44 protein-coding genes, 1 pseudogene and 1 riboswitch (2 of these 46 cut by a window edge) are annotated in these 57,671 nt (G+C 44.3%); of the genes and pseudogenes, 18 read left to right on the top strand and 27 right to left on the bottom strand.

The genetic code is table 11. From position 1 onward, the window contains the following. Both DP119_RS10760 and DP119_RS10765 read right to left on the bottom strand, forming a co-directional pair. Nucleotides 1-386: the 5' end (the start) of a lysozyme inhibitor LprI family protein gene (locus DP119_RS10760; RefSeq protein ID WP_167399217.1), read on the bottom strand. The gene continues 1,324 nt to the left of window position 1, outside the view; only the first 386 of its 1,710 coding nucleotides appear in the window; the start codon lies at nt 384-386; its stop codon lies off the left edge, out of view. Nucleotides 387-632: 246 nt separating this feature from the next. Beyond that, nucleotides 633-1,280 (bottom strand): vWA domain-containing protein, encoded by a 648-nt coding sequence (locus DP119_RS10765; protein ID WP_112233177.1) that lies wholly within the window; start codon nt 1,278-1,280, stop codon nt 633-635. A 244-nt stretch (nt 1,281-1,524) separates the two neighbouring features. Further along, nucleotides 1,525-1,629, top strand: a riboswitch (SAM riboswitch). A 117-nt stretch (nt 1,630-1,746) separates the two neighbouring features. Here DP119_RS10765 and DP119_RS10770 point away from each other — a divergent pair. The 3 genes from DP119_RS10770 (at nt 1,747) to DP119_RS10780 (ending at nt 4,096) form a co-directional block, all read left to right on the top strand. Next, the gene (locus tag DP119_RS10770) at nt 1,747-2,592 is read left to right on the top strand and encodes a transporter substrate-binding domain-containing protein (RefSeq protein WP_101189670.1); all 846 of its coding nucleotides are present in this window, start codon (nt 1,747-1,749) and stop codon (nt 2,590-2,592) included. Between the two features lie 62 nt (nt 2,593-2,654). Then, nucleotides 2,655-3,338 (top strand): amino acid ABC transporter permease, encoded by a 684-nt coding sequence (locus tag DP119_RS10775; protein ID WP_101189669.1) that lies wholly within the window; start codon nt 2,655-2,657, stop codon nt 3,336-3,338. A gap of 14 nt (nt 3,339-3,352) precedes the next feature. Beyond that, nucleotides 3,353-4,096, top strand: coding sequence for an amino acid ABC transporter ATP-binding protein (locus DP119_RS10780; protein ID WP_112233178.1), 744 nt, complete (start codon nt 3,353-3,355; stop codon nt 4,094-4,096). 70 nt (nt 4,097-4,166) lie between these two features. Here DP119_RS10780 and DP119_RS10785 read toward each other — a convergent pair whose 3' ends face one another. The 6 genes from DP119_RS10785 to DP119_RS10810 all read right to left on the bottom strand — a co-directional run bounded on the left by DP119_RS10785 (nt 4,167) and on the right by DP119_RS10810 (nt 12,434). Continuing rightward, a complete protein-coding gene (locus DP119_RS10785; protein ID WP_112233179.1) occupies nt 4,167-5,153 on the bottom strand; it encodes a macro domain-containing protein in 987 nt (328 codons plus the stop codon). A gap of 273 nt (nt 5,154-5,426) precedes the next feature. Next, nucleotides 5,427-6,920, bottom strand: coding sequence for a glycerol kinase GlpK (gene glpK, locus DP119_RS10790; protein ID WP_112233180.1), 1,494 nt, complete (start codon nt 6,918-6,920; stop codon nt 5,427-5,429). Between the two features lie 330 nt (nt 6,921-7,250). After that, nucleotides 7,251-7,919, bottom strand: a complete 669-nt coding sequence (locus tag DP119_RS10795) for a type 1 glutamine amidotransferase domain-containing protein (protein WP_112233181.1) — start codon at nt 7,917-7,919, stop codon at nt 7,251-7,253. 96 nt (nt 7,920-8,015) lie between these two features. After that, nucleotides 8,016-8,831 (bottom strand): tryptophan-rich sensory protein, encoded by an 816-nt coding sequence (locus tag DP119_RS10800; protein ID WP_112233182.1) that lies wholly within the window; start codon nt 8,829-8,831, stop codon nt 8,016-8,018. A 328-nt stretch (nt 8,832-9,159) separates the two neighbouring features. Continuing rightward, complete coding sequence (locus DP119_RS10805; protein WP_112233183.1) at nt 9,160-11,430, bottom strand: ATP-binding cassette domain-containing protein; 2,271 nt, start codon at nt 11,428-11,430, stop codon at nt 9,160-9,162. A gap of 257 nt (nt 11,431-11,687) precedes the next feature. Further along, nucleotides 11,688-12,434 carry a hypothetical protein gene (locus DP119_RS10810; RefSeq protein WP_112233184.1) on the bottom strand — a complete coding sequence of 249 codons (747 nt, stop codon included), beginning with the start codon at nt 12,432-12,434 and terminating at the stop codon, nt 11,688-11,690. Between the two features lie 337 nt (nt 12,435-12,771). Between DP119_RS10810 and DP119_RS10815 the strand changes: the two genes are divergently transcribed. Continuing rightward, nucleotides 12,772-13,821 (top strand): aromatic acid exporter family protein, encoded by a 1,050-nt coding sequence (locus DP119_RS10815; RefSeq protein ID WP_068872688.1) that lies wholly within the window; start codon nt 12,772-12,774, stop codon nt 13,819-13,821. Nucleotides 13,822-13,995: 174 nt separating this feature from the next. On the opposite strand, the gene DP119_RS10820 is transcribed toward DP119_RS10815, so the two are convergent. Together DP119_RS10820 and DP119_RS10825 are read right to left on the bottom strand one after the other, a co-directional pair. After that, the gene (locus DP119_RS10820; protein ID WP_112233185.1) at nt 13,996-15,222 is read right to left on the bottom strand and encodes a DUF819 family protein; all 1,227 of its coding nucleotides are present in this window, start codon (nt 15,220-15,222) and stop codon (nt 13,996-13,998) included. A 292-nt stretch (nt 15,223-15,514) separates the two neighbouring features. After that, nucleotides 15,515-16,030 carry a YfiT family bacillithiol transferase gene (locus DP119_RS10825; RefSeq protein WP_112233186.1) on the bottom strand — a complete coding sequence of 172 codons (516 nt, stop codon included), beginning with the start codon at nt 16,028-16,030 and terminating at the stop codon, nt 15,515-15,517. 208 nt (nt 16,031-16,238) lie between these two features. On the opposite strand from DP119_RS10825, the gene DP119_RS10830 reads away from it, so the two are divergent. Beyond that, nucleotides 16,239-17,060: a CPBP family intramembrane glutamic endopeptidase gene (locus tag DP119_RS10830; RefSeq protein ID WP_112233187.1), complete on the top strand. Its 822-nt coding sequence runs from the start codon at nt 16,239-16,241 to the stop codon at nt 17,058-17,060. Nucleotides 17,061-17,238: 178 nt separating this feature from the next. Here DP119_RS10830 and DP119_RS10835 read toward each other — a convergent pair whose 3' ends face one another. Beyond that, nucleotides 17,239-17,913, bottom strand: a complete 675-nt coding sequence (locus tag DP119_RS10835) for a metallophosphoesterase family protein (protein ID WP_112233188.1) — start codon at nt 17,911-17,913, stop codon at nt 17,239-17,241. A gap of 229 nt (nt 17,914-18,142) precedes the next feature. On the opposite strand from DP119_RS10835, the gene DP119_RS10840 reads away from it, so the two are divergent. The 4 genes from DP119_RS10840 to DP119_RS10855 all read left to right on the top strand — a co-directional run bounded on the left by DP119_RS10840 (nt 18,143) and on the right by DP119_RS10855 (nt 21,173). Then, nucleotides 18,143-18,661, top strand: a complete 519-nt coding sequence (locus DP119_RS10840) for a TetR/AcrR family transcriptional regulator (RefSeq protein ID WP_112233189.1) — start codon at nt 18,143-18,145, stop codon at nt 18,659-18,661. A gap of 72 nt (nt 18,662-18,733) precedes the next feature. Continuing rightward, nucleotides 18,734-19,894 (top strand): MFS transporter, encoded by a 1,161-nt coding sequence (locus DP119_RS10845; RefSeq protein WP_112233190.1) that lies wholly within the window; start codon nt 18,734-18,736, stop codon nt 19,892-19,894. Between the two features lie 115 nt (nt 19,895-20,009). Then, complete coding sequence (locus tag DP119_RS10850; protein ID WP_112233191.1) at nt 20,010-20,462, top strand: VOC family protein; 453 nt, start codon at nt 20,010-20,012, stop codon at nt 20,460-20,462. A gap of 75 nt (nt 20,463-20,537) precedes the next feature. Next, the gene (locus DP119_RS10855) at nt 20,538-21,173 is read left to right on the top strand and encodes a peptidoglycan-binding domain-containing protein (protein ID WP_167399218.1); all 636 of its coding nucleotides are present in this window, start codon (nt 20,538-20,540) and stop codon (nt 21,171-21,173) included. 153 nt (nt 21,174-21,326) lie between these two features. Here DP119_RS10855 and DP119_RS10860 read toward each other — a convergent pair whose 3' ends face one another. Further along, nucleotides 21,327-22,169 carry an aldo/keto reductase gene (locus tag DP119_RS10860; protein WP_112233193.1) on the bottom strand — a complete coding sequence of 281 codons (843 nt, stop codon included), beginning with the start codon at nt 22,167-22,169 and terminating at the stop codon, nt 21,327-21,329. 217 nt (nt 22,170-22,386) lie between these two features. Next, a complete protein-coding gene (locus DP119_RS10865; RefSeq protein ID WP_240616423.1) occupies nt 22,387-25,149 on the bottom strand; it encodes a M14 family metallopeptidase in 2,763 nt (920 codons plus the stop codon). Between the two features lie 243 nt (nt 25,150-25,392). Between DP119_RS10865 and DP119_RS10870 the strand changes: the two are divergent. Continuing rightward, a pseudogene (locus DP119_RS10870) lies at nt 25,393-25,644 on the top strand (amidase); the annotation flags it as partial. A gap of 168 nt (nt 25,645-25,812) precedes the next feature. Here DP119_RS10870 and DP119_RS10875 read toward each other — a convergent pair. Further along, nucleotides 25,813-27,036, bottom strand: coding sequence for a DUF1572 domain-containing protein (locus DP119_RS10875; protein ID WP_112233195.1), 1,224 nt, complete (start codon nt 27,034-27,036; stop codon nt 25,813-25,815). Nucleotides 27,037-27,256: 220 nt separating this feature from the next. On the opposite strand from DP119_RS10875, the gene DP119_RS10880 reads away from it, so the two are divergent. Next, nucleotides 27,257-28,687, top strand: a complete 1,431-nt coding sequence (locus DP119_RS10880) for a sodium:solute symporter family protein (RefSeq protein ID WP_112233196.1) — start codon at nt 27,257-27,259, stop codon at nt 28,685-28,687. 205 nt (nt 28,688-28,892) lie between these two features. On the opposite strand, the gene DP119_RS10885 is transcribed toward DP119_RS10880, so the two are convergent. Then, the gene (locus tag DP119_RS10885) at nt 28,893-29,348 is read right to left on the bottom strand and encodes a hypothetical protein (protein WP_112233197.1); all 456 of its coding nucleotides are present in this window, start codon (nt 29,346-29,348) and stop codon (nt 28,893-28,895) included. A gap of 318 nt (nt 29,349-29,666) precedes the next feature. Between DP119_RS10885 and DP119_RS10890 the strand changes: the two genes are divergently transcribed. Next, complete coding sequence (locus DP119_RS10890) at nt 29,667-30,623, top strand: calcium/sodium antiporter (RefSeq protein WP_112233198.1); 957 nt, start codon at nt 29,667-29,669, stop codon at nt 30,621-30,623. Nucleotides 30,624-30,966: 343 nt separating this feature from the next. Continuing rightward, a complete protein-coding gene (locus DP119_RS10895) occupies nt 30,967-32,496 on the top strand; it encodes an FAD-dependent monooxygenase (protein ID WP_112233199.1) in 1,530 nt (509 codons plus the stop codon). Between the two features lie 180 nt (nt 32,497-32,676). Here DP119_RS10895 and DP119_RS10900 read toward each other — a convergent pair whose 3' ends face one another. Beyond that, nucleotides 32,677-33,150 (bottom strand): YkvA family protein, encoded by a 474-nt coding sequence (locus tag DP119_RS10900; protein ID WP_112233200.1) that lies wholly within the window; start codon nt 33,148-33,150, stop codon nt 32,677-32,679. 302 nt (nt 33,151-33,452) lie between these two features. On the opposite strand from DP119_RS10900, the gene DP119_RS10905 reads away from it, so the two are divergent. Beyond that, nucleotides 33,453-33,905, top strand: a complete 453-nt coding sequence (locus DP119_RS10905; protein WP_112233201.1) for an OsmC family protein — start codon at nt 33,453-33,455, stop codon at nt 33,903-33,905. Nucleotides 33,906-34,126: 221 nt separating this feature from the next. On the opposite strand, the gene DP119_RS10910 is transcribed toward DP119_RS10905, so the two are convergent. After that, a complete protein-coding gene (locus DP119_RS10910) occupies nt 34,127-34,453 on the bottom strand; it encodes a hypothetical protein (RefSeq protein WP_112233202.1) in 327 nt (108 codons plus the stop codon). A gap of 222 nt (nt 34,454-34,675) precedes the next feature. Here DP119_RS10910 and yfkAB point away from each other — a divergent pair, with 222 nt between their 5' ends. Further along, a complete protein-coding gene (gene yfkAB / locus DP119_RS10915) occupies nt 34,676-35,806 on the top strand; it encodes a radical SAM/CxCxxxxC motif protein YfkAB (protein WP_112233203.1) in 1,131 nt (376 codons plus the stop codon). Nucleotides 35,807-36,993: 1,187 nt separating this feature from the next. Here the strand turns inward: yfkAB and DP119_RS15850 are convergent. From DP119_RS15850 to DP119_RS15855, 6 genes are all read right to left on the bottom strand, one after another. Beyond that, nucleotides 36,994-37,134: a hypothetical protein gene (locus DP119_RS15850; protein ID WP_167399219.1), complete on the bottom strand. Its 141-nt coding sequence runs from the start codon at nt 37,132-37,134 to the stop codon at nt 36,994-36,996. Beyond that, the gene (locus DP119_RS10920; protein WP_112233204.1) at nt 37,131-37,442 is read right to left on the bottom strand and encodes a hypothetical protein; all 312 of its coding nucleotides are present in this window, start codon (nt 37,440-37,442) and stop codon (nt 37,131-37,133) included. Before DP119_RS10920 ends, DP119_RS15850 begins: the two co-directional genes overlap by 4 nt. A gap of 148 nt (nt 37,443-37,590) precedes the next feature. After that, the gene (locus DP119_RS10925) at nt 37,591-38,214 is read right to left on the bottom strand and encodes a hypothetical protein (RefSeq protein WP_112233205.1); all 624 of its coding nucleotides are present in this window, start codon (nt 38,212-38,214) and stop codon (nt 37,591-37,593) included. Nucleotides 38,215-38,260: 46 nt separating this feature from the next. Further along, on the bottom strand, nt 38,261-43,078 hold the full coding sequence (locus DP119_RS10930) for a DEAD/DEAH box helicase (protein WP_112233206.1): 4,818 nt from the start codon (nt 43,076-43,078) through the stop codon (nt 38,261-38,263). Beyond that, on the bottom strand, nt 43,047-46,373 hold the full coding sequence (locus DP119_RS10935) for a hypothetical protein (protein WP_112233207.1): 3,327 nt from the start codon (nt 46,371-46,373) through the stop codon (nt 43,047-43,049). The genes DP119_RS10930 and DP119_RS10935 overlap by 32 nt, the downstream gene beginning before the upstream one ends. Nucleotides 46,374-46,719: 346 nt before the next feature. Beyond that, nucleotides 46,720-46,872 (bottom strand): hypothetical protein, encoded by a 153-nt coding sequence (locus DP119_RS15855; protein ID WP_167399220.1) that lies wholly within the window; start codon nt 46,870-46,872, stop codon nt 46,720-46,722. Between the two features lie 432 nt (nt 46,873-47,304). On the opposite strand from DP119_RS15855, the gene DP119_RS10945 reads away from it, so the two are divergent. Together DP119_RS10945 and DP119_RS10950 are read left to right on the top strand one after the other, a co-directional pair. Then, nucleotides 47,305-48,783 (top strand): AAA family ATPase, encoded by a 1,479-nt coding sequence (locus DP119_RS10945; protein ID WP_112233209.1) that lies wholly within the window; start codon nt 47,305-47,307, stop codon nt 48,781-48,783. Continuing rightward, nucleotides 48,752-49,384, top strand: a complete 633-nt coding sequence (locus DP119_RS10950) for an HNH endonuclease family protein (protein ID WP_112233210.1) — start codon at nt 48,752-48,754, stop codon at nt 49,382-49,384. The genes DP119_RS10945 and DP119_RS10950 overlap by 32 nt, the downstream gene beginning before the upstream one ends. Before the next feature lie 324 nt (nt 49,385-49,708). Here DP119_RS10950 and DP119_RS10955 read toward each other — a convergent pair whose 3' ends face one another. The 4 genes from DP119_RS10955 to DP119_RS10970 form a co-directional block, all read right to left on the bottom strand. Further along, on the bottom strand, nt 49,709-50,563 hold the full coding sequence (locus DP119_RS10955; protein ID WP_112233211.1) for a hypothetical protein: 855 nt from the start codon (nt 50,561-50,563) through the stop codon (nt 49,709-49,711). Between the two features lie 353 nt (nt 50,564-50,916). Continuing rightward, complete coding sequence (locus DP119_RS10960) at nt 50,917-51,294, bottom strand: type I restriction enzyme endonuclease domain-containing protein (RefSeq protein WP_112233212.1); 378 nt, start codon at nt 51,292-51,294, stop codon at nt 50,917-50,919. Nucleotides 51,295-51,522: 228 nt separating this feature from the next. Continuing rightward, entirely contained in the window at nt 51,523-54,099 is a 2,577-nt protein-coding gene (locus DP119_RS10965) for an HNH endonuclease family protein (RefSeq protein WP_112233213.1), read from the bottom strand. Between the two features lie 25 nt (nt 54,100-54,124). Further along, on the bottom strand, nt 54,125-55,987 hold the full coding sequence (locus DP119_RS10970; RefSeq protein WP_112233214.1) for a DUF2075 domain-containing protein: 1,863 nt from the start codon (nt 55,985-55,987) through the stop codon (nt 54,125-54,127). A gap of 328 nt (nt 55,988-56,315) precedes the next feature. Here DP119_RS10970 and DP119_RS10975 point away from each other — a divergent pair, with 328 nt between their 5' ends. Beyond that, a protein-coding gene (locus DP119_RS10975; protein WP_205853874.1) for an SNIPE associated domain-containing protein crosses the window boundary here: on the top strand, nt 56,316-57,671 show its 5' portion. The gene runs 138 nt beyond the window's last position; only the first 1,356 of its 1,494 coding nucleotides appear in the window; it begins with the start codon at nt 56,316-56,318; its stop codon lies off the right edge, out of view.

The following is a 57,671-nucleotide window of genomic DNA, read 5'->3' on the forward strand; positions in this document are numbered from 1 at the left end:
GATGTCAAACGATAAATGTCTAACTGATCTTTTCTTAGCGTATTAATATATCTCTGAAGTTCATTTATATAATTATCTGTTTGCCCAAGAGGATATTTCATTCCTTTTTTTGTTGCTGACTTACCGTTGCTAAAAAATTGATCTACGAAAGCTAGTGACCAATTCTTTACTTCTACAAACACAAAGCCTAAATTCGGATCGATAATTAAAATGTCTGGCTTAAATTCTAGAAATTTAGGATCCCAGATCACTATTGAGCTAGCTGTTAACTTTGACTCCAGGACCTTCAATAAGGTTAATTCGCCTTTTAAACCTTTTTTAAGCGCATCAGTTTGTGCAGTTTCTAATGCAAACTCTAAAGCTTTTCTCCCTACAACTTTTGCCACTATGGAAATCTCCCATCTCACTCAATTAAAAGTATTTTAGATTAGTTTTAAAACTAAAAGCATAGAAGAGGAATATCTTTGATTATTAAGTAACGAATATAAACCTTCTCAATTATAACATTACTCCCTAATATCGAAATATAAATTAGTGCTTTTAGTATATTTAATCAAAACTTTTATCGACGGGTCAGAGTATATTACGGATTCTTCAATATTTTAAATGCAAATTACTTTTCTTTTTTCACTTTATTTCTTTCCTCGAGCTTCATAATCCCGTTCAATCTCCTGCTTCCACTCCCGGCCAATCTTTTTCCCGGTCCGGAACGAACTCACCGCTTCGCTCAACATTTGGTAATTCAATTCCGTCCCTTCCGCGTCCGCATGGTAATCCACCGCAAAATCCTCATCGACCCCGAATTTCTTTGCGGTCGCGACCGCGTCGATATTCGCCCCGAGGAACATGAATTCCCAGCCGTTCGCCTTCTTGGAAGCGATCATTTCATGGATTTTCCTATACGTGTATTCACAGCTGGAGTTTTCCAGGCCATCCGTTGTAATGACAAACATTACCCTGTCGGCTTGATGCTTTTTCAACGTCCCTTTTTGCGCATTGCTGATTTTCTGGATCGTCGAGCCGACCGCATCGAGCAAAGCCGTCATGCCGCCTACTTCGTAATCGCTATCGGTCATCGGCGAAATGCCTTCGAGCGAAATCCGGTCGTGCAGCAATTCGTATTCGTGATTGAACAGCACCGTCGTCACACGGACCTCTCCCGGGAGTTTTCGCTGCTTGTCAATCAGGGCATTAAAGCCACCGATCGTATCTTGTTCCAGCCCCGCCATCGAGCCGCTCTTGTCGAGAATAAATACCAATTCCGTCGTTTCATTTTTCATCTTCGTTTCCTCCTTTGGGTTACTTGCTACCCCAAGGATACGATTTTCGCATAGAAAAAAGGTCGCTTCGAAAGCGACCTTTTACGAACCAAGCACCTTATTCCACAACACAATTCACGTAAATCAGAGCAGCTATATACTTCAAATGTTTTCAAAAAATAAAACCCACTAAATATATAGGAATACATATTGACCTAATTAAATGTCGATGGTATGGTTCTAATATAGCTGAATAGTTAATACGTTCTTATCATGAGAGGTGGAGGGATTGGCCCTACGAAACCTCGGCAGCGGACTCTTTTCGGGTACTGTGCCAAATCCAACAAGCGAATCGCTTGAGAGATAAGAAGAGTTGAAATCTTTTTTTTTGAGATGCAAACCTCTTCTTATTGAAGAGGTTTTTTTGTTTGGTTTCATGAAGAACCATTGCTGTTGCGCTAACTTCATTAAGGATGGTGTCATACATATGAAAAAGTCGAAAAAGTTTTTGCTTTTTACACTGATTTCAGCAACAGCATTAATCGCAGCTGCATGCGGTAATGAGGATTCCAATAGTTCTGCCAGCGCTTCTGAATCAGGCGAACAGAATTCGTGGGAACGAATTGAGGAATCAGGCAAATTAGTAGTGGGTACAGAAGGTTTATATTTTCCGGTTACCTACTTCGATGAAACAACGAAAGAATTGACTGGCTTTGATGTAGAAGTAGTACGGGCGATTGGGGATAAGCTAGGCCTAGAAGTTGAATTTAAAACGATGGAATTTGACGGCCTTTTGCCCGCACTAAGAAATGGTCAGATCGATATTGCAGCAAATGACTTTTCGATTACAGAAGAACGCCTCGAGAAATTTGATTTTACAGTTCCCGTCAAGCATTCCTATGGATCAGCCATTGTCCGGGAGAATGATGATTCTGGAATTACAACGGTGGATGATTTAGCAGGTAAGAAAGTTGGTGGAGCTGCGACGAGCAATTACTCCGACTATGCTAAAGAACAAGGCGCTGAGGTAGTGGTCTATACTGGATCAGATACTGTGCTTCCTGAAATTGTGCAAGGACGCGTTGATGCTACACTTAATGATTATTTAGTACTAATTCAAGCACTAGAACAATTCGACAAACCTGGATTGAAGCTTGCTGAAAATGTGAAGTTTTCTCCTAACAGCAGTGGCTTAGTGATGCAAAAAGACAGTCCGGAATTGAAAGAACAACTTGATGCCGCCCTTACAGAATTAATCGAAGATGGCACCGTGACGGAAATCTCACTTGAATTTTTAGGTGCTGACGTCACAAAGCCAGTTGAAGTTGAATAATCCTACAGGGGAATCCTTTGATTCCTCTTTTTTCTATCCTGCACATCCAAAGGAGATAAAATATGTCTGAGTTTAAATGGGAATATCTTTTTAATATAGAAGTCGCAATAGAGGCTCTTCCGTTTATCTTGGAAGGAGCTTGGTATACTCTATTGATCGCAATTGTAAGCATGCTTCTCGCTCTATTTCTAGGGTTGTTCGTTGCTCTTGCCCGCATGAATAAACTAGCTTTGATTTCCTTTCCTACACGCCTATTTATCTCATTTATGCGCGGAACGCCCCTTCTTGTTATTTTATTCATCCTGTATTTCGGGTTTCCGATGGTCGGTATCGATATGCAACCATTGACAGCCGCCATCATCGGCATTAGTATCCACTTCTCCGCCTATACGGCCGAAGTGATTCGGTCGGCCATCTCATCGGTAGCAAAAGGTCAATGGGAAGCGGCGGAAACTCTCAGAATGACTTACTGGCAAACAATGCGGCGCATCATTTTGCCACAGGGTACGCGCATTGCGCTGCCACCTTTATCAAGTATTTTTATGGACATTATAAAAGGCACCTCACTTGCCATGGTCATTACTGTTTCCGAGATGTTCTACCGGGCGAAGGTCGTTGTTGGACAAACTTATGAAAGCTTGACCCTGTATATTCTAGTGGCACTCATTTATTGGGCAATTTGTTCAGTTGTCACCTTACTGCAGGATTATTTAGAGAAAAAAGCAAATCGTTATGTCATGACGTGAATGGAGTTTTGAAAATGATTAAAGTCGATCAGCTCAGCAAAAACTTTAATGATAACGAAGTCTTAAAGTCCATTTCCCTCGAAATCGAACAAGGCGAAGTTCTTAGCATCATCGGGCCGTCCGGATCAGGTAAGACCACGTTACTTCGGTGCTTGAATTTATTAGAGTCCCCTACCTCAGGATCACTTAAAATCAAGGATGTAGTTGTCACTTTTAACGGCAAGGCACCATCAAAAAAACAGAAAGTCGATATACAGCAGTACTCTGGAATGGTATTTCAGCATTTTCATCTATTTCCGCATAAAACGGTTATCGAGAACGTTATCGAAGCACCGCTAATCGTTCAAAAACGAGACAAACAGGAAGTTGTAACAGAAGCAGAAGAACTGCTCCATAAGGTTGGTTTATCAGCTCATAAAAACCATTATCCTGAACAGCTTTCGGGAGGCCAGAAGCAGCGAGCCGCTATTGCACGCATTCTCGCTTTAAAACCAGATGTATTGTTATTTGACGAACCTACATCGGCTCTGGACCCTGAACTCGTCGGTGAAGTATTAACCGTCATCAAAGATTTAGCTCGAGAAGGCCAGACAATGATCATTGTGACACATGAAATGCATTTCGCTCGCGAAGTATCCGACCGCGTTGTTTTTATCGCGGATGGCTATATTGTTGAAGAAGGAAAACCAGAAGTTCTATTTTCATCTCCTCAAGAAGAACGTACAAAGAAATTTTTGGAGAAAGTCCTCGTCCGATAAATTCGCAAATATAAAACAGCCCCGTTCCGTGAACAGGGCTGTTTCTAATTTAGAAACTGTATAGAATCTTTTACGAACCAAGAAGCGCTTCATCAAATGCAAACAAGGCTTCATTGATTTCAAAGATATTGTATTGTTCCCGCTCAATGAAATAACGGACGATCAAGTCGAATTTATGGCTGTTCGACAAGCGGTAGCCCGCCGTCCCGAGCAGTTCCTCCGTCTCGTCGAGATCCAGTTCGAGCGCGATCGCAAACGCCAGGATGGTCTTTTTCTTCGGCGTGTAGCCTGGGGAGTTTCTGATTTTGGAAAACAGCTTCTTGTCGAGATTCGCCTTTTTATAGGTCTCGGCATCGGTCATGCCTCGGTCGTCTATGAACCTGAACAGACGCTTCGAAAAGGATTCGTCCAGCTCTTCCAAGAACTCTTCGAGGCTCAGTTCCTGTTCCAGCACTTCTTTCAGTTCGTACATCGGGATTTCCAGTGGCTGCTGGTCGCGATAACGGACAGCCCTTTCTTCCAAGACCTCGGCTTCCTGTTCATCGATGAACGCTTCAATCGATTCGTAAAGCTTCTGGCTGATGCCGAACGACTGCTTGTCCAAGACGACCAGATAGACATCCATATCGTGCTCGTTCAAAAATTCCTCGATTTCTTCCGTCGCGACCCGCAGCGCCGGTTCTTTCGGATAGCCGAAGATGCCGGTCGAAATGAGCGGAAAAGCGAGCGACTCACAGCCAAGCTCTGCTGCAAGTTCCAGCGAGTTGCGGTAGCAATTGCGCAGCAAGGCTTCCTCGTCGCGCCCGCCGCCTTCCCATACCGGGCCGACCGTATGGATGATGTACTTTGCATCCAGGTCGAATCCGCCGGTATGTACCGCTTCACCGACCGCGCAATGGCCGATCCGGCCGCACGCCTCTTGCAGCTGCTTCGGCCCCGCTGCCCGGAAAATCGCCCCGCATACGCCGCCGCCCATCTTCAGGCTCGAGTTGGCGGCATTGACGATAGCGTCGGTTGTCATTTTGGTGATGTCGTTGCGCACGATTTGCAGTGGCATGTGCTCATCCCCTCCCTGTCTTCATTCTCTTTTCTTCTATAGTACCTGATTGCTTTGTCCCTGTGCACCACACAATTCCGGGCGTGAAACTTGCCGGAAAGCGAGGTGCAGCGTGGGGTTTCTCTTGGGCGTCGGGATTTTTGTCCCTGTGCGCCACACAATTCACGCATCAAAAACACCCGACAGCCACTCGCTGCCAGGTGTGAGAATGCATAAAGCATAAATTGTAGTGAATAGTCAGAATCGTTTAGAATTGTTTCGTGCACAGGGACACTACTTAAACTTCCGTGCCGCGGCAACTGCTTGTTTCCAGCCGTCGTACAGTTTTTCGCTTTGCTCCGCTGGCATGTCGCTCGTGAAGGTCTTGTCGATCTGCCATTGCTTCGCGATTTCTTCTTTGCTTTCCCAGAAACCGACCGCGAGCCCTGCGAGATACGCCGCGCCGAGTGCCGTCGTTTCCTGGACGACCGGGCGTTCGACCGGCACATCTAGGATGTCGCTCTGGAATTGCATGAGGAAATCGTTCGATACGGCACCGCCGTCGACGCGCAAAGTTTTCAGTTCGATGCCCGCGTCTTCAATCATGACGTCGACGACATCTTTCGTTTGGTAGGCCAGTGATTCAAGCGTCGCGCGGATGAAATGCGCTTTTGTCGTGCCGCGCGTCAAGCCGAACACGGCGCCGCGTGCGTCGGTATCCCAATAAGGCGTGCCCAGTCCGACGAATGCCGGCACCATGTAGACGCCGTCCGTTGATTCGACGGATGTCGCGTATTGTTCGCTTTCCGGCGCATTGTCCAAGATCTTCAAGCCGTCGCGCAGCCATTGAATGGCAGAACCCGCAACAAAGATGCTGCCTTCTAGGGCATATTCCACTTTGCCGTCGATGCCCCACGCCAAGGTCGTGAGTAGGCCGTGGTCGGAAACGACGCCTTGTTCTCCGGTGTTCATCAACATGAAGCAGCCGGTGCCGTACGTATTCTTGGCCATGCCTTTTTCAAAGCACGCCTGGCCGAATAATGCTGCCTGCTGGTCACCGGCGATTCCGGCAATCGGCACTTCGTAGCCGAAGAAATGGTAATCGACCGTGTTCGCATAGACTTCCGAGGACTGGCGGACTTCCGGCAGCATGCTTTTCGGCACCGTCAAGATGTCCAGCAATTCCTCGTCCCATTCCAAATCGTAAATATTGTACATCAAGGTGCGGGATGCGTTGCTGTAATCGGTGACGTGCGCAGTTCCGCCCGACAACTTATAGACGAGCCATGTATCGATCGTCCCGAACATCAAATCGCCGTTTTCCGCTTTTTCCCGCGCGCCCTCGACATTGTCCAAGATCCATTTGACTTTCGTTCCCGAAAAATAAGCGTCGATCAACAAGCCGGTTTTCTTGCGGAACAATTCCTCGTGCCCTTGCGCTTTTAATTCGCCGCAAATATCCGCGGTCTGGCGCGACTGCCAGACAATCGCTTTGTAGACCGGCTTGCCGGTGTTCCGGTCCCAGACGACAGCGGTTTCGCGCTGGTTGGTGATGCCGATTCCCGCGACTTGGCTCGGCTCGACGTCCGCTTTTCGCAAGACGCCGGCCATGCACGCCAACACAGATGTCCAGATTTCATTGGCGTCATGCTCGACCCAGCCCGGTCTCGGGAAAAACTGCTCGAACTCCTGCTGCGCCGTTTCGACGATCTCCCCTTTGTGGTTAAACAATACCGCACGCGAACTCGTCGTTCCTTGGTCAATGGACATGATATACTCTTTGCTCATCGTCTATTCCTCCCCAATTGGTTTTGATTCCCGCCGAGACCCTGCTCCGGTACTTCTTTTTTATTAATTAACAGCCGTGGAAAAGCCCATAAAAAAATCCGCAATCAATGACAGCCCTCCTTGATAGAAGGACTCATTAATGTGCGAATCTCCGGGTCTCCAACACAGCTCTTAACTTGTTATCTCTAAGGTATACATAAAAGAAAGCGCTGTCAACTTATTATCTGAACATTTGTGTAAATTTTGCATTTACACAGAGAAAAAGCAGGGCCCTGCATGAATTCGCTGCAAAGCCCCGCTTAGAATGAAGATGGCATGGCCATCCATCATTTATTGTTTTTTCTTATCCAAAGCCTTCACCAATTCCTCAGCCAATGCTTCGGATGCGAACGGGTCGCGGCCCGTCAGCAATTGTTCATTGCCCCATACCACTTTTTCGTCAGCGGTATACTTGGCCACTTCGCTCATCTTGCCTTCCAGGCTGAACGGCAGGATTTCCGGCAGCCCTTCCGGTTCGACGGCTTCCGGATATCCGGTGACGTCCAGTCCAGCGATGATGCTCTGGCCGTCTGGGCGTTTCGTCCAGATCAATGGAGCCGGCCCGTGGCAGACAGCCGAGACGATATTGCCCTTGTCGTAAACGGCATTGATGATTCCGTGAAGCGTTTCGTCTTCCGCGAGGTCATACATTGCCCCGTGGCCGCCAACGATAAACACTGCATCGTATTCTTCCGGGTTTACGTCCGACAGTTTTTTCGTATTGTCGGCAAGGCCGGATTCGTACATTTTCTTGTACTTGCCTTCGGGGTCATACTCTTCGCTCAAGCTCGCCTGGTCGATCGTCGGCTTGCCGCCTTTCGGTGAAGCAAGGTCCAATTGATGGCCCGCATTCTCCAACACTTCCATCGGCGCGAACAATTCTTCGCCCCACCAGCCGGTTTCGTAATTATTTTCTGCGTCCTTATGTCCGCTTGATAACACTGCTAATACTTTAGCCATTGATAGTTCCTCCTCTGAAAATCATTCTGACACTAGTTGTTCCCGAATGTTTTCACGTCTAAACAAACTTGCAATTCCCACAAATCCAGCCTTCTTTCATTCCGAAGCAGACTCTTTCAAGAACAGCGCATTGCCGTTTTTAATGAATCTCCATACGGCTGCCGCCAGGAAAACGGTGATTCCCGCTAGCAGCACGCCCTGGATGACCGAAGCCATCGACGGATCGAGCCGGCCGTTCGCGTACGAGCTATAGATGCCGAAAAAGGCCCAGGCGAGCGGAACCGGAAACGCGGCGTTCTTGAAGCGCGACAAGTAGAACAGCACAAACGCGATGGCGATCCCGAGGACGATGATGGTCCACACCGAATCCGAAATGCCGAAGCCGTTCCATTCCAGCTGCACCAACCACAGCGAGATGTTGACGATCGTCGCGATGAACACCCAGCCGCCGTATAACGTGAACGCAAGTCCCGCCAGCGTCGACGGAAACTCAGAGCGGTGTTTGTAAATCCGTTCGACAATGAACAGCAAGGAAAACAACAGCCCCAAGATCAACAAGGTCGAGATGCCAAGCGCTTCATACGAAAACGCGACGATCCAGCCCATATTGAACAGCGAACTCGCTAGGAACAGCGGCGAAATCAACAGCACCAACCGGCTGACCTTATCGTCCTTTCGTTTGATGAATAAATAGACGAGCGTCACCAGCACGAGCGTGTAAATGACGCCCCAAATCGAAAACGTGAACGGCGCCGGCGATATGAGCGTCAGGTATTTATCCGAAATGTCTTTTTGCGTATTGCCGTTAAAGAACCCCGACGAGCCGAGGTAATTGACCCCAAGCGTCGCAAAATACGCAACCAGGTTCAAGATCGCAAACAACTGGGTTTTCTTCAATGTGCTTTCATCCATAATGGTTTCATCCTTTCGAAAGATAATAGTCCCTTGGCGAGATATATCTCTTTCCTCTTGTCTTCCCGATTTTCCCAGTTGGTGAACCGGTTTTCCGGAATGAATCGCATGGATCTTGTGAATTGTGCCGTGCACAGGGGCGTTTCAACTGGGAAATGCCGCCACCTCAAGCTTTTTGGCACTGGAATTGTGTGGTGCACAGGTACAGCACGACTTTTCCCATCCGCGAATTGTGTGGCGCACAGGGACGTTCCGCTACCGAAATGCCGCTATATCAAGGTTTCCGCCTCCCGAATTGTGTGCTGCACAGGGACAATACACTGCCTCCCTACCCCTTCACCCCAGCTCTCAGCCATTTCGCCGTCAACGTGTCCGCTTCGAGCATCTCCTGCGGCGTGCCTTCAAACAGCACTTCGCCGCCTTTTTTGCCGCCGCCCGGGCCCATTTCGATTACCCAGTCGCTCGCTGCGATCATGTTCAAATTGTGCTCGATGAGGATGACCGAATTGCCTCTATCGACCAGCCGTTGGAAGACGTCCAATAGATGCGCATTGTCTCGCGCATGCAAGCCGAGGGAAGGTTCGTCCAATAAATAGATCTGCCCTTCTTTTTTCAGGTGGCTCGCGAGCTTCAGGCGCTGCACTTCGCCCCCGCTTAGCGAACCCGTCGTTTGCCCAAGTGTCAGGTAGCCCAAGCCGACGTCTTTTAACGTATCCACTTTTTTGACGATTTTCGGCATTTCCAAATACTCGTTCGTTTCGTCGATCGTCAGCTCCAGGATTTCCACAATGTTTTTTCCTTTGTAGCGGTACGACAAGGCTTCATCTGAATACCGGGTGCCCTTGCATGCTTCACAGGTCACCGTCACGGGATCCGCAAACGCGACGTTCGGCGTGGTGATGCCTTTGCCCTCACATACCGGGCAGGCGCCCAATGAATTAAAGCTGAACAAGCCCGCCGGCTGTCCGGTTTGTTTGGCGAGAATCGACCGGATGTCGCTCATGATGCCCATATACGTCGCGAGCGTCGAGCGGCTGGATGTGCCGATGCTGCTTTGGCCGACCGCAATCGTTTCGGGGTAGTTGCCGGTAAAGGCACCGAACATCAATGAACTTTTCCCGGAACCGGAAACGCCGCATACCGAGACGAGCGCATTCTGCGGAATTTCCACGCTGACATTTTTCAAATTATTATCGGATGCGTTTTCGATCGAAAACGTATTTTCCGCTGTTCTCGGCTGTTCATTCACCGTCACGGTATGGTCCAAATCCGTGATGGCGGAAGCTTTCTTCAAGCCTTCCTGCCCGCCTTGATACACCACTTCACCGCCGCCTCTCCCAGCAGACGGCCCCATTTCGATGATTTCATCCGCCGTTTTGATGACCGCCAGATTGTGTTCGATGACGACCACGGTATTGTAATTGTCCCGCAAACTTTCGAGCATATGCGTCAACATATCGATTTCCTCCGGATGCAACCCGGCACTCGGCTCGTCAAAAATATAGGTGATGTTGTTGAGGCTGCTGCCGAGGTGGCGCGCGATTTTCACGCGCTGCGCTTCGCCGCCCGACAAAGTGCCCATCTTGCGCGACAGGCTCAAATAGCCGAGCCCCAAGCCGACCAGCTGCTTCACGCCCGGATGCGCCTGCTGGGCAATCGACTTGCCGATCGGGTCGTCGACCTTCTCCAGCTCCCCGAGCAGCTCCGTCAATTCCAGGCGGGCGTAATGGGCGATGTTCAAGCCATTGATTTTGCACTCCAGCACTCTCGGATTGAGTCCCGAACCTTCACAAACCGGGCACGGCGTACGCGTCGTCAACGCCAAGACGTCTTCCTGGGACACGACCTTCAGTTTCGTCAGGTCCCGGTTGATATACAGGCGAATGAACCTCGGAAGGAGGCCGTCCCATTCGATATCGCGATTGCCTTCTTTGTAATAATAAGTGCTAAACGCCCGTTCCCCTTCCGGCGGACCGTATACGAGCAGATTGTATTTTTCTTCCGTGAAATCCTTGATGGGGAGGTCCGGGTCGAACAATCCGCCGTCCCTCATCCACCTGCCTTGCCAGCCAGGAGGCGCCAGCGGTTTGAAGCGCACCGCGGAGTCCCGGAGTGATTTCGTATGGTCGATCAGCTTGTGGATATCCGGCGCCACGACTTCCCCGAAGCCATTGCATTCCGGACAGCTGCCGAACGAGCTTTCACTCGAAAATTCAGTCGCCGAGCCGATCGGCGGGCTGCCGATTCTCGAGAACAACAGACGGATCAACGGGTCGATGTCCATATACGTGCCGACCGTCGAACGCGAATTGCCCCTGACCGGCTTTTGTTCCACGACCACCACCGGGCTCAAATGCTGCATCAAATCAGCATGCGGCCGCTCGTATCGCGGCATCTGGTGGCGGATGTATAGCGGATAGTTCAAGGTCATCTGCCTTCTGCTTTCCGTCGCCAAGGTATCGAACACGACCGAACTTTTCCCCGAACCCGACAAGCCGGTAAACACGTTGATCTTTTCTTTCGGGATATTCAAATCGATATTCTTCAAATTATTTTCGCGAAGCCCTCGCAATATGATTTCATCTCGTTTTTCTGGCATATTAACATTCTCCTTTTCCAATCCGTTCAAGGGATTACGCTACTATATAGAAGCGTTCCCTGTTTTAGGCTGGTTCACACAACCAGTTTGTCCCTGTGTTCCACACAATTCCCGCACAATTCGTTGCAACAAGCAGAAAAAAGACGCATCCGCGCTGGCGGATGCGTCAAATTGTGTGGTGCACAGGGACGTTCATTCACTGAAACCCTGTCGCAGCAAGGTTCACACCTTTCAAATTGTGTCGTGCACAGGGACGACTATTCCACCACCAGCTCTCCCTTTTGACTGGCATCGACCGACATACGTTCCCCATTCTCCAACATGATATCGGCCGTCTCCCCCTCGAAACCTTCGTCCACGTACACGAATACCATTCCCTCCGCTTCAACGAAAACAACCGATCCCTCTTCCGCAAGCTCAAGATCCAACAAGCCGTAACCTGCCGGTGAATATTCATACACCGCAATCGCCGGCTGTTGGTCGATCGCCAATGCAAACACCGTCAATTCGCCCTCGACCCATTCGCCCTGTTTCGCTATCTCAATCCGTTCTCTATCCAAAGTATAATTTTCTCCATAATGGAATTCGAGTTCCTGCCATACATCCTGTTGTGCGGGAAATTCACCGCTTGTCCAATTGCTGACTTGCTGAACCTTGCCGTTTTCCCCTACTTGCAAGGTCACGCCCATCTCCGGCGTCCGTTCATCACTGACATCAAACTGCCCGACCACTACCCCTTCTTCGTATTGTTGCGGCGCGACCACAAATTCCCGTTCAGGATAATGAACCGCTAAATACGCCAACACTTCGTTGTATTTCTCCGCATGCGCTTCGGCCTTCAAATAAGGCTGATAAGCGAAAAACCCAATATAACTGATTACCAATAAACCACTCAGCGCGAGAGCCCATCGTTTCCGTCTTCTCAACACGACAAACAGCACCCCCGCTACCAGCAGCACGCCCAATCCACCCAGCCCGAACATCAAGATTTCTCCCGGATTCATTTCATTCACCTCTCCCCGTCACGCTGCGAGCTAGGCAGCTTTGAATCGCCACTGCTTCTTAGCTGTGGCAGGGCCCTCCACATTCGCCTTTTCCTGTTATTACTAAATTAGCACATCGCACCTGTCTTTCGCTGCAAAAATATAGAAGAGAATGAATTGTGTAATTGTGTTGAATTGTGTGGTGCACAGGGACGTTCGCGCACTGAAATGCCGCTCTATCAAGGCTTCTGCCTTCCGAATTGTGTCTGACACAGGGACACCGCAGCCCACCACTCGACACGGATGATATACTGAAAATACAGACTTTCTACATAAAGGAGCCAGTACTTATTCTATGATGCGATCCCTACGTTTCAACGGCAGCCGAATAGTGAAAACCGGTCTCGCGATTTTCCTGACCGCGACGATTTGCGTCTGGTTCAACTGGCCGCCGGTCTTCGCGGTCATCACGGCCATCGTGACGGTCGAGCCGACAGTCAGCGACTCGATCAAAAAAGGGCTGGTCCGTTTTCCGGCATCGGCGATCGGGTCGGCTTTCGCCGTTCTCTTTATCACCTTATTCGGGAACTCCCCGATCACTTATACACTCGCTGCGGTCGCCACGATTCTAGTCTGTTACCGGCTCAAGCTTCACGCGGGCTTGCTGGTCGCGACCTTGACTTCCGTCGCGATGGTGGAAGTCATCCACGACCATTTCCTGTTTTCGTTCTTCATTCGCCTCGGGACGACCACGATCGGGCTTGTCGTCTCGACCGCCGTCAACATGCTCGTCTTTCCGCCGAACTACAGCACCGATATATTGAAGAGCATCCACAGCATCAGCGGGCGGGCCGGCAGCATGCTCGAGCACACGTTCCGCACCATTTTGTATGAAGGGGACGACAACCTCCAGGAAGATAAAAAAGTCGTGAAGCAGTTGACGACCGAAATCCGCAAGACCGAAAAATTGGTCCATTACCAGCGCGACGAAGCGAGCCTGTACCCATGGGTGCGCAACCGGGAAGCCGAGCTGCAGATGGCGGAGCGGCAATTGCTGTTCCTCGACAATTTCGAATACCATTTGAATGCCCTGCTTCGCGTCTCTTTCGAAGAAATCAAATGGACAAAAGAAGAGCGGGACCTTATCATGCAAGCGGTCACCGCCCTGGCAGACGACCTCCGCCATTCCATCAATTTCGACCACAAAAAGCACCAGGACCAACTCAAAAGCATCACCGACCTGTTCTGGGAAAACAGCAAGCGCGTGCCGGCAAACGACGCACCGAACACTTCCCTGTTCCCGCCGGAATTCGCCATTCTCTACGAACTCATCACCATCTACGATTTGGTTGACAAGTTTTTCGACCCGAATAGCGTAAAAGCCGTGCAGGAAGCGATAAAATCATAAAAATGAAAAAGGCCGCGCCGGAAACTGAACTGTTTCCGGCACGGCCTTTTTGAGTCAAATTGTGTGGCACACAGGGACATCATACAACCAAAATCCCGTCACGCCAACATTCTCGCCACTGGAATTGTGTCTAACACAGGGACACCCCCCCACACAGGGACACCCCCCCGCCTCCTACATCATCGTCGCAAACCACAATCCAAGCGTCGTGCCGATGTAATTGCCGATCACGTAGCCAATCGTTCCGACCACCAAAATCGGACCGATCAGTTCGCGCCAGCCTTTCGCAATCGCCATCGCCGCAGCCGTGGTCGGGCCGCCGACATTGGCGTTAACGACCAATAAAATCTCTTCCAGATCGTATTTCAATAACTTCCCAGCTGTCAGTGACACCGTCAAATTGACGATGACAATAACCGCGACAAAGACCAGCAATAGGGGCGCGTTTTGGACGATTAACGGAATCGATGCCGGAATGCCGATGACCACGAAGAATAGATAGATCAAGAATGTCCCGATTTCCTGGCTACCGTTGATGCCGTCGAAGTAACGCGGGAACAACGCGAGCGCAAGGAAGGTCAAAGTTGTCAGCACCAAATACTGATCGCCGATCAAGCCGCTGAGCAAGTTCCAGCCGAATGCGACTTCTTCACCTGATGGAATGATACCCGCGAAAAACTCAGCGATTTTCGTCGCCACCACCACAAGGAAAAACGCTGTCCCGAGTGACATCGCCATATCTTTCAATGAAATATCCTGGCGCTTCCAGAAGTTTTCGGCGTTGGTCTTGCCGCCGTTCGACTCCGCTTCCCGCTCCACTTGCAAAACGTGCGGATGCGGGTACAATTTCCGGAAGAAACCGAATGTCGGAATCGCCATCAAAGTAATGAACACGAGCGCCATCATCAAATTGTCCGCCACGACTGTTGCAGACACCAAATCTTCCGGGGCATCGAACTTCGCCGTCATCGCGGCAAAATTGACGCCACCCCCGACGTAAGAGGCGCCCATCATGCCGCCGATGCGGTCAAGAAACGGAATCGTATCTTTCAGCAAGAAGAAGCTGAGGATAGTCCCGGCAACCGTCCCGATCGAACTGATCAGGAAAATCAACAGCATGCGCCCACTTTCTTTCCAGATTTTCTTGAAGTTGACATGGAACAGCAACAGCGGAATCGCAAGCGGCACAATAAACGCCCACACCGCGTCATATGCAGGCGACGCCGTCGGGATAATGCCGGTATTCGATAAAATAATGGCAAAAACAAGCGCAATGACAGCGCCCGAAATCTTCCCGGCCCAGCTGTATTTTTGCTCGAGCACAATGCTCATCGCCGCGACGATCACGATAATGCCCCAAAGCGTCAGCAGATCATCTGACTGGATCAATGAATTTTCCATATGTATTCTCCCTCCGCTCGCTACACGTTATGTGTCTGCAAGCTTTATTTAAATTGAAATCTTCATCTTCCAGTATCCTATTATTGTCAGATTATGTCGAGTAGTCTTGCAATTCATTTATGTTCTCATTCACGCAAAAAACCGCACCGGAAACTCATCAGTCTCCAGTACGGCTTTTCATATTTGAATTGTGTGGCGCATAGGGACATCATGCAACCAAAATCCCGTCACGCCAACATTCTCGCCACTAAAATTGTGTCTAACACAGGGACGCCTACAAACACAGAGACACCTACAGCTCCAACCCCAAAGCAATCCGGATATGCGCTAGATGATGCTCCTCGTGCCACGACAGTTTCGCCAGGTTTTCCGCCACGCGGATCTCGCCATCGGTTTCATGGGTGAAGACGCGCTCCAATTGCGTGCCCGTCACATAATTGCCGAGTGCGACGATGCGTTCGTTCAATCCTTCGAGTAGGCGAATCGAACTTTCCACCGGCAGCCGGTTGTCCGGGAGATAGGCCCATTTTTCCTGATCAAAGCCCTTCACAACCGGGTTGTATTCCGTCAGCGCCAACTTCAGCCGTTGATACATCGCCACTTGCGAGTCCGCAATGTGATGCACGAGCTGCCGGACCGTCCAGCTGCCTTCCCGGTAAGTCTTGTTCAAGTCCTCATCGTCCAAAGAATCCACCACCTCGCGAAGCCGCGTCGTGTAGCTATTGATTTCACCGAGCCACTTATCGACATCTTCACCGGTCACTTGTTCCGGCACATGCAATTGCCCGATTGGAAATTTTACATCCATTATTTAACCCCTTTTCCATCTTTATTTATGAAATACTCTATTCACGCTCAATATATCAATGGGGGCAAGGTTTGTAAACGCATGGCAGACATGCCTTGATATTTCGAAGCTTTCATCCATTCATTTCTTCCATCCCCAACACAAATCCGTGCTACTATAAAGGCAAAATCCGATCCATTCTGCACCTTACCGAAAGGCGGCGATAAGGATGTTCGAGGAAAAGAAGCCACGGTTCGTACTCGGTTTGATGACAGTCGCAGCCATCGTCTCGGTTTCCCTCATATTGCAGGCGGCCGGCAACCCATTCCTCAATAGCATTTTCATGTTGCTCCTGTTCTACACTGTCCTGCCTGGCTGGATTTGCAGCTATTACTTCCGAAAGCGCGGCGTGAAAATACGCCAGGTCTTGTTCTTCCGCGGCATTGCCCGCTGGCTGCTGCCGATTCTCGGAATCAGTATGCTCGTGATGGTGTTTTCCACCAGCATTTATTGGCTATTGCTGCGCGCGCTCATGGCGACCGCTCCGGCCCTGGTGGACTTGCTGCTCACGCCACAGCCGCTCCCCGATGTGTTATGGTATTTGGCCGCGACCGGTTTCATCATCGCCATCATCGCGCCGATTGCAGAAGAATTCGTCTTCCGCGGTGTAATCCTCAATCAGATGGCCGAGCTGTTCGGATTGTGGAAAGGCATCGGCTTCACCAGCCTGATCTTCGCCGTCTTCCACCTCAATTTTCTCGGCGCTTTCGTATTCGCGCTGATCGCGGCCTTGCTGTATGTAAAGACCGGGAATTTGCTGGCGCCCATTTTATTGCACAGCGCAAACAACGCGCTCGCCGTTTTCCAAGCGTTCGCCGGCGCTTCGTTCATGGACTGGCTGGCGGTGACCGGCGTCAGCGAGCTATACACGAAAGCCGCACCGAACCTCCTCGCTTTGATTGCCAGCACGTTGCTGTTGCTGCTCGTGATCGGCTGGTTGAGCCGGGGCTTGGCAACGGCAGCCCAGGCATCGGATAGACCGAACAGCTGATTTCTTGAGAACGAGCCCCATGCGTTTATGGATGAATGAAATAGGCCCGCGCCACCTATAGCGGCTAAATGGGGTGTTGTGCAATAAATTGTGTCTAACACAGGGACATTTCACACCTGAAATGCTGCAGCTGCAAGGATTAAGCCTCTCGAATTGTGTCTCGCACAGGGACACGAGCTCATTCTTTCTCCACAAAATGAACTTTCTCGCCCGGCAGCTCTAGGCAATTCAAGCGCCCGCCATAAAACGCGCCACCGTCGATTCCGATGATCCGGTTGTCACCGAAATAGACACTCGTATCTCTCGACCCTCTCAGCTTGAAAGCCGGCGTATGGCCGAAGACGATTTTCTTGTCTCCCATATACCCTTCATGGAATTCATCGCGGATCCACATCAAGACATAAGGATCCGTCTCTTGCACCGGGACTCCTGGCTGTACGCCTGCATGCACGAAAATATAGCCATCCGTTTCGTAATAAAACTCCGTCCCTTTCAAAAACTCCACATGTTCCCAAAACAATTCGCCCGCTAGAAGCTTCATGTCTTTGATGGAAGCGTCATAGCTCTGCAAGGCCGAAATCGCCCCGTTGCGCAGCCAGTTTCCTGCCGCGCCGGTCTCGCCTTTCGCCGCGTCCAGCATCATCTGGTCGTGATTGCCGCGCAGCACGATTGCGCCTTGCTTTTTCAATTCGATGACCCGCTCGAGCACGCCTTTCGAATCGGGGCCCCGATCCACATAATCCCCGAGCAGCACCAGTTGGTCTTCTGTAGCATCGTAGCCCACTTTCTCCAGCAATCTATTGAACAGCTCCAGCTCCCCGTGAATATCGCTGATGGCCAAGATCCGTTTCATCACGTTCCCTCCTCGTTAGTCGCAGCCACTCGATCATCCGATTGTGGCTCTCTTCCCTGCCCATGCATTCGCTTCATACCCCTTCCATCTTCATCCAATTCTTTTCCCTATCGCTTCACCGTCAAAACCGGCAAGAGCTTTCGGGTCAATGGCTTTTGCTTGCGCTCATCTCCCATAGCTGTTAATTTTAGAGTGACCGTTATATCTAATTCTATGGAGGATAGAGACCATGAGCACGAAAAAGGAAGATTTGCTTACCGCTGCAGAACAATTGTTTTACGAACACGGCTTCCACGCCATCGGATTGAAGGCGATCGTCCAGGAAGCGGGCGTGGCGCTGATGACCTTGTACAATCATTTCACTTCCAAAGACGACCTGATCCTGGAGGTCCTGAACCGCCGATCGCAAGTCTATATGGATTATCTCGAACAAGGAAAACAACAAGGCACGGGATCGGTTGCGGAACGGCTGGCGGCCGGCCATTTGAATTGGCTGAAGCAGACCGCTTCCAATGGCTGCATGTTCTTGCGCGCGAAAGAAGAATTCATGAGCGTCCCGGATCATCCGATCGTCCAGCTGGTCACTTCCCATAAAGAAGACACGAAGCGATTGTTCTTGTCGAACGGGCTGACGCCTGCTGAAGCGATGCGCTTGTCGCTGCTGTTTGAAGGCGCTGTCTCGCTTGCGGAAATCTCGCCGATGGATGAAGTGGAAGACGCTTTGATGGCATTGGTCCAAAAAATATAAGTAAGCGATCGCTTACTTTTTTTACCCAGTAAATATAATGACCGTTCTATCTAATTAAAGGAGATGATTTGCATGTGGAAAATCGTGTTACCCGGCATCGCCATGATCGGCGTCACCTATGCCTTCGCCAGATACAGTTTCGGCTTGTTCCTGCCGGAAATCAGCAGCGCCTTGAACCTCTCTGAAAGCCAGTCGGGGCTGATCGGTTCGGTGGCGTATGCCGCCTACACAATCGCCTTGGTGACAGCCGCTATTTTCATTCACAAGATGAGCGCCCGCCACGTCGTCTTGTATTCGGGGGCGAGCGCCTTTATCGGCATGCTCGGAATGGCGGCATCGCAAGGTTTCTACACACTCGCCATCAGTGCGTTTGTCGCCGGGCTCGGCAGCGGCTGGATCTCGCCTGCCTTCAGCCAAGTCGTCGCACAGTCGCTCGAGAGCCAGGAGCGTGACAGGGGCAATACGTGGATCAATACCGGCACGAGCGTCGGCGTCGTCGCGAGCGGCCCTGTCGCACTGGCATTTGCCGAACAATGGCGCTGGGGCTATGTGCTGTTTGCGATTTTGGCGTTCTTGACGCTATGGTGGAATGCACGTGCGATCGATCGTCCTCAAGAAGAATCGGAACAATCCACCGGCAGCCAGTTTAAACTGAGCCTGCTCGGCCAAGTACGCTTCATGATCCTTGCCGCGATCGGCATCGGCTTCAGCTCCTCCATCTACTGGACGTTCTCAAGGAGCTACCTGACCGAAGCGCAGGATTTCTCGACGGGCGGCAGCATGGTCTTCTGGATCATCATGGGCGCCGCCGGCATCATCGGCGGCATCGCCGGGACCATCATCCAACGCCTCGGGCTCGGCTGGTCTTATCGCCTGGGCGTGTTGGTCGCGACCGCCTCCCTCGTCACCTTGACCATCCAGCACCCTGCCGCCATCTACTTGTCAGCTGTGTTGTTCGGCATCTCGTTCATTTTCATGACAGGCTTGTTCATCGTCTGGGGCACGCGCCATTTCCCCAACACCCCTTCTGTCGGCGTGAGCTTGTCGTTCTTCTCGCTCGGCATCGGGCAATCGATCGGGTCGGTCGCAGCGGGCGTCTTGATCGACGGCCTGTCCTACCCGATCGCTTTCCTGTCCTTCGCGGCGATTGGCCTGCTGTTTGTCTTCATTAAAACGAATGCCCAGCCGGTTGCTACACAATCAAATGCCGCGCAGCCGGGCAAATCTGTATAGAAAATGAAAAAGGGAACGATGCCGATCCAGCATCGTTCCCTTTTTTTCGGAAGGAATCCACCGCTTTAACGAGAACTTTTAGGGCAACCACCATTTATAAAAAGGAGGAACTCCCATGCAAAATAATCAACTGCTCCGAATGGACAATGTCGGCATCGTCGTCGAATCGCTCGATAACACCATTTCGTTCTTCGAGGAAATCGGCCTGCAACTCGAAGGCCGCGGCATGGTCGAAGGCGAATGGGCAGGACGCGTCACGGGGCTCGGCGACCAGCAAGTCGAAATCGCCATGATGGCGACGCCGGACGGACACAGCCGGATCGAATTGTCGCGCTTTCTCAAACCGGCTGTTACCAGTGATCACCGGACGGCCCCTGTCAATGCGCTCGGTTACTTGCGCATCATGTTCGCCGTCAAAGATATCGACGGCATGGTCGCCCGTCTCATGAAGCACGGCGCAAAACTCGCCGGCGAAGTGGTGCAGTACGAAAACGCGTACCGGCTCTGTTATATCCGCGGGCCGGAAGGGATTCTCATTGGCCTTGCGGAACCGCTCGAGAATCAGTAGTTCGCGGATATTCCGTTGTTTTTGACAATGAAGCGGGTATACATGAAGCAAGTAATCATTCGGGAGGAATCCGCCATGAAGAAAGTTTGGCTTCCACTGCTTCTCGCATCCGGCTTGTTCGCTGCACTTCCCTTGTCTTTTGATTCGGCCGCTGCCGCAAGTCATGGATCGGCAACAGATGGCCAACTGCCCGAACTCCTCGAGAACCTGATGGACATCGCCCCGGAACATCAATTCACGCTGCGCCAAGGAAGCAATCGGATTGAAGTCGAGCTGCTGCAATGGACATTGAACGACTACGGGTTAAAGACGGAAGTCGACGGCATCTTCGGGCCTCAGACCGACCGGAACGTCCGGCACTACCAGCAAGATAAGGGCCTCGTCGTCGACGGCATCGTCGGCATGTATACTTGGGTCGCCATTTATGCCGAACACCAACAGCCTTCGGATGACACCGAACTTCCGGCCAGGCTGAAGAATGTAATGGACATCGCACCGGAGCATCAATTCACGCTGCGTGAAGGCAGCCACCGCATTGAAGTAGAACTGCTGCAATGGACATTGAACGACTACGGGTTGAAGACGGAAGTCGATGGCATCTTCGGGCCCGAAACCAATCGGAATGTCCGGCACTATCAAGAGGATAAGGGATTAAAGATTGATGGCATAGTCGGCGTGAATACGTGGACGGCGCTGTACGGGGAACATTAATTTTCTAAAAAAACACAAAACCAAAAGACCCGCCCCTCCCTAAACGGATTGGCGGGTCTTCTGATTGGTTGCAGAACCTGCTTTTTTTGAATGCAGTTCAGCACAAATCATATTCAAATAGCTACACCTCTGCTTTAGCCATTTATCTATTCATCAAAACTCCTCATGCGTCGCCGGATCCATATCAAACAACCTTCCATCCGGGCGGGACAACTCCGAAATCGCCGTCATTTCGCTGTCGCTCAATTCAAAATCGAAAATGGCCAAGTTCTCGCGCTGGCGCTCTGGCGAGGTGGAACGCGGAATCGACACCGAACCGATCTGGTATTGCCAGCGCAAGACGACTTGCGCGATGGTTTTGTGATGGGCCTCGGCAATCTGGCGGATGGTATCGTTCGTTAGGATGTCCTTCGCCCTCGCGATTGGGCTCCACGACTGCGTTTGGATATGGAGATCTGTATGCACTTTGCGCTGGTGCGCCTGGTTGAAAAACGGATGCAATTCCACTTGGTTTACGCTCGGTGTGACGCCGGTTTCTTTGATGATGCGCTCCAAATGCTCAGGCAGGAAATTGCTGACGCCAATCGAGCGGACGAGCCCCCATTTCTGTGCATCGATCAAGGCTTGCCACGCTTCCACGTACGTGTCTTGATTCGGCAACGGCCAGTGAATCAAATACAGGTCGAAATAATCCAGTTGGGCGCGGTACAGCGATTCCTGGATCGCCACCAAGGCTTTGTCGTATGGGTGGTAACGCCCCGGCAGCTTGGACGTCACCCACAGCTCGTCGCGGGGAATGCCGCTGCGCCGAATGCCTTCGCCGACCGCGCCTTCGTTTTCGTAATTATACGCCGTGTCGATCAAGCGGTATCCCGCGTTGATGCCGCTGCTGACGGCGTTCGCTCCGGCATTGCCCCACAGTCCGTATGTACCGAGCCCTGTCACCGGTAAAGTCGTGCCGTCGTTTAATGTCACTTCTGGAATTGCTTTTGCCATCTGCTCCCACTCCTCTCAAGTCTGTTTTCAGATTACTCTTGCATCTTCACGATTTCAAATTATTCGGCTCCCGAAATTCCAGCCAATAACAAAAAGGGATCCGCTCCATTATCGAATGGAGTGAATCCCGAATTGTGTCTAACACAGGGGCGTTCAGATGGACCGGCGCCCCTCTATCAAGGTTCCTGCCCCCGGAATTGTGCCTGACACAGGGACACTATCTATTCTTCTTCCCTTTTCCTTTCCCCTTCTCCACCACTTCCGCTTCAACGCTCACCGCATCGTAAATGGAGTTTGCGAGGAAACGGTAGCTGTGTTCGGTATGGGCACGGAACGCGAGAGAGTTGGCGAACAAATTAAACGTCGTCTCTCCCGCTTCAGCCGTGATGGCCATCGGTTGGCCTTGTGCCTGTTCATAGCCAGGCCACCAGCCGGCGAGGTAGAAATCGTCGCTGTCCCGGAAGCTCGCGAGCACGTCTGCGCCTTCTGGGACGCCAGAAATCCACGAGCCGGTCGTGACGTAGAGATTTTCTTGCTGCTCGTAGCCGGCCGTCAGCGGATGTTCCGCAACATCGGCTTTCACGAGCCCTTCGTGTCTGCTTCCGGTGCTCGTATACGCAAAGCCTGGAAGCAAGCCGCTCTTGCTCACTGCGTTCAGTGCAGGTGCTCCGATTCCGACAAAGGTTTTGCCAGTGACTTGATCTGCATTAAATGAAGATCCATCGCTGACGATGACATCCGCATCTGCAGCGTCCGTCAGTTCAAATCCAAGCTGGCGCAACGAGAAGTTCAATTGCGCAGAACCGGTTGCCGCAACGCTCGGCTGTTCCAATACTTCGGTTTCGGCGTTTTTGCCGTTGCCGAACACTTGCGTTTCAAAATAATAATCATCGGCATACGGGCGAAGGTCGTTCGTCGCGACGACGAAATCTCCGACGTCCGCTTTGCCTTTGCTTTCCGTCAGCACTTCCACTGTTTTGCCATCAGCAAGCAGCGCATTGACGACGCGGATTGCATCGTTCGTCGAGTTCTCGAGAATTTGTTTCGGCGGATTTCCTTTTACGGTGCTTGCCGGAACAACCGCTTCTTCAAGTTCCTGAGTTTTTCCGTCAAACACATTTTCAACACGCACTTCTTCCAGATCAAAGCCTCTCAAATCAGAGAAATTGACGACGATCGGGTCATACATCGCATCCCAATCGGAGACGTTATCGCCTTCATAGAGCATGGCGTTCGCCAAGCCGCGTTTCGCCTGGTCCATCGGCACGATGAATGTGCCTTCCGGATAGTTCACACCATCCACTTTTACAGATTTCACGGTCTTTTCGACTTCCACGCCGTTGCGGATCAAATACTCCGCCATCTCATACGCTTCCAACGCATTCTTCTGGTTCTTGTCATCTGTCGGAATCACGTAATAATCCGGGAAAAAGTTTTCATTGTCCCCGCGGTCGCGGCCGATCACTTCACCTGCCGCATTGACGTAATATTCATCGACGGCACGGTTATCTTCCCCGTCCACGCCGCGCTTGAAAATCTCCAATTGCTCTTTGTACAATTGGTCTTTATTGTCATGGACATAATTCGCCGCACCAAGACCACTTCCAACCAACGCATTATAGCCGTCTTGGCTGAGCGTCGGCACTTCGATCGTATGGCCGAGCGATCCGTGGAGCATCGCGTAAATTGCGGTGTACGCCGGTGTCATATCATCCCAACCGGAACCATAACCGTCTTTGGCAATGAAATAAGACGTCAGCTCGGAATTGGCGATGCCCGCCTGCCCCATCGCATTGGCTTGTTCCATCATATTGTCGATCAATAAATCGTATTCAAAGTTCGGATTATGCGGCGGTGTCGCCGGTTCGATCAAGAACCCGTCCACATAGCCGTGGAAATCCACAAAGGATAGCGGCGTCCATTTCGACAGCACTTCGTTGACCTGCTGCGTTTCCACTTGCGTCTGGTACGCATTGTCGCGGTTCAAGTCAAAGCCCTCAGCGTTCGCACGCGTGTTGGCCGCTCTGCCGTCCGGGTTGCTCGTGAACATATAGAGGAAAATCGCATCGTCCAGCACCTCATCCACGTTCAAGTTCTCTTCAAATTCCGTGTCGCCGTCTGTATTCATGAATTTCACTTCATCTTCCAAAGCGAATTTCTCCAACAACTCGACTTGCACATCCACGCCTTCCACTTCATCCGGGTGGATATTATTGAACCAGATCGGCACTTGGTAATCGCCCATCGTCCCGTTCTCGAGTTTTTCAATCAAGCTCTCCGGGTCTTCAAGTGCAGTCGGCAAAGTTTCATTCAAATATCGATCGACCGCTGCCTCATCTCGCGCCAAGATGACGAAATGAATATCGCGCCCTTCCACCGTCTTGCCGACGGTCTGGTACTCGAGGTAGCGGTCATTGTCCGCATCTTGTTCAGCGGCTTCGAAAATTTCATCGATTGCCGGTTTTAATTCATCGTAAAACTTGAACTCATCGTAGACGTTCAATTCGACGGTCGCTGCCGCTTTGTCGCCGCTTGCCGAATCAACTAGCGCCAGTTCATAGTCACCGATAAATTGCTGGTACTGCGTGCGGATCGTCCGGTTGGACAAATCATCCGTCCCGTACAGCAAACCGAATTCCAGCACTGCGGTGATTTTGTTCGTGCCTTCCACAAAAGAAGGCTCTTCAACGACCGTGATGAACGGGTCGCCATTGTATTGTTGGCCTTCTGTCCATTGCTGCCATTCAGAAAGCGGCTTCCCGCCAAATTGGAACTCCACATCTTCCAACTCGACCCCTTCGCCTAAATCAGCCGACACTTCAACGGTGCGCGCTTCGGTCAACGAAAAGACCGAACGGCTCACTTCAAGCGCAGTCGCTTGTTCCGTCACGCTGGCCCCCGTTTCATTTGCGGCCATTGTAGGCACAAACGCTGACAACACCAGCAGTACCGAGAGCCATCCTGCAAAAACTTTTTTCATCCACATAACACCCCTTCATCGCATAATTTTGTTACTAGCTCCTAATATAACAGAATATTTCGTAATCCGAAGTAGGTAAATGGATTAATTCTTAAAAATAGGACTTTATTCCAGTTATTGAAACATCTATATTTAAACTTCGTTAATTGTGTGGTGCACAGGGACATCACCGTACACAAACCCTTTCACAACAAGGTTTTCACCCGGACAATTGTGTGGCGCACAGGGACGCGTACGAATCCAGAAGGCATCGACCTCGTCATGGAAGAGCACCAGCTGGATGCACTGCTATTCCAAAACAACCGCGGCGCAGCGAAACCGGCACGGGCAGGCTATCCATCGATCACGGTGCCAGCCGGCTACACGAGCAGCGGGCATCCGGTTGGGGTGACGTTCAGTGCGCAAGCGTTCAGCGAAGCGCGGTTGATCGAACTGGCCTATTCTTACGAACAAGCGACACATAAGCGGATCGTACCGGATCTGGAATCGCACTGAAGCTTATAGACACGAAAAAACACCCTCCACTGAAGCGCCGGCAACACATCGGGCGCCCGGTGGAGGGTGTTTTCTATACTAAATTGTGTCTTACACAGGGACGTCTCGCTTTACAATTCCCTCTACATCAAGGTTCTTGTCCTCAGAATTGTGTGGTGCACAGGGACATCATCTCCTCGGAATATACGCATACGCTTGATCGTCTTCCGTCACTTCAACCAGCACTTCAGACGGAACCTCCTGCTCTTTAGCCTCTAGCTCATCAATCTTCACAGGCGCCAGTTCTTTCAGGCTCTCCAGATTGCGGTACTTCAATGCTTTCAGGCCGAAATTGATCTTCACTTTATAGTTTTCTTCAATGCTTTTCACTTTCTCTTCGATGCTTTGGATCAGGGAATGGTTCTCCGCCACGATCTCTGCCAAGGTCTGCGATTTCGCGTCGGCTTCCTCGTAGTTCCGGATGGTCCGCAAATACGGCTCATAGCATTCCTGGATGAATTGCACATTCAATAGCACGAGTTCCTGTTTGGCGTTGAAGCGCCCGATGAGTTGCTCGTACTCTTTTTTCACGGGGGCTTCCCCCCATTTCCGCAGCGTTTCGTGCTCCTTCAAGTTTTCGACGCTCGCAACGATCGCTTTCAAGTCTTTCGTCAGCACTTTCAAGTCCTGCAGCGTCGCCGTGTAAAAGCCTTCGATTTCCGCGTCTTCCACGCCGCCGAGTGTGATGCCGTTTCGCCGGAAGCGTTCGATGACTTCCTTGAAATAGCCGAAGCGCGCGTCGATCCTGCCGGCGAAATCGTGTTCCCGGTGCTGGATCAATGTCTCGAGTTTCTTCTCCATGCTCTTCAAGGAACTTTGGATTTCCATCAGTTGCTGCTGGCCGACCACGGTCGTCAATAGGCTCATGCTCGCATGGGCCACGAGCCCAGGGTTTACCCGCTTCACCAACACCGCCTGCTCGTATATCCCTTTCACGCCTTCTTTTTTCACCGCCGGCACATATCCCTTGCCGTTGACCCGCTCGATCAAGGTCATGCTCTTATCCTTCAAGCCCTTTACCACTTCCGGGCTGAATTCCACACGGAACGTCCGGCTTTGCCGGAAAATTACCGCTCCGTCTTTCAGCGTCTCAGCGATAACAGGAATCATATTCGCCGGAATCTCGATCCGGTTGTAGCCGCTCTTGACGAGTTCCGCATCCTCCACTTCCGTCACGACCGGATTCAACTGGCTGTCGTCGTCTTCCGGCTCCTCCACTTCAAGCTCTTCCGCCGCGCTTTCACGGGGTGTTTCTTCTATAGGTACAGACGCGCCTCTATTCTTTCTGAAATAAATGAAGACGCCAATTAACAGCACTATGATTGCCGCAATCAAGAGATAAATATATTCCATTCACTATCCCTCATTTCTTTGGTATTTATCATTTTACTAAAGAACTTGCCACAAAACATAGAAAGAAGCTTTCCGCCTGGCTGAACCTGTTAGCTGAGCGCGATAACATTAAAGCAATCCACGGCAATCCCTTCTTTCTGCCTTGACCTGAAAAGCAATTTTGATAGTAGGAGTTTATTTGATATGATTAAATAGATTATTCTGAAAAAGGAGGAATTAAATGGGATTAACATTTTGGACGTGGACCGTGATGATTGTGGCTTGCCTGTTCTTTATCGCCATGTCATTAAGATTCAGCAAACAGGCAGGCCTCAGTTTCGCTCATTATGCGATCGCCGGTGGCACCTTGCCGTTCTTCCTGATTTTGTTTACCGACATCGCGACGATCATGGGCGTCGGGAATTTCATCGGACATTCCGCCGAAGGCTATAAGATCGGCTTTGCCAATATTCCGTTCGTCATCGGCGAGCAAGGCGCCAAGGTGCTGTTTGCGCTCGTTTTTGCAGGTTTCGCTGCCCGTTTCACGTATCACACATTGGCGGAACTGATGCACGACCTCATTTTACGGGACCGCTTCTCAAGGGTCTTGATAGCCATTCTGACCTCCGCCATCATGCTTGCCTGGGTGAGCGGTCAGGCGATGGGGCTCGGTGCATTGTTCGCTACGTTTACGGGTGCCGATCCTCTCATGATGATCATCCTGTTTTCATTCGTATTTATTCTTTACACGACGATCGGCGGAATCTATTCAGTCGTTTGGACAGATTTCATCCAAGGGATCGTGCTCGTCGGTTTGGCCATCTGGTTTTACTTCCAGGTGTTCAGCGAAATCGATTTCAGCCTGGCCACCTTGCAGACGGGGCTTACGGATGTGGGGGCTGCAGGGCTGATGGAATTCAATTTGTCCATTATGGAAGTGCTGACGCTTTTCGTGACGGGCACATTCGGCGTACTCGCTGCCCAGATGTACTGGCAGCGCTGCTTTGCGGCCCGCAGTCCCAGAATGGCAAGCCGGGCGATGCTGTACAGCGGCATCCTGGCCATCATCTTCACGATCCTGGCGACCATCGGCGGGATGGTCGTCAAAATGAAAAACCCGGACCTCGATCCGAACAACGCGATTTCCTGGCTCATTCTTGAAGAGATGACGATGGTCGCAGCGCTCGCATTTTTCACGCTCATTTTCATGGCGGCCATTTCGAGCGCCTCTTCCTTACTCCATTCCGCTTCGGTCGTCATCGTCAACGATTTGATCATCCCGAATATGGAAAAGAAATCGGATGCTTATTATGTCAAGTTAACGCGTTATTTCGTAGCGCTCGTCGGCATTTTCTCCATCGCTGCAGCGCTACTGTCGGATTCGATCATCGGCCTGTTCTCCCTCGCCTACTCGATGACAGGCGGCGGGGTGATCCCGGTATTGATCGTCGGGTTGCTTTGGAAAGAAAAGCGCAGCTCCCCGTTTGTAATGGGGACAAACAATAGCCGCGTATCAGTGTGGGGCGGCCGCATCGGCATCATTTCCGGCGCTGTCGTATCGTTACTGTTCGGTATTTTATGGGGAGTGCTCGCGTCGGCTATCCTGACGGTTGTCGTCTCGCTGATCTTGCCGAATGCTCCCCGTGCGGAGCTCACTGCCGAATCCAATTAAACAACAAACGCCGCTCCTCCAATTCGGGGAGCGGCGTTTGAATTTGCTTTCTTGAGGACGGCATCAGGAATGATACATCCACTTCTTCATAAAAAGAACATTCAACTCCAAGAAATTGCATCTCGGTGTTGGATGTTCTTTTGCATACTAATGAATCAAGGTGAAAAATAATCAGGCCGTTTCCCCCCATGATTATCTTGTTGCTTCATTTATGGACAGCCGTAATCTCTCCCATCAACCGAACCCACTCTTCCCGCTTGAAATCATACAACTCCAGCTCCGTCTTTCTCAGAACCATATGGAGGCTGTCGAATTTCTCGTCCGACCGGAAGCGCCACCAGCTTTTCGCAGTCGATGTTTTGGCACCCGGCTCAAAGTACGTCAAGGTCATCTCCGGGTCGATGATGTCGTCCAACTGGTCGATGTCCAAAAGGCCGTGCGGGAAGTCGATATACAAGCCGAGCGCCGACTTATGGGGCGTGATGGAACCGATTTTATACGCCGATTGCGCGTCTCGCTTCTCAATCTCGTCACTCCACGGAACCGGCTTATCGCTTAAAATCAATAGCCGGCCGTCCTCACTCGTTTCAACCCGGCAATTCGGCAGCCTGTTAAAGACATCTGTCATCTCGCTCATTTTCTGTTCGACCATTCTGTTCATTTCGCTATCCACCCTTTCAACTCATCCAACATTTATGAATGCTGCCCTTGCTCCTAACCAAGGCTACATCGTTCATTTTCTGGTTCACTATCTATTATTCTATCACGCACTCCTCTTTCCCCCGTGTTTAAGTTTTATTTCTCCTGAAAGGGCTCAAGCCTCCAGCCATTTCTATCAATAGAATAGAATGAATTTATTCCTTTATTTCTAATATTATTCCGCTCAATATGGACGGGTTTTCAAATCGTTTAAAGGGTATGATCATAGAAAGGAGTAAGCAATCTTTCTTAAAGTAAACATAAAGGACGTGATCACCGGATGACTTACGTTTTATTGCTGGTCGGATTCGCCTTGTTGATCAAAGGCGCCGACTTTTTCGTAGAAGGAGCGTCAAAAATAGCGCAAAGTCTGAGGGTTTCGCCGTTATTGATCGGCTTGACCGTTGTCGCGTTCGGCACGAGCGCCCCGGAAGCGTCCGTCAGCTTTATCGCAGCCTTGGAAGGAAGCAGTGAAGTCGCGATCGGGAATGTCGTCGGCAGTAACATTTTCAATATCACGCTCATCCTAGGTGCCACCGCACTCGTTTTCCCATTGATGGTCCAAAGCGATACCATCCGCAAAGAAATCCCGTTCGCCTTGCTCAGTGCTGTGGCCTTGCTTGTGTTGATCAGCGACCGGCAACTCCAATCTTTGGACACCAATCTTATCACCCGAACTGAAGGCATCGTTCTGTTGCTGTTCTTCGCGATCTTTCTCTATTATATCTTTGAAGTGGCACGGAAAGACCGCCGGAATAGCGAAGACACGCACGCCGACGAAGCGAAAAAACACTGGATCAAGAATTCGCTGTTAACGGTTGGCGGGCTTGCCGGCATCATTTTCGGCGGCAGCCTCGTCGTCAATAACAGCATCGAGATCGCCCTATCACTCGGGATGAGCGAGACCTTGGTCGGCTTGACGATCGTCGCGGTCGGCACATCCCTTCCCGAGTTGGTCACTTCCATAACGGCAGCGCTGAAAAAACAAGTCGACATTGCGTTAGGGAATATCATCGGCAGCAATATCTTCAACATCTTCTTTGTGCTGGGAACTTCAGCCACGATCCACCCGTTAACCGTCGATTCGAAGATCTTTACCGACATCTTCCTGATGATCGCCGTGACCATCCTGTTGATGGTTCTCTCACGGACCAAGTACACGGTTTCGAGGGTCGAAGGCGCGTTCCTCGCCGCCATCTACATCGTTTACCTGATATATATTATCTTGCGGAATTAACCGCAATAGAAACACACAAGCCAAAAGAGCAGCCCCTGATTTCCAAGGGGCTGCTCTTTTGGCTGTGCCTCCCCTAAACCATTTACAGTGGCGAATAGAAAACCCCATCCCGAATAGTCCGTGCTTAAAATAAAGACCAGCACGTAGCGGTTCGGACCGTTTCTTTCATCGAGATGCCACTTTCTTGCTTGAAACCCCTCGATTAAGGATATAGTAGCTGTACAAGGTTATTTCGTCCGGTATCACGTGCTTTGAACTTTTCCTATCCCCGATTCTATCGCTTTACCCGATACGTTAATTCAAATCCATCAACAGGCGTGATACTCATTAGGAGGTCTCTATCATGAACCCACAAATCTTAATCGTCGGAGCGGGCCCCACCGGCCTGGCGCTGGCCTATAGCCTGGCGCGACAAGGCGTGCCGTTCCGCATCATCGACCGGAACGCAGGAACCGGCACCGCCTCGCGTGCGCTCGCCGTGCATGCGCGCATATTGGAACAATACGACCAGCTCGGCCTCGCCGAACGCAACATCAAGCGCGGGCATCCGATTCTGTCGCTCGATGTCAGCGACGGCAAACAAGTCCGGGCCCACATAAAATTCCACGAACTCGGCAAAGGGCAGAGCCCGTTCCCGTTTATCCTGAGCTTGCCTCAAGACGAGCACGAAGAAATCCTCGTCGACGAATTAAGCAAGATCGGCGTCGAAGTGGAATGGAACACGTCCATGCTGTCGTTTGAAGACACCGGGCAAGGCGTGAAGACCGTGTTGCAGCAGCAAGGGCAGCCGGAAGAAACAGCGGAATTCGCCTATCTATGCGGATGCGACGGCGCCGGCAGCATGGTCCGGAAAGGGCTCGGATTCGACTTTCCGGGCGGCACGTACAAGCAATTGTTCTTCGTCGCCGATATCGAAACCGAAAAGCCGGTCGACGATATGGAAAAGATGGACATGTACATGGACGAAGACGGCTTCATGCTCTATATGTCCGTCCGCAATGCCCAGACGAAACGGATCCTCGGCATCGTGCCCGAGGAATTCTACGAACGCAGCGATGTCACCTACGAGGAGATCAACGATTATATCGTCAATAAAATCCGGGTCAGCGCCGCAAAAGTCAATTGGTTCTCGACCTACCGCGTGCATAACCGCGTCAGCGAGCGATTCCAAAAAGGGCGCATCTTCATCCTGGGCGACGCTGGCCATCTGCACAGCCCGACCGGCGGCCAAGGCATGAACACCGGCATCGGGGACGCCATCAACCTCGGCTGGAAACTCGCAGCGGTGGTCCAAGGGAAAGCCGCTCCTAGAATACTGAGCACCTACGAACAAGAACGCATCGCCTTTGCGCGCCGTCTGATTGCGACGACCGACAAAGCATTCCAGACGATCGTCAATCAAAAACTGCCCGGGACTTTATTGCGGGAGTATGCCGTCCCTTACGTCTTGCCGTCCGTCTTCAAGTTTTCGTTCCCGTCAAAAAACGCATTCAAGATCCTGTCCCAAATCCATATCAATTACCGCAGCAGCCTGTTGAGCAAAGGCAAAGCCGGCAAAATCTACGCCGGCATGCGCTTGCCGTGGATCGAAACCGCAAACGGCGATAACTTCGCGCCGCTACGCTCCGTCGATTGGCAAATCCATATCTACGGCAAAGCGACTCCTGAGCTCATCGATTTTGCCCGCTCGAAGTCGCTTGAGGTCCATGAGTTTCCTTGGGAAGCTAAAATGAAAGACGCAGGATTCAAACAAGACGCGCTCTACTTGATCCGGCCTGATGGCCACGTGGCGCTTGCGACTGACAAGCAATGGCTACGTGTGCTGAACATGTATTTGGAGGCCTTTGGGATTGTGGCTTTTGGAGCGGAGTGAAATAGTAAAAGAGGCTAGAAGAATGAATCCGTCGTAGGATCATTTCTCTAGCCTCTTTTTACTTTATGCGGATGAATAAGAAAAGCTACATTATAAATATTGATGCAGCAGGTGTGATATTGCTAATTTCTACGCATGCTTTTGCTCACTTCGAATTGTTTACAGCACAATGTCAAAGTATTACTTTGTGGAAGCTTCCTCAGTATTCCAATCAACGTTTGTCTCTTTCCACAATTTAAATTTCTCTAAGTCTTCAGCAAGCTGCTTAATCGCAAATGCAATAACCGCTGCGTCATCAATATAGCCAGCGCCCACAATAAAATCGGGTATTAAATCTACAGGAGACACAAAGTAAATGATTGCAGAGATGATCATGATAATCGACTTTTTAGGTATTTCTTTATACGTCCCTTTATACCAAGCTTGAAGAACTTCAAGTAATAATTGGAGTTTTTCTATTATCTCGTCCAAAGCATCCTTATTAGTTTCTGCTTTTTGAGTAGCTTCGTTAAATAAGTCTTTCACTTTTTCTTTATCATTAAAATATTCACGAGCTTTAGATTCATATTTTTTATATCCCTCTTTGTATTTCTCCCTGTTCTCATTAGCTATCTTAAAGAAGTTAAAATTCTTTTTCTTACCCTCTTCATACATTTGAACATCCCCTTATTATTTGAATTCCTTCATATTATACTTGCATTAAATATCCCACTTAATTTAATGAATGCATTAATATTTTGGATAAAATTAGCAGTTGCCTGTTGGTGCACAGTTCATTTGGAGAGACTTAATAAGCTATATACTAAAGCGGCGATACTCTTTTTGAGATTAAACGTCGGTGATATGACATTGAGTAAATCTCAAGTAGTTTAGTATGGTTCTTCAATAATCTTGCAATTTGAAATCATTAATCTATAATTAAGCTTTTATGTTCACCATAGAATAGGAGTGTTGAAATGAAAACAGAACAGTTAGTAAAAATGGAAACGCGCGGGACTTGGGAAGGGAATTTAAAAACGTCTATTTATGCTAGGGAATTTGAACCTTTTGTTATCGATGAACCGAAACACCTCGGAAGTACTGATGAAGGGCCGAATCCACTTGAATACTTATTAGGCGGATTGACTGGCTGCACATCCGTCATGATCGGCTTGATTGCGAAGGAGCAGAATTTTTCCTATGATGGCATCGAGTTCAAAAACAGCGGCACCATCGACGCACGCGGCATGAGAGGCGTGGAAGGCGTCTCTACTCATTTTCAAACTGTCAGTTTTGAAGCGATTTTTTCAACAGATGAAAGCGAGGATCGCCTGGAGGAATTGAAAAAAGAAGTGGAAAGAAGATGCCCTATCTACAATATGATTGTGGATGCTGGGGTTGCGATTGAATCTAAGTGGCATAAAAAATAATATTATTAGCTATCTTTACGAATAAACTGAACCCTAAATTGCGGCAATTCTTGTGTCTACCATTTGGGGTTCAGTTTACATACGAATCATGAGGATTTTTTCGATTCCACTACAAAAGCCGTATCCATTAACCATTGAGGTTTCTGGATACGGCTTATTTTGCATACAGTTGCAGCTCACACCCTGAATCGATTTCGACACAGGGCGATAATTTATGTGAATCAAGCATTTAATTTAAAGCGTTTTGCCTTGCCATACATACTTTTTCTGGCTGATAGGTCCTTCAAGTCGGCAATAATCACCTTCGGGCTTGAAGGGCCCAGTATGGTCGATATATAACTAACTTTAAATGTATAAGTAGCTTTTAACCGGAAGTTTCGATATTCAGGCGAGCCTTCCGTAGTCGTCCAGTAAAAAACATTGCCATCTGTATCTATTAAAGAGACGACCCGATGTTCGTCGTTTGTAAAGCATGACAAAAACTCAAGATCCCTCGTATATTCCATTCCTTTTTCGAATCCGTTCACTTCTTTGATCGCTAGCACCATCGAAATCCACCTCATCCCATAGTGATATGCTTTTAATATACCAGAACAAACGTTTGATTACTAGTAAAAAGCTCAAAAAAATAGAATATTTAGTTAAAAAATGATAAAAGAATAAATTAAAGTAGTTCACACCCTTTATTGCACTTCAAAACAAGCTCTTGCGTGAGCCACAGGAAAAGCGCATACTTAAGAGTCGAAAAAATGATTAGGAGTACGATACATATGGAAAACCAGGTAACAACACTTAAACAGATCACCCCTCAATACGATCCATGGGAAGCGTATATGGATATCGAAGACCACGGGAAACTGACGCTATCCAGCATCGAGTTCACCACGACTTATTTATGCAATATGCGCTGTGAACATTGTGCGGTCGGCTATATGCTCGCGCATAAGGATCCGGACGCGCTGCCGATCGAGTTGCTGTTTTCGCGCCTCGATGAAATCCCTCATTTGCGGACCATCAGTTTGACGGGCGGAGAGCCGATGTTTTCGAAAAAATCGGTCGCCAATTATGTCTTGCCCCTCCTGAAATACGCCCATGCACGCGGCGTCCGCACCCAGATGAACTCGAACCTGACGATGCCGCTGGACCGCTATATGGAAATCGCGCCTTATTTGGATGTCCTTCACATTTCCCATAACTGGGGCACCATCGATGATTTTGTCGATGGCGGATTTGCCAATATGGAACGCAAGCCGTCACGTGAACGGCGGGCTGAACAGTTCCAGCGCATGATCGACAACAGCCGGGCACTCGCAGAAGCAGGCGTTATGGTATCGGCAGAAACGATGCTGAACAAACGGACCCTGCCTCATCTGAAGAGCATACATAAACAAATCATTGAAGAAATGAAATGCGCGCGTCACGAAGTGCATCCGATGTACCCAAGCGATTTCGCCAGCCAATTGGAAGTGCTGTCGCTCGATGAAACTAGAACAGCAATCCACGATTTACTGGATGCCCGCGATGAAAACGTCTGGATGCTCTTTGGTACATTGCCGTTTTACCCGTGCAGCCAAAACGACGAAGACATTCAACTCCTGAACCGCATCCATGCGAGCAAAAACGTCACCGTCCGCAACGACCCAGACGGACGCTCACGGCTCAATGTGAATATCTTCACCGGCGAAGTCATCGTCACGGATTTCGGCGACACACCCGCGATGGGCAATATCCAGAAGGATTCACTACCAGCGATGCTTGATCGCTGGTTGGAGCGTCCATTAGCCAAAACGATTGCCTGCCACTGTCCAGCAGCCAAATGCCTCGGACCGAATTTATTGGTGAAAGATGCCTACTATCCGGACATCGATTTCACTGTCCAAAAATCGAGAATTACCGTTTAAATGAAAAGCCCGATCCAGTGTGGAAACTTCCTACCGGATCGGGTTTTTGCGTTTCAAGAAATGCATTTAAAGTGTTGTCTCAAATCCACATCAATTCCCGCAGCAGCCTTTTAAGCAAAGGCAAACCGGCAAATATTACGGTGGCACGCGCTTGACGTGGATCGAAAGCGCAAACGGCGATAATTTTGTGCCGCGGCGCTACGCTCAATTGATTGGCAAATTCACATCTACGGCAAAGCGACTCCCGAACTCATCGACTGTGTCCGCTCGCAGTCGATTGAGCTCCATCAGTTTCCTGGGGAAGCTAGAATAATAGACGCCATATTCAAGCAAGACACACTATATTTTACCCGGCCGGATGACCGGGTGCGTGTTTTGAACATGTGCTTGAAGGTTTTTGGGATTGTAGCTTTTGAGGCGGAGTGAGATAGAAAAAGCAGTTAAAACGCCCACCGCTGAACCACCAGCATGCAAGTGCCAGCAGTTCAGCAGAGGGTGGTGTTTTTCGATATAATTATAACTATCCATTTTTCTGCAACACATACATCTTAGCATCTCCCACTACTTCAACGAGCACCTCAGACAGAATCTCTTATTCTGCCAATTGCTGTTGGCTGATTTCCTTCAACGCCAGTTTTTCAAAATTTCTAAATCACTATATTTCAAAGTCTTGATATCGAAATTAACCCTCACTTTGTAATTCTCTTCGATGACCACAATTAATCAGGGAAAATAAACCGGTGTTGACAACAATCAATTATTTTTTAAGAAATCTGCAAATATTATCAAGCTCAATTTATGTTATAATCCAGTATAGAATTAAACATTTAGGTTAGGGACAGGAGCAGTCGGTTCGATTCCGACATTAACTATCCTAACTATAGCTTCATTCGCCTTCTTAACACTAATGAGATACGGAAGTTACAGACTGTTGTCTAAAGCCGAAGTTTCAAAAAAGGGGGAGTTGCCTGTGAAAACAAATTCCTGCAGTAGGTTATTTGTATTGCTTGCATCAATGAGTGAAACTATTTGGGCGAATGCTGTTGGGCAGTTAGCTGGGCTTGCCCTGTCCTAAGTGTTTAATCGATAGCCCCACTTTAATAAGCTCCCATTGATGAGATTATGAACCTCATCAATGGGAGCTTATTTCAATTTCTCTTATCGCTATTCATTAGAGAAGTTTTATTTTACTTAGCTTTCTGATTGTTTCTAGCCACCTCTATAATTGCATTTAAAAATTCCCATAAAGCATCTTTTATAGGTTCTTTATTATTCCAAATCCAATTTTTCAAAAAACCAAAAATCTCAATTATTTTCACTGAAATCACTTATCCCACCACTTTTCTTTTAACATTTCTAATGCTATCTTTCTCATGAACTTACTTTTACTATTAATAGAAATATTTTTCAGAAGTTCGATTGCAATGTCTTTATTTTGAACTTCCGAGTTTACACTCAGCAACTCAACAGCTTGTTTATACAACTTGCTTTCATCTACTTTAATTTTGTTATATTTAGGTAAAACACTTGGTGGACTTAGCTTATTTTCATATAGAGCAATTTCCATAATTTGTTTATTATAACTTTCTTCTAATTGCTTGATTTCATCTATTTCTTCCTTGGTGACTTTTTCCACAAAATCCCCCTCCTTACTTCAATTTTTCATGCAATCTCTATTAATGAATATTGATTAACTAAAACACAGCTATTTTTATAAACTTTTGCTGTTAATTTTTTGATTTGAGAGAACCCGATCTTCTTCAATTACATTAAATAAAGTTTTTTTATCGTCCACCCTTATACACTTTTATACGACCCTTATCAGGAACTTCTCGGAAGTTTAAAAAAGGTTTCTTCTCTTTTTTAAACAAGGGATTTTTAGTATATCCTATTTCTTTTAAAATTTGATCTCTCTGTTTTTCTAACTCTCCATATTTTTCATTATTGAACTGCGCTAATAGTATCTTCTTTTTAATTTTATGCAACTTTTCATGCAAGTCACTAATTCTGTTTATTTCACTATAAACTTCATTACACTTTCGGAAGTCCTCAACCTCTATTTTCGCTAAATATTTAATTATAGCTTCTTTTTTTATGTGATGTATTTTCTTTATCATCACAATTGACGGAGACTTTAGACCTGCTGGATGGCCAATATAAACTGAATCTACTCTTATCTTCTTAGCATTTTTTCCTTCTTCTGCTTTTATCATTTTTCTCTTAGTCTTTGCTTTGATACTCTGAATAGAACTTTCTTTTATGTCGTTTTGAAAAAGGGGGTTAATTTCCTCTTCTTTGCTTGAACTTCTGATTTGAGAAAAACTATAAATACTTTTTTCTTGCTTCAAACAAATGGCAGGTACAATTTTTTCAGCAGTAGTTCTTATTAAATAGATTTCGCCATTCATAATCTCACCTCAATGAATATGTCTCCACAAAAATAAGGCACCTACTTCATTTCACTAACTTGCTTAAGTACTCTTCCACCATCCCACGAGACAAAGTGTCGTGACAATATTGGTTTGAATAGTCCTTCAAACAACCATAGCAACTAGTTTCCTTGCCGCATTGGCAAGAACTCACAAGTTCCTTTGCAGACTCTATCACTTTTTCCAACTGAGCAAACACTTCATTCATATACCCTGCTCCTCCCGGAACTTTATCGAATAAGACCAATGTAGGGGTAGCTAAATGATTGTAGCGGATACATCCATCAATATCTCGTCGATTGATGCCTAACGCAATACTTATTCCGTTTAAAAGTGCGTAAAGTAACGAATCCCACAGCTCGGGTGCAGGTGTACTGTTGACGAATTCAACTTCCAAGATATCGCTTATAAACTCATGTCCTAAATGAATAGACTTTTTATCTATGGTGCCCTCACATATCTTGTTCATCTGGTTTCTGTGTCTAGAATCTTTTGTGCCGATCATTGAACCACATGAGTTGCATATTTTATAACCTTGTCCGCTACGTCCTTTACTAATGACGGATAACTTACCATAAGGTGAATATTTAATCCGCACTTCCTGTCCTTTTAAACTGAACGTTCTTTCTTGTTCTGACTCTTGTTGATGCTGCTTTACTTCTTCTTCATCTGAATAAAAATACTCAGAAAAGAACACTCTTGAACGATTCTCTCTCGCTGGTTTCCTATCACTTGCCTTTTCTACACGTTTTGCATTAAATCCAAATTTAGGAATAATCATTTTATGAACTTCACTAACTTCTTCACATGTCTCGCATTGAGCTGTTAGAGTACGATAATTAGGATTTAGCCGTTCGATAACCTTATAGGATTTACAGTTTTTACATTCAATATAATACAGTGTAGGGAGCTCAAATCCTTTTACTTTCCTGATGCCTGTGCTTTCGTAAATAGTACCATTCGCCACAATTTGAGACCCTGGGGCGTATTCTCCGATCGCCATCGATAAATCCCTACTTAATCTAATATCATCCTTCTCTGTTTGAGTAATAACCATTTCTACCACATCTACTGGAAAACCATATTTCGGAATGAAGTTCGAGGTAGATAAAAAGCTGATGAGCCCTTCATTTTGAATTCTAGTCATGACCCTATTTAATCTATCCGTACTTCTATTAGCTTTAAAATCTTCTTCTTTTATTTTTTTCAATTCTTCTAAATCTTGATAATACAGTTTAGAAATTTTCTTCAATAAACTTGTTTCTTCTAAAATAAGATCATTTTTCCAAGAAATGAATTCAGGATGATATTGAAGTTGCTCATAATTAGGCACAACTTTTTGAACAGATTCTTGTAAGCGAATAGGCATATCTCTAACAAATTGGTTCAATCTTTTAGGTCCGGATTTTATTGTCATTGAATCTAAAAAGAAATCGGCAACTTTTCCAAATAAGTCATCATTTTCTCTAAAGAAACTTGATAGCACAAGCGAATTCAAATGGCGTTTAATTATTTTCGAGTTATCCATTTTCAAAACAGGCGGCTTAATTACCCCTGCAATAATATTTTCAGGATCTTGATAATACGTTAAGTCATGGGATTTTCTTTGAGCAAAAGTTAAAACAAATGCAACAGAAGCTTTTCTTCGTCCAGCCCGACCCGCCCGTTGAATGTAATTAGCAGTTTCTGGTGGTACATTTCTCAAAAAAACTGCTTCTAAACCACCAACATCAACCCCCATTTCAAAGGTAGTCGAACAACTTAATACATTAATGTCCCCATTAACAAACTTCTCTTGGTAGTGTGATGCATTTTCTGGCGACAATTGAGCCGTATGCTCTTTTACGCTCATTTTTACGGGTACTAAATTATTGTATTGATTAATGTAATGAGATTTAAGCGAGTTGCTTTCAACTGGTTTCAAAGAACCCGCACATCCGTTGGTCATACAAACATTTTTAACATTATAGGCAGTTATTGCTTTGCAATCACTACACTGAAAAATCGGTTGATTTTTACGAACGCGCCATATACTTTGCTGCAAGAGATTATTTCCGTTTTTACTTTTAAAGAAACTTTCATAAAAGACTGGCAAGTTTATTAACTCCCATAACTTTGAAAGTTGCTCTCTTGCAGCTTGATTAGCAGCTTCTTCATCCATACCTTTTTGAATTGCAATTTTCTTCAAATAATCGAGTCTTATATTAGAGCGCTTCGGTATCCACGCACTCACATAGCCTTTATTGTCAGTTGCATCTTTATTAATAGAGTATTCGAAGTTTATTGGCTTCATTCGATCAGAGTTGAATTTGCTTCGTTCGAGATGCGTTACTGCATTTTTATGTCTTAATGTACTTAATAAGACCTGCAAGGTTATCTTTAGTTCCTGTCCAGAGTCAAAGTTCAACCTTTGAGCAAGTGCTTCTAGCTTTGATTCAATTTTGTCCGGTAAATCCAATTGATATGAAATTAACCCTGTACCTTCTAGAGAAATCCTTACATTCCCTTTAATGAATTCAGACATAATATATTCTTCCGCAATTGTTTTTCGTTCTTCTTTATCCATTTCGGGAGTAAATACATCCCACTTCAAAGCTTCACTGTATGCGTCCGTTGCCCATGTCTTTAAACTGACCGGTTCTTTTTCATCGTACTTCCCAATCGTTTTATATAAGATAGACCGCCATAAATCACGTTCATACGTATATTCTAAATAAGGAGCGAAAAAGGCAGCTTCTTGCCGCGAATCGGAAAATACGAGTAATTTTTGGGGCTCATATTTGTCTTCGGTAACTTCTTTAAAACTAGCACTAGTTAATTCTTCTGAAAATAAGTCTCCAAAAAGATCGCTTTTGCTTGTGACATTTTCATTTTTGATTTTCTTTTTTGAATCTAATACTAACTGCTGGTATAGAGATGTTGTTAAAATTGCAGCAGGCCCATCACTTCCGCTCAAAAACAGCTTTATTGGATTCTGCTTCTTTTTTCCACAGTGATTACAAGACGAATGTCCTGAGATTTTAATTGGTTCTTTTACAAGCGTTATAAGATTCGGATTGGTAACTTCTCGCTCTCGGCAACAGGAAGTTGAATCGTCCCCTTTCTGCCAAATGCTTGCGCAACACGGACACATTTCATAGGCTTCTTTATCTTCTTCAGTCAACTCCTCTTCGTCTTCATCAACTGCCAATTCTTTCTCGTTCTCTTTAATCATATAAGCTGTATAAGTTATTTTTTCATCTATAATTTGAGATTGTTTGCGCTGTACCAGTTTTCCTTCTTCTTCTTCACCGATAAGGTGGACCTGTCCACAATTTGAGCAAACACCCATTTCGAAGAAAGGATGATTTGTCTTTTCATCAACTTTTTTCGCTTGCAAAGACACCTCATATTTAGGGTACAACTTAAGATAACAACCCTCTATTGCCCGAACAAAAACATGGTACCTTGCCGGCAGTAGAGGTTCTTGAGAATCTTTTGGAGAAACACCTCCAGCAATATCAACCAAATTTATCAAACCTTGACGGATTTCTTCCACTTTGACATCTCCAAATTTCGCTTGGATTGCCATAAGGCGATTTAATAAAGCATTTAAATCTTGCGGTTTCTTTTTCAATAAATCTCTAAGATTAAATAAATTTTCATCAGCGCTTAGAAAATCATATAGAAATGTATTAGTATCTCTTTCATTTACTAGCATGGAATTCGCATGTTTAATTCCATACTGATTCAATTTCAGAATATCCTCATCATTTAATTGCTCTTTCTCCTTCAACTCCAATAAATAAGAGTAAACAGGCCAGTTAGGACGATATAATAAATCATGTTCGTCTCGATAATCAATTCTTTCTGACTCAATTAGGTCGTTATCTTTTTCAGATTTAAAGTGAAAAGGTTCATCAAAGATATTCTCTGCAAACTTAAGAACTTTTTGTTTTGCTTCTGCTCCTGATCCCAACGTAGCACTAGTCGCAATGCATTGAAGGCTCCCTCTAAATGATCTATGTTTTAAAATTCGATCCTTCAGCCGTCTTAGCAGCATCCCTATTTCAATACCATTTGCCCCGTTATAAGAGTGCACTTCATCCAACACTATAAACTTCCAATCATCCGAGTACGGACCGTCAAAAAACGCCGTATCCGTTGGCCTTAGCAACAAATATTCCAGCATTGCGTAATTTGTCACTAAGATATGTGGAGGGTTATTTCTCATCTCGTTCCGGGAAAGAATTTCATTAGGCAGCTTTTCTATTCCAGGGTTTTGTTGTTTAAATTTATCCAGGGCTTTGCTTTCTAATTGTTCAGTTTCCCCTGTATATCTACCAAAAGTGATTTCTGGGGTATTCTTTAGTAGCGACCTCAGTCTTTTCATCTGATCATTAGCCAACGCATTCATCGGATAAACGAAAAGAGCTCTAACCCCTGGTTGTAGCCCTTTAAGTTCATCTTCAAAAAAGAGATCGTTTAATATTGGCATCATGAAAGACTCAGTTTTACCACTTCCTGTGCCAGTTGCAACAACGAAATTCTTTTTCCCCTTAGCTTTTCTGATAGCTTTTTCTTGATGTGTATATAATGGACGATTGGCAGGCATTTCTTCTTGATTCAGTGTTAAAAATTCTTTGGACAAAACTTTTTCCTTAACCAAGTCAGCGATAGACGCTCCCTTTTTGTAAGGTGGCGTGACTTCTAGAAACGGTCCTTTTGATAGGAGATTCTCTTTCCTAAGCTCTTTCGAAAATGCATTCTCTATTTCTTCGTCATTAATTGGAAAAGTCGTAGCTAAATAATCTCTGTAATCATTATCAATTCTATCTTTTCCATGCAAAGGATGGATGCTCATATTGTAGTTTCCTTTCCCGTAAAATTATTGAAGTCTTCTGATCACTCACCAATTTGTCTTTCCAATACACAAGGTCATGTAGATACCAACCTTCCGCAACATCGTATAAAGCTGGAATTGCTTGTCTTAAAGCCAATAATGTTTCTGTCTCCATTTTACTTTCATGTTCAATTATCAATGCACAAGCTAAGGCGGATAATCCTATATAGAAAGGAAAACTATATAAGTCATATACATCTTTATCTGACGTGATTCTTCTTGTATTAAGCAGATTAATGTTTTCGCTTGAAATAAGTTCAAGTTTTTTTAATGAAACAAACAAACCATCCAAAGTGTCTTTGTGTATTTCATAAAAATCTTCAATTTTTAATCGATGCAATTCATCATTATCAATTTTGTCGAAAAAAGATAAATACTCATGATGTAGACTGAACCCTTTGAAGAACTGTGCTTTTTTTATTTTCCTCTGATAACTGAGAGCTCTTTCTCGACGTGAAAACGAACTGAGCAAGCTTATTTTTACTGGAGTGTATTCTGCTGAGAGGTTCTTTTTTTCCAATTGGTTTTGCATTGCGACTTTAAAAGAAGCGGGATCCCATTCTTGATATCCTGCTACTTTGCAAATGAATGAGGTAAACTCCTCATTCTGCTTTTTCTTAATAATTTCTAGCAGAAGATCTATGTTTTGAAGACCGAAATCACAGCACGAAGAATAGTCTTCTAGTAACAAAGATTCTATTATAGATTCATGGTTCCAGATGAATTTCAAAAGCTTTTCTAGTTCAGGTAATTCCCATTCTTTTTCTTCTCCATCACTCTCAAGTAAAAGAAGCCATTGAACAAATGAAGGAACTGCAACTGTTCTCTCTACTTTTATGAACTTCCTGTGGGAACCCAAAGAGTGTGGATAAACTACCTCCTCAAAAATATCAAAAAAATCATCTTCTTCTACTTCATTCAACTCAAAAATATAGTAACCATCCGGCAGCATTTCTTTAGTGAGCTGAAGTGAATTAGCAGGATGATTTATCTCATATTCACCGATAAGTTCTTTTGTGCAATCGAAAGACCAAAGACGGGCTTTTAATTTTTTTGGTTGGAAAGAACATTCAAAACTCAAAAAACCTTCATTTGAGTTTGGAGTTCTCACCGACTTTATTATCCATTCAGTTTCTACAGTCACTACTTTTTCTGTTACATTCAACTCTGATATATACATACCAATTGTTCTTCTCCCGTTGGTCTGGTGCAGGCCTTCGAAATAATTTAAATTCAAAATATGCTTTCTACCAACTCTACAACTAAATTTTTTCTGGGCAACTTCGCCAGTTTTTAACCTTTCTCTTAACGTTACTTCTATAGACTTTCCATCATTTAATAGAGAAGGATTCTCTAAATCCAGCAAGACATGAGAATGCTCAAAATCGAATTCATTGGAGTTAAAAGTTTCACCTAGTTTTTGTGCGCCAACATCAGTAACAAGTTCACATGAAACTTTACTTGAGTAGATTTTGAAATCTAGTTTTTCTTTTGTCTGGAGATTTAAAACGTTCCCTCGAACGAAATCAGGATGGTTTGGAAGTTTAAATGAACTTTCTATTTCACTCTTTTTCTCAATATTAAAAATTGTAGGGATGGTGAAATCAGTAGACGGTGAAGTTAGTACCCTTATGTTTTGTTCATGAATAGCGAACGAGAAATCCTTTCTTGATATATAAATGAAGTCTACTGATTGATCATGACCTAACATACCAGTCAAACTTAATGAATATCTCCCAAACGGTTCTTCTCTTTCGTTGAATAGAGTTAAAAAGTCAATTTTTATTTCACCTACTGCTTTTGTAAATTTCAACTCACTCAAGCTTTTCCAAATTGTTTTTTTCGAAAACTCATGATGCAACTTTATACTCCATTTTGAAATATCTTCATTTATTGAAAAGATAGCTGTATTGATTTTAATCAAAGGTTTGTCCGTATAAACATCAGTTTGGGCTTTTACATCCTCAACTCTAGCACCTTCAATTTCAATTAGATTGCGCATTGGGTTTAGTGTTAGTGCAGTATTGGAAAACTCAAAAACATCTGGTTTCTCCAAATACAAATCTATTTCATAGTATCCCTGCCATTGATTAAACAATGGTCTTATCAGGTAATGATTCTTGCCATTCTCAACATTCTTATACTCACTTTCATGTACGATTAATAACACATTGGAGTTAGATAAATAGTTTTTATTGAGTTGTTCATAGCTAACAGTATCGAATACCGTCACTCGATCCAGATAAAAACTCCACTCTCCCTTAACTTCCCCGTCGATTAGAAGATGCACAGTATAATCATTTAATGGTTTGAGTGGATGCTCACCATTCTTATCATCAACAATATATTCTTGCTCTTCTTTAGATATATATCTTTTTGTTGGTACATTAATGGAAGTATTGCCTGAAATTAACCTCCATTCAACTTGCTCATATAACTTATCGCTGAACCTCTGAATCGGTAATTTAATAAAGATGTTTTGATACTGTGTTGAATAACTTAGTACGGGCCTAGCTAATCGATGCTGCTTGGTCTGCTGAATTTTTGTAGCAATTTCCTTAGACGCGTATGCTTCAAATTCTTCAAGAATATGGTCGGGCAAGTAATTTTTATACTTTTCGGTGAAAGGTCTGTCTTGCTCTCTCCAAACTTCAATGCACCGAGAGATTAGGCTATTAGATACAGCATTGTCCAGCTTTATAAAGTCCTTTACACTTTTATACAAGCCATACGTTTTTACGATAGAACCGTAATTCTTTTCCTTTTTAACAGATTCAATTACTTCGTCTACCGTTAAATCAAAACTTGCAGCTGGATCAATAACATTTTTAATAAACCCCGCTATATTATGTTTAGGAATCCCCGCATGCCCCAATATATTTTCAACGTATTTTTGACCGTTTTCTCTATTAAAAAGTTCTAACTTTTCAAATTCAAGTTGTCGAAGAAACCTAATTTTCCATTCATGATCTTTCTTTAAGGAAACATCTTTTTTGAAATTCCCCCAAAAATTCCCATCGTAATTATAAATTGCATAATTCACGGTCAATAGTAAAGCAGTTCGAGGAGCTAGAGTCCAAATAAAATTAATAGTATTGGTTTGATGATCAATATCATGCTTCAAGATTTCATTGAAATTATTTAAGATTTTTATATATTCGTCATGGGGAAGGTTTGCTTCACTAACTATTCTAATTTCCTTGAAATACTTGGAAATTTTTAATTCTGTATAATTAAGATACTCCTCAACCTTCATAATTTCACCACCCATTTGAGTATTTGTTACTGAAGTGAATTTATAATATGTGTTATTTGGTTCACAATAATTATTACTAATAGTTATATTTATGTATTAATTGTAACATATTGGTTTTCATTCTAAATATAATATTCTGAAAAATTTATTATATAAAGTGACAAATACAACGATTTTTGTTAGTTTATCCTCTTATTATTAGCGCTACATTTTTGTGAAAAATAATATTTAAACGCATGCTCAAATAAAAAGACATCCACATATGCGGATGTCTTTCAACTACTACCATTCTTTTAATTGAGCTAGCTAATCGCTCCATTACGCAATTGAATAATCTGTATTTACGTCAGCGCCATTTCGACTCCTTCTGATTATCCAATTTCTCCAAGCTAATCATCTCAATAATCCGCAGCACTTCTTGCAGCTTCGGATCTTCGTACAATCTCGTCATCATATCAGCCACTTGGCTGTTGTCCTGCCAGTCATCAATTACTTTCATATTTGTGAAAAGCCATGTGTTTTTCGTAGTGTTTTGCTTAGAAGCCGGTTTGAATTCCAATCAATACGATGCGGTTTTCTCCGTGTAAGGGGGGCGAGCTCTAAGACAAGTTTCAGACGATCGTCTACATTCTCGTTTGACTTCAGCAATTTGGCGAACTTTTATGCAACTCGAACGTCTCATTCATTTTTGATCTAAGATTTTGTTTACTTTGCTACCTCCTCTCTTTCAATGCATTTACCATCATTATAAAAACTTATTAATTTACTTTTTTATAAAACACTAAATATTCTCAATTTTACACATCAAAAATTTCGTGTAACTAGAGAATATTGACTTTTTTCAACATATAGTTAACTATTTCTAGTGTTAAATTAATGAAACGGTATAATTGAATCATTAAATAAAAATGTAAAGGATAGGATAGATAGTATGGATAATTTCACTTTAAAATATCTTTTTATTAAACATAAAACCAAAACTTTATTCGATGTCAACTTCTCAGAAGAAAATGATAATCGGACAGAACCACTTACAACCATTGTAATCGGGGAAAATGGATCTGGGAAAAGTCACCTTTTGACTGTAATTAGTGAAATCTTTAGAGGCTTAAATAACCTAAAAAGAAAAAAAGAATCAAAATTCAGATACGATTATTACCGGCTTTCCTATCAACTTAATAATTCAACATTCGATTTAGAAATATTCAAAAATCAAGTAAAATTTAAACAAGATAAAGTGCCTATAGATTTGTCCAATGTTCTCCTACCAAATAATATTTTAGCTGTTTCATTCATGATTAACGATAAATTCACTTTCTCTTCTCCAGACCAAAATAACGATGATGCTTATTCTTATATCGGTGTAAGAAGAACTTCTAATGCAACTTGGACAACTACTTTAGTAAAAAAGATTACTAATAGTTTAATTTTAAATTTGCACGATCATGAATTTTCGAGAAAAGTTCTTGAAATATTACGGTTTTTAAATTTCGAACCGGAAATCAGGTTAAATTTTGTACCCGTAAATAAAACTCTTTTTCTTAGAAAAACAAGCAATAATTATCTAAATGCTAAAGTTAATGCTTTAAAAAAGAAGAATTATTTCAGATCAGATGCTATAAGCAAGTATTCCCAAGAATCTATCTCTAATTTAGTTAAATTTATCAATACGCAAGTGAAATTAAATAAAAACGATACCGATGTTTCTTCCAATATGATAATAAACATCGACTTGAAAGGAGATTCAAACTGGACAGATCAGGAGGAAAAATTCACTTATTTAAATATGTTAGTAGAACTTCAATTACTCAAATCTCCTGAATTACTACTTTTGAAGTTTGACGAATTTGATTTTGAATATGCTAGTTCTGGAGAAAAGCATTTATTATTCACGTTGATTAATTTGGCTGCTGAGATAAGACAGTCTTCTATCATTTTTATTGATGAGCCTGAGTTAAGTTTACATCCAAATTGGCAGATGAAGTACATCAGTATCTTAAAAAGATTATTTAATGATTATGCATCTTGTCATTTCCTTATAGCAACACATTCCCATTATCTTATATCTGATTTAAAACAAGATTCTTCGTCAATAGTGCATATTACAATCGAAAATTTAGAAAAAGGTTTAATTAGAGAAGCGAAATTATTAGATATGGATACTTATGCTTGGTCAGCCGAAAATATCCTTTATAATATCTTTGGTGTAAGAACTACAAGGAATTATTATTTCGAACAAGATTTGAGGAAATTAATTAGTTTTATTGAAACCGAATCTAAAGATATTGAAAGTATTGAAAAATTATTAAAGAAACTAGAAAGTCTTCAAATTGACGCCGCCGACCCTTTAAAAACACTAATAACCGAGGGGAAGGAGTATGTTGAAAATGTTAGTGCAAATAAAAGATAGATTAAGATATACTAAAGCACATAAGAAAACTCTTCGTAAATTAAGACCATTTCCTGGTGGCACCTGGGACAAAAAATCTCCACAAATTAAAGATTTAAAGTCTCACATCAAAAAAATTCTTCTTTTTAACCAAGGGGAAAAGTGCGCTTATTGTTCACAACCCTTTAATATCACGAGTGGTGCAGAAATAGAACACATTGCGCCTAAAGGTGGCGCAGTGTATCCGCGTCATACTGAATTTACATTTACAGCACATAATTTAGTTTTAGCTTGCCATCTATGCAATAGTCCAGTTAAAAAAGGAAGAAAAGATACCATTATTAGTAAAAATATTAATTATAGAAATTGCACTTTCAATATCGTTCATCCTTATTTTGATAATGTATACGATCATTATAAACTTACCCTCGACGATACTTTAAGTGGTATTATTTATAAACCTATAACGAATAAAGCTAAAAATACAATAGATATATTTGATTTGAATAATGAAGCGCATGTAACAGCACGAGGCGAGCAAAGTGTAGCTAAGCAGTTAAAAACCCATGATGTTTCTAAATCAAGAGAACTATTACTAGCAGCTATTCAAGATTATAAATAAAAAGGTGTTTAATGAATTATTTAACATTTTCAACTCCTCAGTTTTAAAATAAACTTTCTACACTAGACTGGTAAATTTAAGTTTTAAGTAATAATTATAGTTTTCTAAAAAAATGTCTTTCCGCTTTTTTCGGAAAGACATTTTTTAATGAATTTGACTTAATTTTTAAAGCCTCATCGACCAAAATATGATTTCTAAAAAAATTATCAGCATTACTCTTAAGTTTAAATTTATATGAAATTATTCCCTAAGAATTTCTTAGCATTTAATTAAAATAATTTAGGTGATTTTAATTCTTTCTTTTGGTTATTAATTATGTGTTAACTAAAAATTTTGCAAGTGCATAGCTTTGATTCTCGACCGCAGTCTCCTCTCTAATTCAATTTCAGCATCCCAAATAATAGTATTAATTTGACTTACATCAAAATGATTTTCATTAAAATCTTCTTTTTTTACTGTTAATATTACTTGTTTATCTTTTGCCATCGCATAACCAACTTCTAAATACACCCCTCTTTTTTGCTCAGTTAAATCACCCACTACAAAACTTGAATTCTCTATTTCATTAAATATCTCTGGAACTATTTGATTGTTATGTTCTTTCATATCTATTAAAACGGCTTCATATCCATATTCTTTAATAACTCTCACAATTGTTTCTCTAGCATTTTGCATTTTATTACCAAAAGACATTGCTATAAAAACTGTAGGATTCCGATGATTTATTTTAATTTTATAGTTATACAATTCCTTAATTATTAACTGAGTGATTGAAGTTATACTTTGCCAATCGGAGTTACTTGAAGAAATTAATAAAACGGTTATTAGAAAGTCTTTTCCTTCTAACCCTTCAATAAAATCCCACACTTCATCAACTTCGTAGTACATATAGCTCCCTAGTAAGTGAGGTCCGCTATATTCCTCACGCGTTTTTATAGTCAAAGTATCTTTCGAGTAACCAAGTTCACTTAAAACCTCTACTACTAATAGTGCTGGAAACTCGAACATTGTAGAATATGCCTCTACAGCAGACTCGCCATAATGCATCTCGTTATCTTCAAACTCCATATTTATACTCTCACGCTTAAAATTAATTTTGTTCATCACTGATATTTTAAAATCCTTCAATGTTTCATTACTAATTTCTAAATCCAACACAGCATTTTTTAGTTTTCCCATTTTTACCTCCATATTCTATATTAAATAGCGCATCCTCTTTGCAAACAACTCTGACAATATGTTTGTTTCGGATATTAATCATGGTTCAGACAACTACTGTCAAGACCAGTAGTTGTCTGAACCATATAATAGCACTGCGTGTTTCTTTAGATGATGCAACAGTCAAGTTCGTTCTATTTTTTAGAATTTTTGCTTACAAACCATTCTGTTGAAACAAGCTTTACTTTACTCACATAATATTTTTATATAATTAAAAACTATCAATAAACTTTTACGCATTAGCTTTCGAGAAACATTCCCTCTGAATCATTTATTAGTCCTTATACACCCCTTGTGGATTCGAAACCCGTTGCTTAGACTTCCAAATCACTAACATTCGTACTCATCAACTCAGCCTGTCTTAGCACAGTCTCCAACGCAACTTTCTGTTGAAACGGCGGATAACCATGTTCTTTCAGCAAGCGTTTGACAAGTCGGCGCATAGCGGCTTGGGCCTCTTTACGGACAGTCCAGTCGAATGATACGTTCGCGCGAATTTTGGACGTCAATTCTTGGGCGATTTTAATAAGCGTTTCGTCGCCCATCATTTCATTTACTTTTTCGTTATCTGCCAAAGCTGTATAAAATGCCACTTCATCTCTGTTTAAGCCAAGCTCGTTTTCAGCGTCCTCTTCTTTTTTAATGTCATACGCAAAACGAATCAATTCTTCAATGACCTCAACATTCGTAATACCCTGATAGTTGAGTCGGTATCGATACCGGTTGTCTGCCTACTTTAATCCCTTTTATTAGCGCAATGTTTTTAAAGGTTTTTCAAAACGCTATGCCCATGAGAATGCTGGAAAGGAGATGACCATGGGAGCCCTTGAAAATGAAGCTGTTCATTTATTTTGAGATCAGTATAACAACTGAAGATTATAAGCTTTTAGTTCATTGAAGTTTCTTTTCATAGAAATTTGTTAAAGCATTTTCATTCCCTTTTTTCTATTGCAATCTTTATGAGCTAACTGTAAATTCAAAAATTTATCCCTTCCTCCAATTGCCAATGGAACTCTATGATCAACTTCAATTTCATCTGAAATAAATAACGAACTTCTACAAAGAGAACAAATATTTTTTTGTTTCTTTAATAAGTTTTGTTTTTCCTCAATAGTTAAAATAACTTTCCTTTCATCTGTACTATATTTACTCCATAGTGCTGTTACCATCTCTTCGTACTTATTTATACCTGCCCCATCTTGGTCTTCTGGGGGCAGTGATTTTGTATATTTGAATAAACTTGAAATCTCTTCTTTAAGTTCGGTTCTATTTAATCTGACCATCTCGTAAGGAATCGTTGAAAGGACATTCCATAGAGCATAAAAAGACTGAAGTGTTCTTCTAGCAGCTTTAGAATGCTTTAGATAAAATAATTTTGTAAGTTCCGCTTTCAAGTATTCATCTATATCTTCACTAATATCTTTATCAGTTAATAATAGTTTAAGTTTTCTTAAAAACTTTTCAACATCACTGATACTTTTCATAAACTCATTTTTGACTTTTTCTTGTTCTGAAGCCAAATTTAAAACTTTTGTAATCTCAACTTTAGATTTCACTCGAAAATTAATCGTGTCATTTCTTTGATAAATGTCTAAATCGTCATATGCATCTGGATGTTCTTTCTTATATTCAAAATAAGCTAAAGTCGTAATCAACTCTTCATTTTCCATTCTAGTATTCTTCAGTTTAGAGTAAAACCAACTATTATTTTTTGAAACTATTTGCTTAATTTTACTAACGACTTCATGATCAACATATGAATTCCACATTTCGAATGTATTTTCTCGAATAGGATAAGGTTTGTTGTTTAAACGTATGAACAAATCAATCGGATCAAATTGAGGGTTAATTTTCGCATCAATAGTAACTAAGGATAAATTGAAGTCTAGTATCTTTTCTTTTAAATTATCGCCTAAGTCTTTGTATGCATCTCCATTTAATTCATCCAAAATTTTCAACTTGTTCAACTTATAATTGTTTTTTTCAGAACTTGTTATTACACCATTTTCATCTAGAAATTCTTCTCCAATAAATCCTAAAATAGAGAGAAGTCTTTGTTGCCCATCGACTACTTCTAATATTCCATCTAACCTTTTATAAATAAAAATAGGAGGCAAGTTTATTCCAAGCAATATACTTTCAATTATGGCAGAAGATTTCATTTGATTTATAGATTCACCTCTTTGATATGAAGGCCGAACCAAAAAACGTTTTCTATTCATTAATCTACAAATATCATCAATCGTTGTTGAACTTGCATCAGGCTTATTTAATCTTAAACTCTCAAAAACCTCTATTATTTGATGCGTATCTGACGAATTATTCATTACAGTTTTCAACTTATTTTGAGTAGTAGCATTATTTCTGATATATATATCAAAACTCAAATCAAAAACCTTTTCAAAAAACGAGGCAGTACCTGAATACCTTTCTTTCATTTCCTTATAGAAGTGACTATTCTCAGTAGTATAGATTTGTATATTATCTCCAATAAATTTAATTAGTTGATCGTTAACTTCTTTTCCATTAATTCTATCTAGACTTATACCTTCTTGCTCCATAATTGTTAAAGCCCAAAATAAGCACTCAAAAACTAGTTTATTATATTCTATTCCATTAACAGATAGTTGCTTTTTAATATTTTTTAAAATCTTTATTTTCTTAAAGAAATCTTCGTATAATCCCTCCACATCTTGTGTATTTTCACTGAGATTCTCAAAAAACTTTTGAATTAACTCTTTTCTACCCTGAGAAGTACTATAGTAATTTATTGGTAAATTATGCAGAACTAAAAATACTCTTACTTTAGACATGGCTTTCTCTAAAGTAATTCCTTTTTTACTCAACTCTTTTTCTCTTTCGGAAAAAAATAAATCTAAAAAGCTTAAATAGTCTTTTTCCTCATCTTTAAATTTCTTTTTAAAAAAAGTAGTAGTATCGTCATTTATATAAATTGCTTTTTCAATCTCGGCATTTTTAAGAGGGGTAATTCCTGAATTGTACCTTCTAAAAATTTCTTTTTTTATTTGATCTTCTTTTCTGTAATCTAATTTCGGTTCATTAACAACACTAAATTCAATTATTCTTAATTTTGTATCCCAAAAAACATCTTGTAAATTTATATCAAAATCTTCAAAGCTCTGCTTTTGTAAATCTCCAAAAATACGCAATCCTTTTTTGGTAAGATGAAATTTATTGTCTTTAAATCTTTTGATTGTTTCAAAACGCTGCCGCCCATCGATTACTTCAATTTTTTTCCCCGTATTAAAGAAAACCAGTGGAGGAATCTCTGTACCTAAAAGAATACTTTCAATAAAATATGAAGCCTTATCAGTATCCCAAACATAGTTTCTTTGATAATAAGGATCATAAACTGTACTTTTAGTTCTTCGTTCATTAGCAAATAAAGTTTCAATAGACATTACCTTCGAATCAATTTTAATATGATTTTTAAATATTTCTTTAATTTCTTCATCTTTCAAAAATAAATCAGCCATTATTATTCCTCCCAGTTTTTAGTCTCTATTCCTCAATAATGTTTTTGTTAGTCTTTATTTGATTAGATAGCTCATCATTTAAAAAATAAACATAACAACCCTTCATTCCTCGAGTCATCAATGTCTTATACGTATTCCTCACCAACTGATCAAGCGGATCGACCGCATATTTCCCCTTCGGCTTCGCGGGTCTTGCCCCTTTGTCTTTAAAGTTCTCCCGCTTTACTTCTAGCGACTGCGTTTCCGGATTATAGGTCAAATCGTTGCCGATAATGACACCGACATATTCCATCTCCAGACCTTGCACGGTATGGATGCAGCCGATCTGTTCGGAGCCTTCTGGATGAATCGCCCAATCAATACGGTTCGGGTCGTTCCATGGCATGGCGAAGTCGTGTGCTTCTATTACAACGTCTTTTGGCAGCTCTCCATTTACCGGATTCTTATTCCAATCCCAGGCGTAGCCGGCAAGCAGCCGGCCGCCTTTTTCTTTGACGACTTTTCCATAAAGTTCCTGCGGGGAATCGACGACTTGGAAGTCGAAGTCTCCGTCGAGCTGGATGTCCTGTTTCTTGTCGTATAGCAAATTATCGAGCCACTCCAAGTAATTACCGGAGCCTGCGCAGCGGAACTGCGAGTCGAGTTCGACGACATGGACATGGGCGTTTTGTTTTTCCGCTTCTTCTTTCAATAGCTCGAAGCGACCGATGTCTTTGTTGGAGATGACTTGTTCGTCGTCGATAAAAAAGACACTGAGCCTGCTGGAACGGATGATTTGGGTCGCCTGGTTTTCACCTTCGATTTTAGGCTTCATATGACCCTGATTTTTCAGGCGATGCGCTTCGTCGCAGACGAGGACGTCGAAGTAATTACTCGGTGTGTCGACATACGCAGCAGATCCTTTGAACAGGCTACGCACTTCCACGAAGCCGCTCCGGCCGATCAGTTTCTTGCGGAGGATTTCCCGGAACGATTGATTCGGCGTGATGTATTCAATCGTCGCTTCCTCGCCCAACAGGAAATTCATCAAGTTCAGTCCGATGACCGACTTTCCGGTCCCTGGCCCGCCTTTAATGAGGATCGTGTGCTTTTGGTCGGTTTCAAGGTCCAGGCTATTGTAGATGGACAGCACTTTCTCGTAGGCGACTTTCTGTTCATCGAGCAGGATGAATTCCTCATTGCCTTCGAACAATGAATTAACGGCTTCGACCAATTTTTTTGACGGTCGGATGCGCCCTTCTTCGATTCTCCGGGCGATCTCATCGCCTTTTCCTTCCGAAACCGCATCGTTAATTCGCTTGCGCAACAACAGATCATCGAACCGGAAATAGACCGGCGACTGTTCGATAAAACTTTGGTAGCGTTCATCGAGCAGAGGCTCCGCTTCACGATTCGGGGTGTAGTTATGCAAATATGCACAAGAACTCAAATTGATTGCTGTGCCTTCATATAAGGACTCGTTGAAGTTCTCGAGATAACGCTTATAGGATAAAGATTGGTAGGACGGGTGTACCGTTTCACGATCGCGCCCGCCGAGATACGTTTTGACGATGCCGTCGCCTTCTGCCAGCTGGGATTTCTGCCATTGCTTCAACTCCACAATGACTGCGTTTTGTTTACCGGACTTGTCTTCACCGGTAATGAGGAAATCTATGCGCTTTTCGGTTGATGGCAGTTTGTATTCAAGCAACACGTGCGTGCCGTCTTTCAGATCGGCATCCCGCAGGATTTTTGCCATCTCCGGCAGGGAATTGGTCCACGAACGGATCTCGCTCGGTGAAACAGAATGGTTCATCTTCTCCTGCACCCGCTCCAAGAGAACGGATTCGATGCGATTCTCTCGTACGTGGTTCATGAATTGGGAAGAACTTTCGTTATAGATAATCATACGGCTGTCTCCTATCTTCTCTAGTTGTAAAATCCTATTTCTCACTTAATCTCAGTTTAGCATTATTTAACTATTATGAGGATTCTTTTCGCAATATTACTACAATTATTGACAGATTATTAGCTTAGAATCATAAATAGACAAATTAATAGATGGAACAGAATAGTTTTCACAGTAATAGATACTTTATTTCATCTAATTTCATAATATATCTTTTTTAATTTCCATTTAATTCACAAATAAATGCTTTTTCAATAGTTTTAACAGGTATAATGTCCTTAACAGTTGTTTTAATTAGGAATTAGACTAAGCACTAGGGGGTTTTTCAGTGCAGACAAAATGGTATCATTCTATTTGGTTTATCGGTTTACTATTCTCGCAATGGTATCTGATACTACCGTTGATTGCAGCAATTGTCTTAATGAAACAAAGGCAGAAGGAGGAAGCGAAGCATCATCAGCAATGGGCTGACAGCGGCTTTGGAGATTTACTCATACTGAATGAGCGTAAGGAGTCCATTGAAAAAGAAATTCAACGTCTTACAAACGAAAAAGAACACGAACTCTCTACTTTGGAAAAGAAGAAAGAGTCCTTATTGGAAAAACTGAAAGTCGCGGATGAATTAGGGTCTATACAGAATGCAATCTCCTTGGAAAACAAGAAAACCGAAAAGTTAGCTGAAGACAAAATCCAATTGGAACAGCAGATCGAATCATTGCAAAAAATGGTTCAAGATAAGAAGGAGGAAATTATCGTATTTGATGACGAAATCCTTTACCAGGAGTTTGGGTTCTATTCACCAAAATACAACTTTGAAAACTCACAGGTGTACAAAGCTCAGTTGGATCAAATTCGCGCTCGACAGAAGCAATTGGCGAAAGAAAAACGTGCCACAGTACACTTCGATGGCTGGGAGTTGAACGGCAGTAAAGCTGAAGGACGAAAGATGAATAATGATAATATCAAAATGACGCTCTATTCCTTTAATACAGATTGTGACAACGCCATTTCAAAAGCTAAGTTCAATAATATTGAATCAATCGAAAAAAGAATCCGTAATTCTTTTGCTAAACTCAATAAAATGAATGCCAAGAACCGGATTGAAATTACAGGAGAATACTTGGACCTTAAATTGACAGAGCTATACTTGGCATATGAGTATGAACAGATGAAAGAGGAAGAACGTGAAGAGCAACGCAGAATTAAAGAAGAAATGCGCGAAGAACAAAAAGCTCTGAAAGAAATTGAAGCATTGAAAAAGAAAATCGAAAAAGAAGAAAAACATTTCATGCAAGAAATCAACTCATTGAAGTTGCGACTCGACTCAACTTCCGATGATGAAAAAGCTGCCATTCAACATAAAATTCTGGAACTTGAAGCGAAACTGGCACTTGTAGAAAAAGATAAAGAAGATGTCCTGAACCGCGAACAGAACACTAGAGCCGGATATGTCTATATCATCTCCAATATTGGTTCTTTCGGAGAAGACGTTTATAAAATCGGTATGACCCGTCGTCTCGAACCAATGGACCGGGTAAAAGAATTGGGAGATGCTTCCGTGCCCTTCACCTTCGATGTACATGCGATGATTTTCTCTGAAGATGCACCAACTTTAGAAAATGCCCTTCACAAAGCATTCCACCAAAGACGATTAAACAAGGTAAATGAACGCAAGGAATTCTTC

The sequence above is a fragment of the Planococcus maitriensis genome (assembly GCF_003289925.1).
Taxonomy (GTDB): Bacteria; Bacillota; Bacilli; order Bacillales_A; family Planococcaceae; genus Planococcus; species Planococcus maitriensis.

What these genes read in the sequence shown, in the direction of transcription:
- DP119_RS10765 (WP_112233177.1), bottom strand. Translation starts at nt 1,280, where the DNA reads ATGAAAAATGAAACGACGGAATTGGTATTTATTCTCGACAAGAGCGGC.
- DP119_RS10770 (WP_101189670.1), top strand. Translation starts at nt 1,747, where the DNA reads ATGAAAAAGTCGAAAAAGTTTTTGCTTTTTACACTGATTTCAGCAACA.
- DP119_RS10775 (WP_101189669.1), top strand. Translation starts at nt 2,655, where the DNA reads ATGTCTGAGTTTAAATGGGAATATCTTTTTAATATAGAAGTCGCAATA.
- DP119_RS10780 (WP_112233178.1), top strand. Translation starts at nt 3,353, where the DNA reads ATGATTAAAGTCGATCAGCTCAGCAAAAACTTTAATGATAACGAAGTC.
- DP119_RS10785 (WP_112233179.1), bottom strand. Translation starts at nt 5,153, where the DNA reads ATGCCACTGCAAATCGTGCGCAACGACATCACCAAAATGACAACCGAC.
- glpK (WP_112233180.1), bottom strand. Translation starts at nt 6,920, where the DNA reads ATGAGCAAAGAGTATATCATGTCCATTGACCAAGGAACGACGAGTTCG.
- DP119_RS10795 (WP_112233181.1), bottom strand. Translation starts at nt 7,919, where the DNA reads ATGGCTAAAGTATTAGCAGTGTTATCAAGCGGACATAAGGACGCAGAA.
- DP119_RS10800 (WP_112233182.1), bottom strand. Translation starts at nt 8,831, where the DNA reads ATGGATGAAAGCACATTGAAGAAAACCCAGTTGTTTGCGATCTTGAAC.
- DP119_RS10805 (WP_112233183.1), bottom strand. Translation starts at nt 11,430, where the DNA reads ATGCCAGAAAAACGAGATGAAATCATATTGCGAGGGCTTCGCGAAAAT.
- DP119_RS10810 (WP_112233184.1), bottom strand. Translation starts at nt 12,434, where the DNA reads ATGAATCCGGGAGAAATCTTGATGTTCGGGCTGGGTGGATTGGGCGTG.
- DP119_RS10815 (WP_068872688.1), top strand. Translation starts at nt 12,772, where the DNA reads ATGCGATCCCTACGTTTCAACGGCAGCCGAATAGTGAAAACCGGTCTC.
- DP119_RS10820 (WP_112233185.1), bottom strand. Translation starts at nt 15,222, where the DNA reads ATGGAAAATTCATTGATCCAGTCAGATGATCTGCTGACGCTTTGGGGC.
- DP119_RS10825 (WP_112233186.1), bottom strand. Translation starts at nt 16,030, where the DNA reads ATGGATGTAAAATTTCCAATCGGGCAATTGCATGTGCCGGAACAAGTG.
- DP119_RS10830 (WP_112233187.1), top strand. Translation starts at nt 16,239, where the DNA reads ATGTTCGAGGAAAAGAAGCCACGGTTCGTACTCGGTTTGATGACAGTC.
- DP119_RS10835 (WP_112233188.1), bottom strand. Translation starts at nt 17,913, where the DNA reads ATGAAACGGATCTTGGCCATCAGCGATATTCACGGGGAGCTGGAGCTG.
- DP119_RS10840 (WP_112233189.1), top strand. Translation starts at nt 18,143, where the DNA reads ATGAGCACGAAAAAGGAAGATTTGCTTACCGCTGCAGAACAATTGTTT.
- DP119_RS10845 (WP_112233190.1), top strand. Translation starts at nt 18,734, where the DNA reads ATGTGGAAAATCGTGTTACCCGGCATCGCCATGATCGGCGTCACCTAT.
- DP119_RS10850 (WP_112233191.1), top strand. Translation starts at nt 20,010, where the DNA reads ATGCAAAATAATCAACTGCTCCGAATGGACAATGTCGGCATCGTCGTC.
- DP119_RS10855 (WP_167399218.1), top strand. Translation starts at nt 20,538, where the DNA reads ATGAAGAAAGTTTGGCTTCCACTGCTTCTCGCATCCGGCTTGTTCGCT.
- DP119_RS10860 (WP_112233193.1), bottom strand. Translation starts at nt 22,169, where the DNA reads ATGGCAAAAGCAATTCCAGAAGTGACATTAAACGACGGCACGACTTTA.
- DP119_RS10865 (WP_240616423.1), bottom strand. Translation starts at nt 25,149, where the DNA reads ATGAAAAAAGTTTTTGCAGGATGGCTCTCGGTACTGCTGGTGTTGTCA.
- DP119_RS10875 (WP_112233195.1), bottom strand. Translation starts at nt 27,036, where the DNA reads ATGGAATATATTTATCTCTTGATTGCGGCAATCATAGTGCTGTTAATT.
- DP119_RS10880 (WP_112233196.1), top strand. Translation starts at nt 27,257, where the DNA reads ATGGGATTAACATTTTGGACGTGGACCGTGATGATTGTGGCTTGCCTG.
- DP119_RS10885 (WP_112233197.1), bottom strand. Translation starts at nt 29,348, where the DNA reads ATGAACAGAATGGTCGAACAGAAAATGAGCGAGATGACAGATGTCTTT.
- DP119_RS10890 (WP_112233198.1), top strand. Translation starts at nt 29,667, where the DNA reads ATGACTTACGTTTTATTGCTGGTCGGATTCGCCTTGTTGATCAAAGGC.
- DP119_RS10895 (WP_112233199.1), top strand. Translation starts at nt 30,967, where the DNA reads ATGAACCCACAAATCTTAATCGTCGGAGCGGGCCCCACCGGCCTGGCG.
- DP119_RS10900 (WP_112233200.1), bottom strand. Translation starts at nt 33,150, where the DNA reads ATGTATGAAGAGGGTAAGAAAAAGAATTTTAACTTCTTTAAGATAGCT.
- DP119_RS10905 (WP_112233201.1), top strand. Translation starts at nt 33,453, where the DNA reads ATGAAAACAGAACAGTTAGTAAAAATGGAAACGCGCGGGACTTGGGAA.
- DP119_RS10910 (WP_112233202.1), bottom strand. Translation starts at nt 34,453, where the DNA reads ATGGTGCTAGCGATCAAAGAAGTGAACGGATTCGAAAAAGGAATGGAA.
- yfkAB (WP_112233203.1), top strand. Translation starts at nt 34,676, where the DNA reads ATGGAAAACCAGGTAACAACACTTAAACAGATCACCCCTCAATACGAT.
- DP119_RS10925 (WP_112233205.1), bottom strand. Translation starts at nt 38,214, where the DNA reads ATGAATGGCGAAATCTATTTAATAAGAACTACTGCTGAAAAAATTGTA.
- DP119_RS10930 (WP_112233206.1), bottom strand. Translation starts at nt 43,078, where the DNA reads ATGAGCATCCATCCTTTGCATGGAAAAGATAGAATTGATAATGATTAC.
- DP119_RS10935 (WP_112233207.1), bottom strand. Translation starts at nt 46,373, where the DNA reads ATGAAGGTTGAGGAGTATCTTAATTATACAGAATTAAAAATTTCCAAG.
- DP119_RS15855 (WP_167399220.1), bottom strand. Translation starts at nt 46,872, where the DNA reads ATGAAAGTAATTGATGACTGGCAGGACAACAGCCAAGTGGCTGATATG.
- DP119_RS10945 (WP_112233209.1), top strand. Translation starts at nt 47,305, where the DNA reads ATGGATAATTTCACTTTAAAATATCTTTTTATTAAACATAAAACCAAA.
- DP119_RS10950 (WP_112233210.1), top strand. Translation starts at nt 48,752, where the DNA reads ATGTTGAAAATGTTAGTGCAAATAAAAGATAGATTAAGATATACTAAA.
- DP119_RS10955 (WP_112233211.1), bottom strand. Translation starts at nt 50,563, where the DNA reads ATGGGAAAACTAAAAAATGCTGTGTTGGATTTAGAAATTAGTAATGAA.
- DP119_RS10965 (WP_112233213.1), bottom strand. Translation starts at nt 54,099, where the DNA reads ATGGCTGATTTATTTTTGAAAGATGAAGAAATTAAAGAAATATTTAAA.
- DP119_RS10970 (WP_112233214.1), bottom strand. Translation starts at nt 55,987, where the DNA reads ATGATTATCTATAACGAAAGTTCTTCCCAATTCATGAACCACGTACGA.